55 protein-coding genes and 1 other RNA gene (1 of these 56 cut by a window edge) are annotated in these 55237 nt (G+C 65.1%); 22 read left to right on the top strand and 34 right to left on the bottom strand.

Features of this window, described 5'->3' with window-relative positions; genetic code table 11:
- Positions 1-620, bottom strand: partial view of an oxygen-dependent coproporphyrinogen oxidase gene (hemF, locus tag ACP5M5_RS04785; protein WP_427935896.1) — the 5' portion only. Its footprint begins 271 nt before the window's first position; the window shows 620 of its 891 coding nt (coding positions 1-620); it begins with the start codon at positions 618-620; its stop codon lies off the left edge, out of view.
- A 265-nt stretch (positions 621-885) separates the two neighbouring features.
- Here hemF and petA point away from each other — a divergent pair, with 265 nt between their 5' ends.
- From petA to ACP5M5_RS04770, 3 genes are read left to right on the top strand one after another with little or no spacing between them, the layout of a single operon-like run.
- Positions 886-1479 (top strand): ubiquinol-cytochrome c reductase iron-sulfur subunit, encoded by a 594-nt coding sequence (petA, locus tag ACP5M5_RS04780; protein ID WP_427935894.1) that lies wholly within the window; start codon positions 886-888, stop codon positions 1477-1479.
- Between the two features lie 29 nt (positions 1480-1508).
- Positions 1509-2774 carry a cytochrome b gene (locus ACP5M5_RS04775; RefSeq protein ID WP_427935893.1) on the top strand — a complete coding sequence of 422 codons (1266 nt, stop codon included), beginning with the start codon at positions 1509-1511 and terminating at the stop codon, positions 2772-2774.
- On the top strand, positions 2774-3598 hold the full coding sequence (locus tag ACP5M5_RS04770) for a cytochrome c1 (protein WP_427935892.1): 825 nt from the start codon (positions 2774-2776) through the stop codon (positions 3596-3598). Before ACP5M5_RS04775 ends, ACP5M5_RS04770 begins: the two co-directional genes overlap by 1 nt.
- 172 nt (positions 3599-3770) lie before the next feature.
- Here ACP5M5_RS04770 and ACP5M5_RS04765 read toward each other — a convergent pair whose 3' ends face one another.
- Genes ACP5M5_RS04765 through ACP5M5_RS04750 form a run of 4 tightly spaced genes read right to left on the bottom strand, consistent with a single transcriptional unit; the run spans position 3771 to position 6518 of the window.
- Positions 3771-4949: a YbfB/YjiJ family MFS transporter gene (locus ACP5M5_RS04765; protein WP_427935891.1), complete on the bottom strand. Its 1179-nt coding sequence runs from the start codon at positions 4947-4949 to the stop codon at positions 3771-3773.
- Positions 4946-5245, bottom strand: coding sequence for an AzlD family protein (locus tag ACP5M5_RS04760; RefSeq protein ID WP_427935889.1), 300 nt, complete (start codon positions 5243-5245; stop codon positions 4946-4948). Before ACP5M5_RS04760 ends, ACP5M5_RS04765 begins: the two co-directional genes overlap by 4 nt.
- Complete coding sequence (locus ACP5M5_RS04755; protein WP_427935887.1) at positions 5242-5946, bottom strand: AzlC family ABC transporter permease; 705 nt, start codon at positions 5944-5946, stop codon at positions 5242-5244. The genes ACP5M5_RS04760 and ACP5M5_RS04755 overlap by 4 nt, the downstream gene beginning before the upstream one ends.
- Positions 5943-6518 (bottom strand): RecX family transcriptional regulator, encoded by a 576-nt coding sequence (locus tag ACP5M5_RS04750; RefSeq protein ID WP_427935885.1) that lies wholly within the window; start codon positions 6516-6518, stop codon positions 5943-5945. Before ACP5M5_RS04750 ends, ACP5M5_RS04755 begins: the two co-directional genes overlap by 4 nt.
- Before the next feature lie 169 nt (positions 6519-6687).
- On the opposite strand from ACP5M5_RS04750, the gene typA reads away from it, so the two are divergent.
- Positions 6688-8511, top strand: a complete 1824-nt coding sequence (typA, locus tag ACP5M5_RS04745; protein ID WP_427935883.1) for a translational GTPase TypA — start codon at positions 6688-6690, stop codon at positions 8509-8511.
- A gap of 38 nt (positions 8512-8549) precedes the next feature.
- Here the strand turns inward: typA and ACP5M5_RS04740 are convergent, their stop codons facing one another.
- On the bottom strand, positions 8550-9941 hold the full coding sequence (locus ACP5M5_RS04740) for a helix-turn-helix domain-containing protein (RefSeq protein ID WP_427935882.1): 1392 nt from the start codon (positions 9939-9941) through the stop codon (positions 8550-8552).
- 156 nt (positions 9942-10097) lie between these two features.
- On the opposite strand from ACP5M5_RS04740, the gene aceA reads away from it, so the two are divergent.
- A complete protein-coding gene (gene aceA / locus ACP5M5_RS04735; RefSeq protein ID WP_427935880.1) occupies positions 10098-11489 on the top strand; it encodes an isocitrate lyase in 1392 nt (463 codons plus the stop codon).
- 154 nt (positions 11490-11643) lie between these two features.
- Here the strand turns inward: aceA and ACP5M5_RS04730 are convergent, their stop codons facing one another.
- Genes ACP5M5_RS04730 through ACP5M5_RS04715 form a run of 4 tightly spaced genes read right to left on the bottom strand, consistent with a single transcriptional unit; the run spans position 11644 to position 15870 of the window.
- Complete coding sequence (locus tag ACP5M5_RS04730) at positions 11644-12453, bottom strand: enoyl-CoA hydratase (RefSeq protein WP_427935878.1); 810 nt, start codon at positions 12451-12453, stop codon at positions 11644-11646.
- Positions 12450-13337 carry an amidohydrolase family protein gene (locus ACP5M5_RS04725; protein WP_427935876.1) on the bottom strand — a complete coding sequence of 296 codons (888 nt, stop codon included), beginning with the start codon at positions 13335-13337 and terminating at the stop codon, positions 12450-12452. Before ACP5M5_RS04725 ends, ACP5M5_RS04730 begins: the two co-directional genes overlap by 4 nt.
- On the bottom strand, positions 13312-14583 hold the full coding sequence (locus ACP5M5_RS04720; protein WP_427935874.1) for an MFS transporter: 1272 nt from the start codon (positions 14581-14583) through the stop codon (positions 13312-13314). Before ACP5M5_RS04720 ends, ACP5M5_RS04725 begins: the two co-directional genes overlap by 26 nt.
- Positions 14584-14628: 45 nt before the next feature.
- The gene (locus tag ACP5M5_RS04715) at positions 14629-15870 is read right to left on the bottom strand and encodes an NRAMP family divalent metal transporter (protein WP_427935872.1); all 1242 of its coding nucleotides are present in this window, start codon (positions 15868-15870) and stop codon (positions 14629-14631) included.
- A 211-nt stretch (positions 15871-16081) separates the two neighbouring features.
- On the opposite strand from ACP5M5_RS04715, the gene ACP5M5_RS04710 reads away from it, so the two are divergent.
- From ACP5M5_RS04710 to ACP5M5_RS04700, 3 genes are all read left to right on the top strand, one after another.
- On the top strand, positions 16082-16483 hold the full coding sequence (locus tag ACP5M5_RS04710; protein ID WP_427935871.1) for a hypothetical protein: 402 nt from the start codon (positions 16082-16084) through the stop codon (positions 16481-16483).
- Positions 16484-16588: 105 nt separating this feature from the next.
- On the top strand, positions 16589-17305 hold the full coding sequence (locus ACP5M5_RS04705) for a helix-turn-helix domain-containing protein (RefSeq protein WP_427935869.1): 717 nt from the start codon (positions 16589-16591) through the stop codon (positions 17303-17305).
- Between the two features lie 15 nt (positions 17306-17320).
- Complete coding sequence (locus tag ACP5M5_RS04700) at positions 17321-18829, top strand: AAA family ATPase (protein WP_427935868.1); 1509 nt, start codon at positions 17321-17323, stop codon at positions 18827-18829.
- Here the strand turns inward: ACP5M5_RS04700 and ACP5M5_RS04695 are convergent.
- The 8 genes from ACP5M5_RS04695 to rpmF form a co-directional block, all read right to left on the bottom strand.
- The gene (locus ACP5M5_RS04695) at positions 18816-19673 is read right to left on the bottom strand and encodes a universal stress protein (protein WP_427935866.1); all 858 of its coding nucleotides are present in this window, start codon (positions 19671-19673) and stop codon (positions 18816-18818) included. The genes ACP5M5_RS04700 and ACP5M5_RS04695 overlap by 14 nt on opposite strands.
- A 194-nt stretch (positions 19674-19867) precedes the next feature.
- Positions 19868-20431, bottom strand: a complete 564-nt coding sequence (locus tag ACP5M5_RS04690) for a hypothetical protein (RefSeq protein WP_427935864.1) — start codon at positions 20429-20431, stop codon at positions 19868-19870.
- Positions 20432-20722: 291 nt separating this feature from the next.
- Positions 20723-21697, bottom strand: coding sequence for a hypothetical protein (locus tag ACP5M5_RS04685; protein ID WP_427935863.1), 975 nt, complete (start codon positions 21695-21697; stop codon positions 20723-20725).
- Between the two features lie 9 nt (positions 21698-21706).
- Positions 21707-22231: a MerR family transcriptional regulator gene (locus ACP5M5_RS04680; protein WP_427935861.1), complete on the bottom strand. Its 525-nt coding sequence runs from the start codon at positions 22229-22231 to the stop codon at positions 21707-21709.
- Positions 22231-22536 carry an integration host factor subunit alpha gene (locus tag ACP5M5_RS04675; protein WP_427935860.1) on the bottom strand — a complete coding sequence of 102 codons (306 nt, stop codon included), beginning with the start codon at positions 22534-22536 and terminating at the stop codon, positions 22231-22233. The genes ACP5M5_RS04680 and ACP5M5_RS04675 overlap by 1 nt, the downstream gene beginning before the upstream one ends.
- A 91-nt stretch (positions 22537-22627) precedes the next feature.
- The gene (locus ACP5M5_RS04670; RefSeq protein WP_427935859.1) at positions 22628-23602 is read right to left on the bottom strand and encodes a beta-ketoacyl-ACP synthase III; all 975 of its coding nucleotides are present in this window, start codon (positions 23600-23602) and stop codon (positions 22628-22630) included.
- Positions 23603-23606: 4 nt separating this feature from the next.
- Positions 23607-24677, bottom strand: a complete 1071-nt coding sequence (gene plsX, locus ACP5M5_RS04665) for a phosphate acyltransferase PlsX (protein ID WP_427935928.1) — start codon at positions 24675-24677, stop codon at positions 23607-23609.
- Between the two features lie 104 nt (positions 24678-24781).
- Entirely contained in the window at positions 24782-24985 is a 204-nt protein-coding gene (rpmF, locus tag ACP5M5_RS04660; RefSeq protein ID WP_114912413.1) for a 50S ribosomal protein L32, read from the bottom strand.
- Between the two features lie 203 nt (positions 24986-25188).
- Between rpmF and ACP5M5_RS04655 the strand changes: the two genes are divergently transcribed.
- Both ACP5M5_RS04655 and ACP5M5_RS04650 read left to right on the top strand, forming a co-directional pair.
- Positions 25189-26226, top strand: coding sequence for an NAD(P)/FAD-dependent oxidoreductase (locus ACP5M5_RS04655; protein ID WP_427935858.1), 1038 nt, complete (start codon positions 25189-25191; stop codon positions 26224-26226).
- Positions 26227-26267: 41 nt separating this feature from the next.
- Positions 26268-27308: a cysteine synthase A gene (locus ACP5M5_RS04650; protein ID WP_427935857.1), complete on the top strand. Its 1041-nt coding sequence runs from the start codon at positions 26268-26270 to the stop codon at positions 27306-27308.
- A gap of 156 nt (positions 27309-27464) precedes the next feature.
- Here the strand turns inward: ACP5M5_RS04650 and ACP5M5_RS04645 are convergent, their stop codons facing one another.
- The 4 genes from ACP5M5_RS04645 to thyX are packed head-to-tail and all read right to left on the bottom strand — an operon-like array spanning position 27465 to position 29919.
- Complete coding sequence (locus ACP5M5_RS04645; RefSeq protein ID WP_427935856.1) at positions 27465-28286, bottom strand: autotransporter outer membrane beta-barrel domain-containing protein; 822 nt, start codon at positions 28284-28286, stop codon at positions 27465-27467.
- 36 nt (positions 28287-28322) lie between these two features.
- Positions 28323-28646, bottom strand: coding sequence for a hypothetical protein (locus tag ACP5M5_RS04640; protein WP_427935855.1), 324 nt, complete (start codon positions 28644-28646; stop codon positions 28323-28325).
- Positions 28607-28984 carry a TMEM175 family protein gene (locus ACP5M5_RS04635; protein WP_427935853.1) on the bottom strand — a complete coding sequence of 126 codons (378 nt, stop codon included), beginning with the start codon at positions 28982-28984 and terminating at the stop codon, positions 28607-28609. Before ACP5M5_RS04635 ends, ACP5M5_RS04640 begins: the two co-directional genes overlap by 40 nt.
- On the bottom strand, positions 28984-29919 hold the full coding sequence (thyX, locus tag ACP5M5_RS04630; RefSeq protein WP_427935851.1) for an FAD-dependent thymidylate synthase: 936 nt from the start codon (positions 29917-29919) through the stop codon (positions 28984-28986). The genes ACP5M5_RS04635 and thyX overlap by 1 nt, the downstream gene beginning before the upstream one ends.
- A gap of 9 nt (positions 29920-29928) precedes the next feature.
- Here thyX and ssrA point away from each other — a divergent pair.
- Positions 29929-30242: a transfer-messenger RNA gene (gene ssrA / locus ACP5M5_RS04625) on the top strand.
- Between the two features lie 13 nt (positions 30243-30255).
- On the opposite strand, the gene ACP5M5_RS04620 is transcribed toward ssrA, so the two are convergent.
- Positions 30256-31164 (bottom strand): EamA family transporter, encoded by a 909-nt coding sequence (locus tag ACP5M5_RS04620; RefSeq protein WP_427935849.1) that lies wholly within the window; start codon positions 31162-31164, stop codon positions 30256-30258.
- A 280-nt stretch (positions 31165-31444) separates the two neighbouring features.
- Here ACP5M5_RS04620 and ACP5M5_RS04615 point away from each other — a divergent pair, with 280 nt between their 5' ends.
- Genes ACP5M5_RS04615 through ACP5M5_RS04605 form a run of 3 tightly spaced genes read left to right on the top strand, consistent with a single transcriptional unit; the run spans position 31445 to position 33483 of the window.
- Positions 31445-32821 carry an NRAMP family divalent metal transporter gene (locus tag ACP5M5_RS04615; RefSeq protein WP_427935847.1) on the top strand — a complete coding sequence of 459 codons (1377 nt, stop codon included), beginning with the start codon at positions 31445-31447 and terminating at the stop codon, positions 32819-32821.
- Positions 32822-32830: 9 nt separating this feature from the next.
- Positions 32831-33022, top strand: coding sequence for a hypothetical protein (locus ACP5M5_RS04610; RefSeq protein ID WP_427935845.1), 192 nt, complete (start codon positions 32831-32833; stop codon positions 33020-33022).
- A complete protein-coding gene (locus ACP5M5_RS04605; RefSeq protein ID WP_427935843.1) occupies positions 33019-33483 on the top strand; it encodes a thioesterase family protein in 465 nt (154 codons plus the stop codon). Before ACP5M5_RS04610 ends, ACP5M5_RS04605 begins: the two co-directional genes overlap by 4 nt.
- Here ACP5M5_RS04605 and serS read toward each other — a convergent pair whose 3' ends face one another.
- The 3 genes from serS to ACP5M5_RS04590 form a co-directional block, all read right to left on the bottom strand.
- Complete coding sequence (gene serS, locus ACP5M5_RS04600) at positions 33484-34755, bottom strand: serine--tRNA ligase (RefSeq protein ID WP_427935841.1); 1272 nt, start codon at positions 34753-34755, stop codon at positions 33484-33486.
- A gap of 1 nt (position 34756) precedes the next feature.
- Positions 34757-35500 (bottom strand): twin-arginine translocase subunit TatC, encoded by a 744-nt coding sequence (gene tatC, locus ACP5M5_RS04595; RefSeq protein WP_427935839.1) that lies wholly within the window; start codon positions 35498-35500, stop codon positions 34757-34759.
- 71 nt (positions 35501-35571) lie between these two features.
- The gene (locus ACP5M5_RS04590) at positions 35572-36033 is read right to left on the bottom strand and encodes a twin-arginine translocase subunit TatB (RefSeq protein WP_427935927.1); all 462 of its coding nucleotides are present in this window, start codon (positions 36031-36033) and stop codon (positions 35572-35574) included.
- On the opposite strand from ACP5M5_RS04590, the gene ACP5M5_RS04585 reads away from it, so the two are divergent.
- Positions 35929-36267 carry a hypothetical protein gene (locus tag ACP5M5_RS04585; RefSeq protein ID WP_427935929.1) on the top strand — a complete coding sequence of 113 codons (339 nt, stop codon included), beginning with the start codon at positions 35929-35931 and terminating at the stop codon, positions 36265-36267. The genes ACP5M5_RS04590 and ACP5M5_RS04585 overlap by 105 nt on opposite strands.
- A 30-nt stretch (positions 36268-36297) precedes the next feature.
- On the opposite strand, the gene scpB is transcribed toward ACP5M5_RS04585, so the two are convergent.
- The 7 genes from scpB to ACP5M5_RS04550 are packed head-to-tail and all read right to left on the bottom strand — an operon-like array spanning position 36298 to position 43133.
- Complete coding sequence (scpB, locus tag ACP5M5_RS04580; protein ID WP_427935837.1) at positions 36298-36858, bottom strand: SMC-Scp complex subunit ScpB; 561 nt, start codon at positions 36856-36858, stop codon at positions 36298-36300.
- Positions 36855-37628, bottom strand: a complete 774-nt coding sequence (locus tag ACP5M5_RS04575) for a segregation and condensation protein A (RefSeq protein ID WP_427935835.1) — start codon at positions 37626-37628, stop codon at positions 36855-36857. Before ACP5M5_RS04575 ends, scpB begins: the two co-directional genes overlap by 4 nt.
- Positions 37621-38328: a site-2 protease family protein gene (locus ACP5M5_RS04570; protein ID WP_427935833.1), complete on the bottom strand. Its 708-nt coding sequence runs from the start codon at positions 38326-38328 to the stop codon at positions 37621-37623. The genes ACP5M5_RS04575 and ACP5M5_RS04570 overlap by 8 nt, the downstream gene beginning before the upstream one ends.
- Positions 38325-39326: a beta-N-acetylhexosaminidase gene (gene nagZ / locus ACP5M5_RS04565; RefSeq protein ID WP_427935832.1), complete on the bottom strand. Its 1002-nt coding sequence runs from the start codon at positions 39324-39326 to the stop codon at positions 38325-38327. Before nagZ ends, ACP5M5_RS04570 begins: the two co-directional genes overlap by 4 nt.
- A gap of 39 nt (positions 39327-39365) precedes the next feature.
- A complete protein-coding gene (locus ACP5M5_RS04560; RefSeq protein WP_427935831.1) occupies positions 39366-40115 on the bottom strand; it encodes an SPOR domain-containing protein in 750 nt (249 codons plus the stop codon).
- Between the two features lie 15 nt (positions 40116-40130).
- On the bottom strand, positions 40131-41912 hold the full coding sequence (gene argS / locus ACP5M5_RS04555) for an arginine--tRNA ligase (protein WP_427935829.1): 1782 nt from the start codon (positions 41910-41912) through the stop codon (positions 40131-40133).
- Positions 41913-41954: 42 nt separating this feature from the next.
- Complete coding sequence (locus ACP5M5_RS04550; protein ID WP_427935827.1) at positions 41955-43133, bottom strand: deoxyguanosinetriphosphate triphosphohydrolase; 1179 nt, start codon at positions 43131-43133, stop codon at positions 41955-41957.
- A gap of 50 nt (positions 43134-43183) precedes the next feature.
- Between ACP5M5_RS04550 and ACP5M5_RS04545 the strand changes: the two genes are divergently transcribed.
- From ACP5M5_RS04545 to ACP5M5_RS04515, 7 genes are all read left to right on the top strand, one after another.
- Positions 43184-43543 carry a HesB/IscA family protein gene (locus ACP5M5_RS04545; RefSeq protein WP_427935826.1) on the top strand — a complete coding sequence of 120 codons (360 nt, stop codon included), beginning with the start codon at positions 43184-43186 and terminating at the stop codon, positions 43541-43543.
- A gap of 12 nt (positions 43544-43555) precedes the next feature.
- Positions 43556-44335 carry an exodeoxyribonuclease III gene (xth, locus tag ACP5M5_RS04540; protein ID WP_427935824.1) on the top strand — a complete coding sequence of 260 codons (780 nt, stop codon included), beginning with the start codon at positions 43556-43558 and terminating at the stop codon, positions 44333-44335.
- Between the two features lie 350 nt (positions 44336-44685).
- On the top strand, positions 44686-46425 hold the full coding sequence (locus tag ACP5M5_RS04535) for a PQQ-dependent dehydrogenase, methanol/ethanol family (protein WP_427935822.1): 1740 nt from the start codon (positions 44686-44688) through the stop codon (positions 46423-46425).
- Positions 46426-46484: 59 nt separating this feature from the next.
- Positions 46485-47045 (top strand): c-type cytochrome, encoded by a 561-nt coding sequence (locus ACP5M5_RS04530; RefSeq protein ID WP_427935820.1) that lies wholly within the window; start codon positions 46485-46487, stop codon positions 47043-47045.
- Positions 47042-47710 carry a hypothetical protein gene (locus ACP5M5_RS04525; RefSeq protein ID WP_427935818.1) on the top strand — a complete coding sequence of 223 codons (669 nt, stop codon included), beginning with the start codon at positions 47042-47044 and terminating at the stop codon, positions 47708-47710. Before ACP5M5_RS04530 ends, ACP5M5_RS04525 begins: the two co-directional genes overlap by 4 nt.
- A gap of 72 nt (positions 47711-47782) precedes the next feature.
- Positions 47783-49408, top strand: a complete 1626-nt coding sequence (locus tag ACP5M5_RS04520; RefSeq protein WP_427935816.1) for a thiamine pyrophosphate-requiring protein — start codon at positions 47783-47785, stop codon at positions 49406-49408.
- Between the two features lie 43 nt (positions 49409-49451).
- On the top strand, positions 49452-50492 hold the full coding sequence (locus ACP5M5_RS04515; RefSeq protein ID WP_427935814.1) for a C-terminal binding protein: 1041 nt from the start codon (positions 49452-49454) through the stop codon (positions 50490-50492).
- 18 nt (positions 50493-50510) lie between these two features.
- On the opposite strand, the gene ACP5M5_RS04510 is transcribed toward ACP5M5_RS04515, so the two are convergent.
- Positions 50511-55145, bottom strand: coding sequence for a beta strand repeat-containing protein (locus ACP5M5_RS04510; RefSeq protein ID WP_427935812.1), 4635 nt, complete (start codon positions 55143-55145; stop codon positions 50511-50513).
- Between the last annotated feature and the right edge of the window lie 92 nt (positions 55146-55237).

Below are 55237 nucleotides of genomic sequence, written 5' to 3'. Positions count from 1 at the left end.
AAAATGCCGCCTAGGCCGCGCCGCTCGCCACGGTGGGGTAGGTAAAAATACCGGTCGCACCAGTCTTTGAAGCGCGGGTAGTAATCAGGATCAAAGGCGTCGCAGGCGACGCGCAGGCGGTCATGAAACGCTGCCGCGTCGGCTTTGGCGGCCGCGCTCTCGGGGGCCGCGGGGGTGATATCGGCGCCGCCCGCGAACCACCCCTCGGTGGTGACGATCAAGCGCGTGTTCATATGCACCGCCGGCACGTGCGGGCTTCGCATATGGGCGACCAGGCTGATCCCGCTCGCCCAAAAACGCCGGTCCGCGGCGGCGCCCGGAATCTGGGCCGCAAAATCGGGGCTGAATTCGCCCCAGACGGTGGAGACGTTGACCCCGACCTTTTCGAACACCCGCCCATGCATGAGCCGCATTTCGCCACCGCCGCCATCATCGCCGCCATTGGCGTCGCTCTCAGACAGGCGGCGCCAGCGTTTGGCATGGAAGCGGCCGGGAGGGGCATCGGCGATGTCGGCCTCGTCCTCGATCGCCTCAAAGGCGGCGCAAATCCTCGTGCGCAGCGCCTCGAACCAAACGCGGGCGGGCTCTTGCAGGGCGTGATGGGGGAGGGGGGGGACCATATCCGGCGTTATGGCGGCGGCAGCAGATTCTGTCGATGGTGTGTGTCGTCGCGCGCGAAAAAATCGTTGTGTCAATCCCGATTCCAGGGTTGACGGGGGCGGCGCCGAGGGGTCTGTTGCAGTCGCTCATGGGCCCGCCTAATATGCGCGCGACTCATAGCTGGCAGGCAACCCCGGTCTTTTTTGGGGGTCTGTTTTATGTGGTGTTTCTTCGAGTAGTGTTTCGCAGGGCAATAACGCCGCGGCAGACGCGGGGACCGAGGTAATGATGGCCGATACCGCCGCTCACTCCTCTCATTCTGGTGCAGGTCATTCCGGCTCTGGGCATGGACCGGGAGATGGCGCCACCAAGCGCGATTTCCTGAAAATGGTCGCCGGCGCCGGCGCCCTGGTCGGGGCCGGGGCGATCGCCTGGCCGCTGATCGACAGCATGAACCCGTCCCAGGACGTGCTCGCGCTCTCCTCGGTCGAGGTCAATCTGGCGCCGATCGCCGAGGGCTCAGGCATCACCGTTCTGTGGCAGGGCAAGCCGATCTTCGTCCGCCATCGCACCGCCGCCGAGATCAAAGCGGCGGAAGACGTCAAGCTCAGCGATCTGATCGAACCGCAAGCCGACGCCGACCGCGTCAAGGCCGGGCATGCGCAATGGATCGTCCTGATCGGCATCTGCACCCATCTCGGCTGCATTCCGCTCGGCAACAAGCCGACCGATCCGCGCGGCGAATGGGGGGGCTGGTTCTGCCCGTGCCATGGCAGCCAGTACGACACTTCGGGCCGGGTGCGGCACGGGCCGGCGCCGCTCAACCTCTATCTGCCGCCATACGTCTTTGAGAATGACACCAAAATCAAGATCGGCTGAGACATTTTTTCGGAACGGAGTGGCGCGCGATGGTCGGCCTGCACAAGAGTGAGTTCAAGAACCCGGTGATCAACTGGATCGATACCAGGATGCCGGTGTTCACCCTGATGCAAAAAGAATATGGCGCTTTCCCGACGCCGAAGAATTTCAACTATTTCTGGAATTTCGGCGCCTTGGCGATGGTCAATCTGGTGCTGATGATCGTCACCGGCGTTTTTCTCGCGATGAATTATACGCCCAATTCGATGCTCGCCTTCGATAGCGTCGAACGCATCATGCGTGACGTGAACTGGGGCTGGCTCATCCGCTATGCGCACATGAACGGCGCCTCGATGTTCTTCATCGTGGTTTACGTCCATATCTTCCGTGGCCTCTATTACGGCTCATACAAGGCGCCGCGGGAATTGCTGTGGATGCTCGGCGTTGTCATCCTGCTCCTGATGATGGCGACGGCGTTCATGGGCTATGTTCTGCCCTGGGGCCAGATGTCTTATTGGGGCGCGACGGTCATCACCAATCTGTTCTCGGCGATACCGCTGGTCGGCAAAGCCATCGTCACTTGGCTATGGGGTGGTTTCGCGGTCGATAACCCGACACTCAACCGCTTCTTTAGCCTGCATTATCTTCTGCCTTTCGTGATCGTTGGCGTCGTTTTCCTGCATGTCGTCGCGCTGCACATCACCGGGTCAAACAATCCGCTCGGCATCGATATCAAATCACCGCAGGACACCATCCCCTTTCATCCGTACTATACCATTAAGGATAGTGTCGGTATCTGCGTGTTTTTCATCGTGCTCGCCATGTTGGTATTTTTCGCGCCAAATTTCTTTGCGAGCCCCGATAATTACATTCCCGCCAACCCGCTGCAGACGCCGGCCGAGATCGTGCCGGAATGGTATTTCTTGCCGTTTTACGCGATTCTGCGTTCGGTGCCGAACAAGCTCGGTGGCGTGATGATGATGTTCGGGGCGATCGCGGTGCTGTTCGTTCTGCCCTGGCTTGACACCAGCCCGGTGCGGAGCGCCCGTTTCCGCCCGATCTATCGCCAGCTATTCTGGCTTTTGGTGATTTCGGTGTTCGCGCTTGGCGCTGTCGGGGCGCACCGGCCACAAGGGATATGGGTGGTGATCGGCCGCCTCGCGACCCTTTATTACTTCCTGCATTTCCTCGTCATTCTGCCGATTCTCGGCAAGTTGGAACGGCCCTTGCCGTTGCCCGAGAGTATCAGCCGGCCGGTGCTCGGCGGCGGCAGGATGCCTGGTGGTGCGACCGCTAAGCCGATGGAGAAGGCGTAATGCGTGGCCTGAAATATCTTAGCCTGTCCGTGGCCGCCGCTTGCGCTGCTGCCTTCGCGCCCCTCGCCTGGGCCGATTCCGGCGACAAACCTGAGGCTAAGGCGCCCGCGCACGAGATCAGCACCGCCGACATTCCGGTGCCGCCGTTGCCGCATATCGATTGGAGCTTCAACGGCCCGTTCGGCACCTATGACCGGGCCTCGGCCCAGCGCGGCTTTCTGATCTATCAGCAGGTTTGCTCGAGCTGCCATTCGCTGAATCAGCTTTATTATCGCAACCTCGAAGGGATCGGGCTCAGCGAGGATCAGATCAAGGCGATCGCCGCGAGCGTTCAGGTTCCGGGCGGCGTGAACGATGAAGGCCAGCCGATCGAGCGCCCAGGCAAGCCTTCCGATCACTTCAAGGCGCCGTTCCCCAATGAACAGGCGGCACGCGCGGCCAACGGCGGCGCTCTGCCGCCGGATCAGTCGGTGCTGGAACTCGCGCGTGAGGGTGGGGCCGATTATCTTTATGCGATCCTCACGGGCTATGCCGATCCGCCCGCCGGCGTGAAGCTGATGTCAGGGATGAATTACAACACCTATTTCCCCGGCCATCAGATCGCGATGCCGCAGCCGCTGCAGGAAGGCTCGGTGCAATATACCGATGGCGTAAAGCCGACCCTCGATCAGGAAGCCAAGGATGTCGTCACCTTCCTCACTTGGGCGGCTAATCCGGAAATGGAAGAGCGCAAGCAAACCGGCGTTCGCGTGATCCTGTTCCTGGTTTTCCTGACCGGTGTGACCTATGCGGTCAAGCGCCGGGTGTGGTCTGATCTGCATTAGAGGGCGCCACGTAAATAAATATAGAATAAGGAAAAAATCTTCTTTTTCTGAAGAAAAAGAAGAAAAAAGACTTCTTTCCGTTTCTTCAAGAGGCAGTGCCAAGGCACTGCCCAACGGATAAAAGTTTTTTGGTTCTTTTTTTCAAAAAAGAACAGCTTTTTCCGTCTTTCTTCTACCCGCCGCGTCGCGGCATGATGTCGGCGAGCGGCAAGGTCAGCACCGCGCCGGCCAGGCCAACCGCGAAAAGCGGCAGGTGGCTGCCGGTCGTGGCATAAAGCCAGGCGAGCAGGAACCCGATCGCGGTTTGTGCCGCACCATAGGACGCGGTCGCGAGGCTCCAGAGGCCGGGCGCGGCCTCGCCGCCGATGGTGCGGGTGCGAAGCAGGAAAAGACCGGAGACGCCCGTCGCCGTCGCGCCGGCGAACAGTGTGGAGAGCGCGAGCCCAGGCGTCGTATGCCAAAACAGCGGCAACGCGGTGTCGATCACTTGCGCGAGCAGCGCGAGCGCAAGCGCCTGGCGCAGGCCGAGAAGATCGGCAAGGCGGCCGCACAGCGCCGGGCCGGCGGCGGCGCTGATGCCAAACAGCAGCCAGAAAGCGCCGCCGGCGACATTGCCGCGCGCAAGGCCGCGGGCGATGAAATCGGGCCACCACAACATATGCGGCGTCGCGGCAACGGCGGCCATGGCGTAAGACGCGATCAGGCGCAATGACGCGGGGTGGCGCGTTCCGGCAAACAGCGCGCGGCGCGGCGCCGGCGCGACGGCGGGCCAGAGCCGCCATGCCGCGGCGGTGACCAGGCATGCGGCGAAACCGAGCGCGAGCCAGGTCACGGCGAGCCCGTCGCGCAGCAAAAGCGGCACGATCAGCGCGCCGAAGACGATGCCGCTGCCAACCCCGGTGAAGGTGAGGCCAGCGGCCAACCCCCGCCAGCGCGGCGCGATCGCCGCCTGAACCGCGGGGCCGGCGAGCACCATGAGAGTCCCGCCGGTGATGCCGGCGAGAATGCGCCAGACGAGAAACCAGAGAAACCCGCCCTTGATGGCGCATAGCACGAAACTGCCAGCGGCCAGCAGCATCGCCGCGCGGAGCGTCGCGATCAGGCCGAGGCGCTGGCCAAGCAGCGGGCCGAGCAGCGCGCCGATGAGGTAACCGCCGAGATTGGCCGCACCCAGCGCCCCGGCGGCACCCGGGCCCAGCCAGCGTGCCGCGATCATCGCGGGCAGCAGCAGCGAATAGGCGAAACGCTGCATGCCGACGCCGAGAAAGGTCGCACTAGCGCCGGCCAGCATCAGCCGGGCGGCGGCACGGGTCGCCGGTGTCATCACCTGGCGGCGGGTTTGGAAACTCACCGCGCGAGCCAGACCAGCCAGGCGCTCGCCGTGCCGGCGGCAATGCCGATCGCGACATTGCCAAAAAGCCGAACGGTGATCAGCGTCGCCGCCGCCCCCACCCATTCCTTGACCCCGCCCGCCGCGAGTGCCGGCGCGACATAGCCGACGAACAGCGCCCCCGGCACGTAGCCGAGCATGGCGCGCAGGAAAGGCGTGGGGCTTAGGGTGCGGAACAGAAAATATCCACCCGCCCGACAGGCCAGGGTCGCGAACGCCATGCCCAGAATGGCGATGAGGTTGCTGGTTTCGATCATGACCGGGCGCGCTGGCGTTCGCGAAAGGCGCCGACCAGGCCGCCGGCGAGTGCTGCGGCGACCACGTGCCAAGCGCCGCGCGGCGCAAAATGCGCGACCGGTAGTGCGACGATAGCGGCGGCGAGCCAGGGCAGGGCATCATGGCGGCCGCGCCAGAGCGGCACCAGGAGGCTGATGAAGGCGGCGAGCGCGGCGAAGAACAGCGGATGGCCGCGCGGTGGGTGGAGTGTGGCGCCGAGAAGGTGCCCGGCCAGGCTGCACGCGAGCCAGGCGCACCAGAGCGCGAAGCCGGCGCCGAACAGAAAGCCGCCATCGCGCTCGCCCTTGCGGCCCTCGGCGATGGCGAGCGCGAAGCCGTGATCGACGAGGAGAAAGAGATTGCCCCAAAGCCGCCAGCCCGAAAGCCGCTCAAGCCACGGCGTGAGCGCCGGCCCCATCAGCGCCATGCGCAGATTGACGGCGAACGCTGCAAAACTCACGGCAAGCACCGGCGCCGGATGGGCCCAGATATCGAGCGCGAGAATCTGGCTCGCGCCTGCGAAAACCAAACCGCTCATCAGCCCGATTTCGGCCAGTGAAAGCCCCTTGCCGGCGGCCAGCACACCGACGATGAGCCCGAACGGCGCGAGCCCCAACGCGAGCGCGAGGCTGCGCCGGGCGCCGCGCGCGAAGCCTGCGGCGGTGAAGCTCGCGGTGGTCATGCGTCGCCGCGCCGGACGCGCAACACCAGGGCGAGCGCGGCGTCTGGGCTCATGGCCAGCGCCTGCTCGGCGATGACTCGTGAAAAACCAGCCCGCGCCAGTGCCGCGAGTTCGCGCCCCGGCGCGGTTTCCGGAACGGTACGAAAGGGGCCGAGGCGGCGGCGGCGAGCGAGAATCAGGGCGGCGGCGAGTTCGCTCTCGGCCGTCTCCGGAAGGCTCGCGGCAGCAATTTCGGGCGCAACCCCGCGGGCTGCCAGATGGGCGGCGATCGCCCGGCGCGACCGCCCGGAACGATTAAGGCGGGCGGCGCGGGCGTGCGCGAAGGCGGCATCATCGACGCCGCCCGCCGCGGCGAGCTGCGCGACGATACGCCGCGCGGCCAGCCGCGCCGCCGCCGCTGCTCTGTCCAAGGTTTCGGCATCCCCCGTGGCAGTGCGCCGCCAGCGCAGAATGCGCCGCTCGAGCACGCGCAAAAGCCCGGCCTCGGTTGCGCCATAGCGGGCGAGATGGGCGAGCGCCGCCTCATGCAGCGTTGCCTCGGTGAGCGCCGGCGTGTCGGGTGTTTCGTTCACTGAGGCAGGATGCCATGCACAGCTTCGCGCGCAAACCGCCCACCGCCGGCGGCGAGAGGGAAAACGCGCATGGCAGGCAGTCCTTGGATTTATCTCTGATTTATTTCTCGCAATCCCGGCCCGGCCTCGCTATCTGTGCGGCGCAGCATACCGAGGCGCGATCATCCCCATGACCCTACGCAATATCGCCATCATTGCCCATGTCGACCATGGCAAGACCACCCTGGTCGACCAGCTTCTGCGCCAATCCGGCGCGTTTCGCGACAATCAGCACGTCGCTGATCGGGCGCTCGACCGCAACGATTTGGAGCGTGAGCGCGGCATCACCATCCTCGCCAAGGTCGCGAGCGTGGTCTGGGGCGAGACCCGCATCAATCTCGTCGATACCCCCGGCCACGCCGATTTCGGTGGCGAGGTCGAACGTATCCTGAACATGGTCGATGGCGCGCTGGTGCTGGTCGATGCCGCCGAGGGCGTGCTGCCGCAGACCAAGTTCGTCGTTGGCAAGGCCTTGGCGCGCGGGCTGCGCCCGATCGTCGTGGTCAACAAGGTCGATCGCGCCGATGCTCGCCCCGACGAGGTGCATGACGAGGTGTTCGATCTCTTCGCAGCCCTCGGCGCCGATGAAAATCAGCTCGATTTTCCCATGCTTTATGCCTCCGGCCGGCAAGGCTGGGCGGATGCGACGCTAGACGGGCCGCGCGCCGATCTCTCGGCGCTATTTGACCTTGTCCTCCGCCATGTGCCCGCCCCGAAAGTCGAGACCGAGGCACCGTTCGCTATGGTCGCCGCGATCCTGGAATACGACAATTTCCTTGGCCGCATGCTGACCGGGCGGATCGAGCAGGGACGGGCGCGCCTCAACATGCCGCTCAAGGTGCTGCGCGCCGATGGCAGCGTCGTCGAAACCGGGCGGCTCACCAAGCTGCTCACGTTTCGCGGGCTGGAACGGGTGGCGGCGGACGAAGCCGGTGCCGGCGACATCGTCGCCATCGCGGGGCTCGCCGAGGCAACCGTGCCGGAGACCATCGGGGCGCCGGATCTTGTCGCCGCCCTGCCCGCGACCCCGATCGACCCGCCGACGCTGGCGATGACCTTCCGCATCAATGACGGCCCGCTTGCCGGGCGCGAAGGCAGCAAGGTCACCTCGCGCCAGATCCGCGACCGCCTCTACCGCGAAGCAGAGGGCAATGTCGCGATCCGTATCAGCGACAGCGCCGAGACCGAGGCGTTCGAGGTCGCCGGGCGTGGCGAATTGCAGCTCGGCGTCCTGATCGAAACCATGCGCCGCGAAGGCTTCGAGCTTGCCATCGGCCGCCCGCGCGTGCTGACGCGCACCAATCCCGAAACCGGCGAACGCGAGGAGCCGCTCGAGGAAGTGGTGGTCGATGTCGATGAACCCTATGCCGGTGTCGTTGTGGAGAAACTCGGCCGCCGCAAGGGCGAGCTGGTCGAGATGCGGCCCTCGGGCGGCGGCAAGACGCGTCTGGTATTCTCCATCCCGTCGCGCGGGCTGATTGGCTATCACGGTGAGTTTCTCACCGATACCCGTGGCTCGGGGGTGATGAACCGGCTCTTTGCTGGCTATACGCCCTGGCGCGGGGTGATCGAGGGGCGGCGGAACGGCGCTCTGATCTCCAACGCCGATGGCGTTGCCGTGCATTATGCGCTGTTTTACCTCCAGGAGCGTGGCACGCTCTTCATTGGCCCGGGCGAGAAGGTCTATGTCGGGATGATCCTCGGCGAGCATTCCCGCGAGAACGATCTCGAGGTCAACCCGATCAAGGAAAAGAAGCTCACCAATATCCGCGCCGCCGGCAAGGATGACGCCATGCTGCTGACCCCGCCGCGGCGGATGTCGCTCGAACAGGCGATCGCCTATGTCGAGGACGACGAATTGGTGGAAGTGACGCCAGGCGCGATCCGGCTGCGCAAGCGCCATCTCGACCCGCATGACAGAAAGCGCGCCGAACGGCGGACCGAAGCGGCGTAAAGGAAGGCCGGGGCTCTGCTCCGGACCCGCATTTCCGACTAACGTTTCGCCTCGAACGGATAGGGGCTCGCGCCTCGGCGCAGCGGGTCGAAAGCGAGCCGGTGTTCGAGCGGCGGGAAAGCGCGCGAGCGGCAATCGGGGCGTTCGCAGAGCCGGCAGGAGAGCCCGATGCCAACCGCGGCGCGTTCGAGATCGAGCCCTTCGGCATAGACGATATCGGCGGCATAGGTGAGCGGACTGCCCATGGCGACGACATGTACCGGCGGCGGCTCGCCCCAGCGCGCGGCAACGCCGGTGACAGTGCGGGCAAAGCACAGAAAGCGCGTGCCATCGGGCAGTTCCGCGACCTGCACCCGAACCACGCCGGGGCTCGCGAAGGCGGTGTGCACCACCCAGCGCGGACAGGAGCCGCCATAGCGCGCGAAGGGAAAGCCGGCGGCGGAAAATCGCTTGGAGACATTGCCGGCGGGATCGACGCGGAGGAAGAAAAACGGCACGCCACGGGCGCCCGGGCGCTGCAGCGTGGAAAGCCGCTGGCAGGCCTGCTCGAACGAGACGCCAAAGCGCGCCGCCAGCGCCTCCATGTCGTGGCGCAGCGCGGCGGCGGCCTCGCGATAGGGCAGGTAGGGCATCAGAAGCGCCCCGGCGGTGTAATTCAAAAGCCCGATCCGGATAAGTGCGACCGCCTCGGGTGTCGAGGGCTTGACCTCGGCCAGTACCGTTTCGACCGCGTCGGCTGCTTCCAGAAGGGCTAGCTGAAACGCCATGTGAAAGCCTCGGCTTTCGCGTGGCAGCGATTCCGAGAGGGTGAGCCGCCGTGCCTCGGCGTCATAGGCGCGCAAACCCTCGAGCGCCCTGACCACGACGGCGATGCCATGATGGCGGCGCAGACGCTCGGCGATGGCGTGGTTGCGCTCGGCGGGCGCGGCGTCGAGTTCGCCGGCGATCGCTTCGGCCGCGGCCTCGAGCGCCGGAAAATAGTTGGCATGGTCATCGAACACGTCCCGCGCCTCCTCGTTGGGCAGCAGGATCCGCCGCCCCGAGGGCAGCGCGATGCCGCTCGCATCCTCGCGCGCGACCCGCCAGGCACGATAGAGCGCGAGCACCGCGCGGGCGGCGTTGGGCGCGCTCGCCGCCAGGGTTTCGATCTCGGCCTCGGCAATGGTCTCGGCGTGCAGCAACGGGTCGGCGAAGACCTCGCGCAGCCCGACCTCCAATTGCCGTTCCTGGGCGCCAGACAGCTCGGCGAGTTCAACCCGGAAAATTTCCGCGAGCTTGAGCAACAGACCGGCGGTGACGCTGCGCTGGTCGTGTTCGATGAGGTTGAGATAGCTCGCCGAAATGCCGAGCCGGGCGGCGAGCGCTTGCTGCGTCAGCCCGTGCTCCTGGCGGAGGCGCCGGATGGTGCGGCCGATCAGCGGTCCGGTCATATTTACAGCCTTTACAAAATCCCCGTGTTGCCTGTCAATGTCGCCACAAGTTCCAAGGGTTTCCGCTAATTTGCCGCTTTTCTTCGCGAGTGCAATGTGAAAATTTTACGACCGCGATCCTGCTTCGCTGTGTTGTTCGCATTCAAGGAGCCCACCATGCGCCCGACTCTCTCCCCGCTTTTCGCCCCGGATGGCATGTCCAGCCCGGCCGGGCACGACCCGGAACGTTTCGCCGGCATTCAGCGCGACTATAGCGCCGAAGACGTCGCGCGCCTCTCGGGCAGCTTCCGTGTCCGCCACACGCTCGCCGAAATGGGGGCGCAGCGGCTCTGGCATCTGCTCAAGACCGAGCCCTTCGTTCCCACCCTCGGCGCGCTCACCGGCAATCAGGCGATGCAGCAGGTGAAAGCGGGGCTGAAAGCGATCTATCTCTCCGGCTGGCAGGTCGCGGCGGATGCCAATCTCGCCGGCGAGATGTATCCCGATCAATCACTCTATCCGGTGAATTCGGTGCCGTCGGTGGTCAAGCGCATCAATGGCGCCCTCCGCCGCGCCGATCAGATCGCGCGGAGCGAGGGCGATGTCTCGACCTATTGGATGGCGCCGATCGTCGCCGACGCCGAGGCCGGGTTCGGTGGCGCGCTCAATGCCTTCGAGCTGATGAAGGCCATGATCGAGGCCGGCGCGGCGGGCGTGCATTTCGAGGACCAGTTGGCCTCGGAAAAGAAATGCGGCCATCTCGGCGGCAAGGTTCTGGTGCCGATCAGCCAGCATATCCGCACCCTCAATGCCGCCCGCCTCGCCGCCGACGTCGAAGGCGTGCCAACGGTGCTGCTCTGCCGCACCGACAGCCACGCCGCGCAATTGCTGACCACCGATGTCGATGAGCGCGACCGGCCATTCCTCACCGGCGAGCGCACCGCGGAAGGGTTTTTCCGCATCCGCCCCGGCCTTGGCGTTGAATACGCGATCGCCCGCTCGCTCGCCTATGCGCCCTACGCCGATCTTTTGTGGTGGGAGACCAGTGAGCCCAATCTCGAGGAGGCCGAGCGCTTCGCTAATGCCATACACAAGCGCTTCCCGGGCAAGATGCTGGCCTATAATTGCTCGCCGAGCTTCAACTGGCAGAAAAAGCTCTCGCCGGAAAAGATCGCCGGTTTCCAGGCGGCGATCGCGAGCATGGGCTACAAATTCCAGTTCGTGACGCTGGCGGGTTTCCACAGCCTGAACCATTCGATGTTCCAACTCGCGCGCGGCTACAAGGAACGCGGCATGGCCGCCTATTCAGAGCTGCAGCAGGCGGAATTCGCGGCCGAAAGCGAGGGCTATACCGCAACCCGCCATCAGCGCGAGGTCGGCACCAGCTATTTCGACGCCGTCGCGCTGGCGATCTCGGCGGGCAAAGCCTCGACGACGGCGATGGCCGGCAGCACCGAGACGGCGCAGTTCCACGACCACGCCGAAACCACCGCCGAGCACGATCAATACGACCACGGTATTGATCACGCCCATGACTGGGCGCGTAATGCCGCTATCGCCAACGCCTGAGCGGGCCACAAGGCCAAGAAAGACTCTTCTTTTTCTGAAGAAAAAGAAGCAAAAAGACTCTCTTTCGTTTCTCGGAATGGGCAGTGCCGTAGGCACTGCCCAACGGGAAAAAGTTTTTTTGGTTCTTTTTTCAAAAAAAGAACCAACTTCTTCTTTAACATCCTTGCCAAATCGGCGTGCGCTTTTGCAAAAAGGCGTCGATTCCTTCCTCGGCGTCGCGTGCCAGCATGTTTCGGGTCATGGTTTCGGCGGCGTAGGCATAGGCGGCTTCGAGCGGCATCTCGGCCTGGCGATAGAAGGCTTCCTTGCCGATCGCGACCGTCAGCGGGCTTTTGCCCGCGATCTTGCCGGCGAGTTCGGCGACCGCCTGATCGAGTGCCGCCTCCGGCACCACGTGATTGACGAGCCCGATGCGGAGCGCCTCGCGGGCTTCGATCATCTCACCGGTGAGCAGCATCGCCATCGCCGCCTTGCGCGAGACGGCGCGGGTCAGCGCCACCATCGGTGTCGAGCAAAATAGCCCGATATTGACGCCAGGGGTCGCGAAGCGCGCGGTCTCGGTTGCGATCGCGAGATCGCATGTCGCGACGAGCTGACAGCCGGCGGCGGTCGCGATGCCGTGGACGCGCGCGATCACCGGTTTCGGCAGATGGGTGATCGCGAGCATCAGCCGCGAGCATTGTGAGAACAGCGCTTCATAGGTGGCGCGGTCGGGGGTCGCGCGCATTTCGCGAAGATCGTGGCCGGCGCAGAAAGCTGGCCCGGCGCCACCGATCACCACCACTTTTACCGCCTCATCGCGCGCGATCGCGGCGAGTTCGGCCTCCAGCGCGGTCATCAGCGCGATCGAGAGGGCGTTGCGGGCGGCGGGGCGGTTCAAGGTGAGGAAGGCGACGCCATTTTCATCACGGCGCAGCAGCGGCGTGGTTTCGGTTGTGGTGGTGGGATGCAAAAGCGTGCTCATCGGTCAAATCCATACAAAATGGCGGGGTTATCGACGAGGATACGCCGAACAGCGGCTTCTGTCCCGGCCCAGTCGTAAAGAAGGTCGAGGAGAGCGCCGTCATCGGGCATGGCGCGGCCTTCGAGATGGGGATGCGGCCAATCGGTGCCCCAGAGGCAGCGCTCGGGCGCGTGCGCGATGAGGGCGCGCGCCGGCGCCAGGAGATCGGCGTAAGGCGGTCCCGAGGAACTCCGATAGCCGCAGAGTTTGACCCAGGCGCGGCCGGTATCGAGGAGGCGTCGCAGCGCCTGAAACGCCGGATCGTCGATCCCGGCGGCGGCCCGTATCCCGCCCATGTGATCAAGCACCACCGGGACAGGCAGCTCCGAAAGCCGGGGCGCGAGCGCGATCAGCGCCGCGCCGTCGACATAGAGCTGCAGATGCCAGGCGAGCGGCGCAATCCGGGCGGCGAGCGCCTCGATCTGGTCGAGCGGCGTGCCGTTGCCGCTGACGGCGTTGAACCGAACACCGATGACGTTGCCGGATTCGAGTTTCGCGAGTTCCGGCGCCGTGATGCCGGCATCGATCACCGCGATCGCGCGCGCGCTCGCGCGGCCGAAGGCGGCGACGGCATCCAACGTGCAGGCATTATCGGTGCCGAAGATGCTCGCCTGCACGACGATCTGGCGCGAAAGCCCGAGCACCCCGGCCATGGCGCGATAGGCATCGATGCCCGCTTCCGGTGCGTCATAGCTGCGCCCGGGGCTGAGCGGGAAACGATCATAGGGGCCGAAGATGTGGAAATGACAGTCGGTCGCGCCGGCCGGCGCCTGCGCGCGTGGCGCCGAGGGCGGGAGGGGCGGCGGGCAAAGCGGGCGCTCAGTCGGCATGGTTGGGGGCGGCATCGGCGGGCTCCGGGAGAGGGTCATTGTCGAGGGCGCGGCCGGCGGTTTCGGGCAGCATCGCGAGCGCTGCCAGCATCAGCGCGCAGGCGGCGAAGCCAAAGAGCGCGATCGCCGGGCCAAGCCCGAGCCGGTCGGCGAGAAAGCCGATCATCGCCGGAAACAGCGCTCCCGCCGCGCGCCCGGCGCTGTAGCAAAAACCCTGCCCGACGCCGCGCACCGCGGTCGGGTACATCTCGGTCATGAACGGCCCCATCGCCGAGAACATCATGTAGAGCACCACCCCGAGCGGCAGGCCGAGCAGCAAGATCATGTGGTCGTCGAGCGGCAGGAAGAGATAGAGCGGGATCATCACCGCCGAGCCCAGCGCCGAGATCGCAAACGTCGGCTTGCGCCCGAGCGCATCCGCGCAATACGCCCCGAGCACGAATCCAAGAAACGCGCCGAGGATATGGAGCAGCAGATAGCCCCCGGTATTGACGGCGGACAAGCCGCGCACGGTCTTGAGATAGGTCGGAAGCCAAGTCGAGACGGAGTAATTGCTCGCCTGCGCGCCCATCACCATCAGCGAGATTTTCAGCGTCCGCGCGAGATAGGGTGGGTGCAGCACCGCGAAGAATTGCGCCATGGTCTCGCGCCGCGGGGCTTGCGCGCGATAGAGATCAGGCTCGGGGACGTAGCGGCGCAGCCAGAAGACGAGCCCGGCCGGGGCGAGGCCGATCCAGAACAGCACCCGCCAGGCTAGCCCCTCCGGCAGGGTCGCGAAGGCCAGCGTGTAGAGTATCGCCGCTGCCGCCCACCCCACCGCCCAGCCGCTTTGGACCAGGCCGACGGCGCGGCCGCGATAGCGATCGCGGATGGCTTCGCCCATCAGCACTGCGCCCGCCGCCCATTCGCCGCCAAAGCCGATGCCCTGGCCGGCGCGGCAGAGGAACAGCGCGCCGAAATTCCAGGAAAATCCGCTGAGAAACGTGAAACCGGCGTACCAGAGAATGGCGATTTGCAACACCCGCACTCGGCCCAGGCGATCGGCCAACGCGCCGGCGGCCCACCCGCCGAGGGCTGAGGCGAGCAGCGCCACTGTTCCCAGCAAGCCGGCCTCGCCCTTGCTGATCCGCCAGGTCGCGAGCAGCGTCGGGATGATGAAGCTGTAGACCTGGACATCGAGCGCATCGAGCACCCAGCCGCCGAAGCAGCCGATCATGGTGCGGCGTTCGCGCGTCGTGAGGTCGAATAGCCAGAGGCGCATCGACGTTTCTCCCCGCCGCCACTGGACCGGCGGAAAGTGGACTTGTCAACTGCCGAGGCTGATCAGGCCGCCATAAACCCCGAGCGCCGCGGTCAGCGCGGTGACCGTAAACACCACCCAGAAATAGCCGCCCCGCAAGCGATGGCCGGCGGGCAGCGCCCGGGCCGCGAGGGCGATGAGAAACCCGAGCACCAGCGGCAAAAGCAGTGCGTTCATCACCTCGACGGCGATATCGAGGGTGACGAGATCGGGAATGATCACCACGATCAGCGCGCCGGCGATGATGATCGCGGTATAGATGCCGTAAAACCATGGCGCTTCGCGGGGGCGATGAGCGAGCGAATGGCGAAACCCGGTGACCTCGCCCCAGCCCCAGGCGCCGGCCAGCGAGGCGACGATGGCCGCGACCATGCCGGCGCCGAGAATGCCGATCGAAAACACGAGACGCCCCCAGGCTTCGCCGAGATAGGGGGTGATCGCCCGAGAGAGTTCCTGCACGGTGTCGAGCTTGGCATTGGGATCGAGCCGGCCGATGGTCGCGGCGGCGGCCACCAGGACCGCGGCCATGATGAGCTGTGTCACCACCGCCCCGATCGCCGTATCCCAGCGCGCGGCGCGATATTCCTCGGGCCGCAAGCCTTTGTCGGCGACCGCCGATTGCTGATAGAACACCATCCAAGGCATGATTACGGCACCGATATTGGCCGCCGCCAGCGTCATGTAGCCGTGGTCGCGGAACGGGATATCCACTATCCCGCCGAGCAGCGCGCCGGCGGCCGGGTGGCTTGCCCAAGCGATACCGAAAAACGTCAGCTCGAAAGCGCCCATCGCCAGGGCGACGCGTTCGACGCGCGCGTAAGACCCGGTCCAGACGACGACGAGCAAAAATGCCGCCGCCAGCGCGACCCCCGCGAGCCGCGGCACGCCGTAGAGATCGCTGATCCCGGCGACACCGGAAAACTCCGTGAGCAGGGCGCCAGTGGCCGCGATGCTGAGGCCAGCGACCGAGACATAGGCCCAGATTTTGCCGAAGTTGTCGCGGATCAGCTCGCCATGTCCCTTGCCGGTGAAAATGCCGAGCCGGACCGTCAATTCCTGAACGATATAGAGGATCGGCATCAGAACGAATTGCAGCGCGAGCAGCCGATATCCCCATTGCGCGCCGCTTTGCGCCGCGGTGATGACGCTGCCGACGTCGGTGTCGGCGAGCATGACGACGAGCCCCGGACCGGCGACCGCGAGGAACTGCGCCAAGGCGCTACGGGGCGGGATGACGATCTGCGACACGGCGCTCTCCTCGCTCAATGCAACTGAGAGCAATTCGCAGTTTTTGTCGGCGTTGTCGAGGCACAAACCGGATTTCGGCGCTAAGGATATCTCCGTATGGCAATCACGTCGCGATTCCGTAAAAATGAAACGCTAGTCAACAAAGTGATCAAAGCTGGATGTGACGGCGATGCTTTCGGCGGCACCAACACAAAGGGTGATAGACTGTCCCATGTCATCGGTGCGCGGCGGCGCGATTATTCCTCATCAGGGCGTGGTTTGCCTGATCGGCGAAGACGCGGCGGTGCGGGATTCGCTCGCGGCGTTGCTGCAGGCGCATGGCTATGGCGTCATCGCCGAAGCCCGTCATGACCGCCCATCGCTTCTGCCGATGAGCGGCGTGTTTTGCGTCGTGCTCGATCCCCATCGCGATGGCCGTCGTGAAGCCGAGGTCATCGCTGAAACCCGGGCGAAATTTCCGGATTTGCCGATGATCGCGATCAGCCACGGCCTCGGCCAGCCGCTCTCCCCGGCGACGCGGGTGGAGAGCGTGCTCGAAAAGCCGCTCGCTCCCGAGCGCTTGCTCGATGCGGTGCGGCGGTTTCGCCTGGGCCGCGGCCCCGCCGCGCAATAATGCCGCACCCTCCGTACTTTTACGGATCGGATCATTCCTGATTTCGGGGGTTGGACGGCTTCTTTATCACGGTGCCAGAACGCAATAGAGAGAGGTCCCCGCCCCATGCTCGCGTCATCGTCCGCCCGGACCGTTGCGCCGGTGTTTCGCCCCACTCATCTCCATGCCGTGCCGCAAGAAGCGGCGGCGCTGCCGTTTTCGCGGATCGCCCACCCGCTGATCAGCGTTGCCCGTGATGGCGAAATTTTCCCCGAGGCGAGTGCTGCAACCCATGTCTATCAAGTCATTTCCGGCACGCTCCGCACCGCGAAGCTGCTCGCCGATGGCCGGCGCCTGATCGGCGATTTCGTGTTTGCCGGCGAGTGGGTCGGGTTCGAGGGCGGGCCTCGGCATTTCTACGCCGCCGAGGCGGTGACGGATGCCCGCCTGCTCTGCTTTTCGCGCCGCGATCTCGAACGCCTCATGGCCGAGGATCATGAGGCGGCACGCACCATCCAGGCTGTGCTGTGCGACACGCTTTCCGCCGCGCATGAGCGGATCGTCTCGCTTGGGCGCAAGACCGCGATGGAACGCGTCGCCGGTTTTCTCGTCGATGTCGCGGAACGCCTCGGGGGCAGCGGCAAGACCGGTTTCGCCCTGCCCATGTCGCGCAGCGATATCGCCGATTATCTCGGCCTTACCGTCGAGACGGTGAGCCGCACCCTCGGCGATCTGCGTCGCCAGCGTGTCATTCAGATCGTTGACGTGCATCAGGTGCAGATCATCGATCAGACGTCGCTCGTTGCGCTCGGGGGGGATGAATTGCGCCGCTACTGCGCCTGAACGGCGGTCGCGGCGATGGCGGCGATCCCGGAGGAACAGCGGGCCAGCGCCGCTTTTCTCGCAACTCTCGCCGGGGCACCGCCGCACGAGACGCATATCTCCGCCGTCTTCGTCGGGTGGGACACTGCGTGGAAGATGAAGAAGGCGGTGCATCTTCCCTATCTCGATTTTTCTACGCTCGCGGCGCGGCGGCATTTTCTCGGGCGCGAGTTGGCGCTCAACCGCCGCACCGCGCCAGGGATTTATCGCGATGTCGTTGCTATCCGGCGGGCAGCAGACGGCGCGCTCGGGTTCAGCGCGGATGGCGAGATCGTTGAATGGGTGTTGCGCATGGCGGCGGTGCCGGCGGGCGATTTTTTCGACCGGTTGGCGACGCGTGGCGCGCTCACGCCCACACTCGCGCGGGCGCTGGCCGATACCGTCGCGGAATTTCATAACGCTTTGGCGCCGGTTGCGGGTTGGGATAGCCCGGGCGCCTTTGCCCGCCTGATCGCCGAGAATGAAACCGCAGCACGCGCCGCCGGGCTGCCGCCGGCCGACATTGCCGATTGGGCGGCGGCGGCCACGCGGGCGCTTGATGCCGGCCGCGCTATCCTTGCCGCGCGCGCTGGCGCCGGCCTCGTGCGCCGCGCCCATGGCGATCTCCATCTCGGCAATGTCTGTCTCTGGCACGGCCGGCCGACGCTGTTTGACGCGCTCGAGTTCGACGAGACGCTCGCGACCATCGATCTCGGCTATGACATCGCCTTTCTGCTCATGGATCTCGACCAGCGGGTGAGCCGCGAGGCCGCCAATGGGGTGTTCAACCGCTATGTCGGGCGCCGCGCCGATGTCGGGCTGGTCACCGTGCTCGGGCTTTTTCTCTCGCTCCGGGCGTTGGTGCGGGCGCATGTCGAGGCGGCGCGGGGTGGGGCGGCGGCGGGGCTGTCCTATCTCGCCGCCGCGCGCCGCTATCTCACGCCGCCGGGCGCGGGCTTTGTGCTCGCGATCGGCGGCCTGCCGGGCAGCGGCAAATCGACGCTGGCGCGGGCTCTCGCCCCAAGGCTCGGGCCGGCGCCGGGGGCGTTGGTGCTGCGCAGCGATGACATCCGCAAGCGCCTGCACGGCGTCGCGCCGGAGACGCGGCTTCCCGCCTCTGCCTATGACCAGGCGGCCCATGCGGCGGTGCAGCGCGCCCTTCTCGCCGCCTTGGGCGAGGCTGCGGCGCATCACGTGGTCATTCTGGACGCGAGTTTTCTCGACCCCGCTTTCCGTGACGCGGCAGCAGCAGCGGCGGCGCGGCTTGGGGTGCCGTTTGTCGGCATCTGGCTCGAGGCGCCGCACGATATTCTCGCGGCACGGATCGCGGCGCGCCGCGATGATTCCTCGGATGCGACGCTCGCGGTGCTGGCGCGGATGATCGCGACCACGCCAACGCCGCCGCCGCTTGCGCCAGGCTGGCATTCTCTCGACGTGAGCGATGGCGAAAGCGCCGCGGCGGCGATCCGCGCGCGGCTTCCGCCCGCCGCGCTCAGTGTGACATGAACACCGGCACCGTCATTTCCTGAAGCAGCCGCCGTGTGATGCCGCCGAGCAGCATTTCGCGGAAGCGCGAATGGCCATAGGCGCCAACCACCAGGAGATCGGCGCTGATATCGAACGCCTCATTGAGCAGCACGTCGGCTTCGCCGATTTCCTTGGCGACGGTGTGATTGGCGATGGCGCGAACGCCGTGGCGCGCAAGATGGAGCGCAATGTCGGCCGCTGGCACCCGCTCTTTGTCGTTCACGCCGGCGTTGGGGTTGATCGCCAGCACCGTCGCGCTTTGGGCTTTCTCAAGCAGCGGCAGCGCGTCATTGACTGCCCGCGCCGCTTCCCGCCCGCCATCCCAGCCGATCAGAACCCGCTCGCCGAGGCTCGGGAAATTGCCAAAGGCTGGCACGATCAGCACCGGCCGGCCGCTGGTGAACAGCATGCGGGCGATGAAATCGGTGCTTTCCGGCGGGCGCGGCGCTTGCGGGTCGTCCTGGCCGATGATGGTGAGGTCGGCATAGCGGGCATGCAGCGCGACGGTCGCCGCCAAACGCCCGTGCACGAGGCGCCATTCGCCCTGAAACCCGTCTTGGCGGCGGCGTTCATTGAAGTGCGCCTCGGCTTGCGCCGCGCCCTTGCGCACCCCTTGTTCGAGGCGGCTGACCAGGGCATCGGCGTCGGTCGCGTCGGCATAGGCGAGGGCGGAGGCTTCGAGCCAGCTCGGCAGCGAGGTATCGGCGACAAAGAGCCCGGTGAGATGGGCGCCGTGGCTGACCGCGAGGCGGGCGGCGAGATCGAGGCGCACCGGGTCGCGCAAGCCGCCATCGAAATGCACCAGAATGTCTTTGAACGGCATGGAAAAAAACCTCCGGTCCGGGGGTGATGACGCGCCATCATGCGGCATCGCGGCGCGCGCGCCATGATCTGCCTCAAGTCGCAGCGAAAATCGCGGCGCGATCAATCGTCTTGGCGTTTGGCGAGGCCAGAGACGGTCGCGATGAGGAGGAGGCCGGCGATCCAGCCGAACAGCGTCCCGAACCAGACCACGAATTACGTTGCCCAAGCGAGAAGCCAGTTTTTTGTGGTGAGCGCTCTCTCGGGCGCGAGCGGCGCCCAATGGTCCTGCTGGCCGAGTTTTCCGACGGGCAACAGCACGTCGAGCGCGTAAAGCGGCGGGTAAAAGGCGGGATAGGCGCGCGGGAAGGTTTGGCAGCGTGTCCAGTTCGCGCGCGGATTTTTCTCGGGGTTGCAAGAAGAGTAGGCGGGATTGTCGAAAATCTGGGGGTCGGTCGGGCCGAACACCCGGCTATGGCCGCCGATGTCGAAGAGGAGGCTAGAGAAGGCCCAGACCGCGACGACGATCCAAAACAGCCGCGCCGGGCGATAGCCATAGCCGATCAGGCAGCCGTAAAGCCAATGGAAGCCGCGCGCCGCGCGGCTTTCCAGGCGCCGCCATTTTGTAACCGGTTTCGGCGAAGAAAAAGTCATGACCTTGCCGCCGAGGAACCGTCTTATAATTGGAGCCGGCTCGGAAATTTCGCCGATCACGCCGCAAAAACGCTTGCGGTTCTCAAACGCGATCGCGACCTGGCGCGAATCCTCGAGATGCCCCATGTCCCGCAGCACTTTGCGCAACTGCTGCCAGGGCTGCGGGCGGAATTGGCGCGGATTTTTGGCTTTGCCGCTGTGCTCCAGGCTTTGCTTATCGAGCCAAGCCAGCCGGTCCTTTGCTGCCGTGGATGCTTCGCCCGTAAAAGCGCCGTAGACAAAGCCGTCAAGGATGGTGTTGTCAGGCCAGGAACGAAGGTCGTCGATAAGGCGGCCAACGTGGGCTGAAGCCAAAGCAACAGCGCCCTGCGAGATTTTCACGCTGCGGCCAAGTAATACCCCATAGATGTGTATGCCCTAGAAATTGATAGCAAAAGAATTTTGACTATAAAAGCTTCCCAGACTGCAATCAAAATCACAGCCGATTGAGGCATTGATGAGGCGGACTTCTCCCAACGCACTAAATCCGTGCCTTACGAAGACATTTCCATCAACTTTCATTCCGTCAGCGTGTATGGCTACCTTTCCTTGGTTCTCGAAAATGCCGCCGTCACATTCCAAATTTCCGCCTATTGTGACGCCGCTAAGGTGGATTTCGCCCCGAGCCTTGAAGCCATTTTTCATAAAGATGTACCCTCTGACGTTCATTCGGTCGGCGCTGATTGCTCTTCCTTTGGGGTTTACGAAAATGCCTCCGTCACACTCCCAATTGCCGCCGATTGTCGCACCGAGGAGGCGGACTTCACCCCGAGCTATAAAGCGATGGCTCATGACGAGATTGAGGCCGACATCCATACCGTCAGCGTTGATCGCGTGACCGTTCGGGTTCTCGAATTTGCCACAGCTACAATCCAGATTGCTGCTGATCTTGGCGCCAAGGAGGCGGACTTCGCCGGCTGCAGAGAATCCATTTCTAAGAAACAGACCAGATCGGCAGGTCAAACGATCGGCGTTCAGCCCCGGCAGATGGCTTCCTTCCAGCGAGAAAGGCCCCGCAATTCTTGCGTCCCTAAGAATAGCAGTTTCATCGAATCTGCACCGTTCGAACACCGTCGGCCCGGCGATCTCGGCGTGGGATAAATCCAGCCCTCCCGTGATCCAGGCGCCCTGCACCCAAAGGCCCCTCTCGTGGACCGGCGCCTCGTCATCGCCGCCGAGGGCGAGGAAGCGGAGGAAGGTGGCGCGGACCGTATTGGAGTCGCTTTCCGCCTCTGGCCGGGTTGTACCGATTTCCGCCAAGTCGCCCGCCGCTGCGGCCTCAAGAATTCTCTGTTCCGCCGCGTTCAGGGGAAAAAAATCTTGGAGACTCCGGCCTTTGGCGCGTTTCCCCATGGCGGCGCCTCAATCGAGCAGGGCGCGGAGTTCTTCGAGCGAGCGGAGGGTTTCGAGGAGGACGAGGCGCAGGCGCTCAACCTCGGGCGGCGGGTCGCCGGCGCGGGCAGTGGGGCGCGGCGGGCGCGGCGCCGGCGGGGTGAGGCCGGGGATGGGAAGTTCGGTCTGCGCGGTGGTTTGGGGGGGCGGCGCCTCCGGCTCGGCATCCTCGGGCGCCGGCGGCGGGATATCATCGGCGAGCTTGCCGCCACCCTCGCGCAACAGCCGCTGCACCCCCTTGATGGTGTAACCCTGGACGTAAAGCAGGGCGGAAATGCGGCGGAGGAGGGCAATATCCTCCGGCCGGTAATAACGCCGCCCGCCGCCGCGCTTGAGCGGCTTTACCTGCGGAAACTTGGTCTCCCAAAACCGCAACACATGCTGCGGGATGTGAAGATCATCCGCGACCTCGCTGATCGTGCGAAACGCATTCGGCGCCTTGCGCGGCTTGGCTCGCCCGCCCTCGCCACCCTCCTCCAGCGGCGGGGATGCCATCACTCGTCATCCGGCAAGTCACGGCCGTTGACCTGGGCCTTGAGCACCTGACTCGGGCGAAACACCAGGACACGGCGCGGCAGGATCGGCACCTCGACGCCGGTTTTCGGGTTGCGCCCAATGCGGCGGCCCTTCTGGCGGACGGAAAACGTGCCGAAACGGCTGATTTTCACCGTCTCGCCAGCCGCCAGCGCGGTTGCGATCCGCGCGAGCAGGGTCTCGAGAATTTCGGCGGAGTCGTTGCGGGAGAGACCGATCTCGGTATAGATCGTCTCGGCGAGATGCGCACGGGTCACGGTGTCCATGCCCCGAAGCTAGGCAAAAGCCGCGGCCGCGTCAAGAAATCCCTTAGGATCAGCGGATTGCCCGCCCATCGTTCCGCCTCGCGGCAGCGCGCTACATCCGGACCAGCGCCGAGCCCCAGGTGAGGCCGCCGCCGAGCGCCTCCATCAGCACGAGATGGCCCGGGCGGATGCGGCCATCGCCCACCGCCTCGGCGAGCGCCAGCGGGATCGAGGCGGCAGACGTGTTGGCGTGGCGGTCGATCGTCACCACCACCCGCTCGGGGGCGAGGCCGAGCTTTTTGCCCATCGCATCGATGATCCGCCGGTTGGCCTGATGCGGCACCAGCCAATCGATTGCCGTGCGCTCGAGATGATTGGCGGCCAACGCCTCCTCCACCGCGCCCGCGAGGTTGACGACGGCATGGCGAAACACCGCCGAGCCGTTCATCACCAGCGTCCCCGGCCGCTCACGGAGACCAACGGCGCCATCGACATACAGAATGTCGCCATGGCGGCCATCGGCGTGAAGATGGGTCGAGAGCACGCACGGCGTCGCCGCCGTCGGCGCGCCCTCGGCGGCATGGAGGAAGACGGCGCCAGCACCATCGCCAAACAGGACGCAGGTGGTGCGGTCCTGCCAGTCGAGAATGCGCGAATAGACTTCCGCGCCGATCAACAGGACGCCAGAGGCTTGCCCGGCGCGGATCATCCCATCGGCGACCGAGAGGGCATAGATGAAGCCCGAGCATGCGGCGGCGATGTCGAAGGCAAAGCCGTTGGTCACGCCCAGCGCCGCCTGGACGCGCACAGCGGTCGCCGGAAACGCCTGATCGGGGGTGCTGGTTGCGAGGATGATGGCATCGACCTCGTCCGGCCCGGCGCCGGCCTGGCGCAACGCCGCCCGCGCCGCCGCCGTCCCCATCATCGCCGCGGTTTCCTCGGCGCTGGCGACATGGCGCTGGCGGATGCCGGTGCGTTCGCGGATCCATGCGTCAGACGTATCAAGCGAGCGGGCGAGATCGTCGTTGGTGACGATCAGTTTCGGCAGATAGCCGCCGACCCCGGCGAGAACGGCATGGCGCGCCATTGGCTTAGCGTTCCGCATCGGCGAGGCCGGCGGCCGCGTCGATCGCGGGGGTTTCCCCCGCCGCTTCCGTCTTCACCGCCTCTTTTTCCGGTGCGGCCGCGAGCACGCCGCTCAGCCCCTCGCGGATGCTTTCGTTGAATTTGTGCGTCACCATGTCCATCGCGACATCCATCGCATGGGCGAAACCCTCCGCGTCGGTGCCGCCATGCGATTTCACCACGACGCCGTTCAACCCAAGCATCACCGCGCCGTTATAACGCCGCGGGTCAAGCCATTCGCGCAACCGCTCCAGGCTCGATTTCGCCAGCAGATAGCCGATCCGCGCCGAGACGCTGGCGGTGAACACCTGGCGCAGCAACTGCCCGATCAGCTTCAGCGCGCCTTCGCCGGTCTTGAGCGCGACATTGCCAGTAAAGCCGTCGGTGACGACGACGTCGGTGGTGCCAGCGGCGATGTCGTGACCCTCGACGAAGCCATGAAAGCGCGCCGCGATCGGGCTCGCGCGGAGGATTTCGGCGGCCTGGCGCAGCCGGTCATCGCCCTTCATCTCCTCCGAGCCGACATTGAGAAGGCCGATGCGCGGCGCCGGCAGGCCAAGCACGACGCGGGCGAAGACATCACCCATCACCGCGAACTCGACCAGGTTGCGGGCATCGCATTGCACATTGGCGCCGAGATCGAGCATCACCACATCGCCGCGCGCCGAGGGCGCGATCCCGGCCATCGCCGGCCGGTCGATGCCGGGAAGAGTTTTTAGGATGATTTTGGCGAGCGCGAGCAGCGCGCCGGTATTCCCCGCCGACACCACCCCCTCGGCCTCGCCGGCGGCGACCGCGTCGATCGCAAGCCGCATGGAAGCCTGGCGGAGGCGGAGTGCCGCCGTCGGCTTGAGATCGCCGGGGATCACCTCGGCGGCGTGGCACACAGTCACGGCCTGGGCGAGGCGAGGATGGCGGGCGAGGAGGGGGGTAAGCCGGGCCTCGTCGCCAAATAACAGGAACCGCCCCTCGGGGTGGCGTTCGAGCGCGATCGCGAGCCCAGCGACGACAATATCCGGCGCATGGTCGCCGCCCATGCCATCGACCGCGAGCCTCGGCGCCGCGCTCACGCGCGACCTGCCGGCCGAAACGCGACCAGGAACGCGCTCACGTGCGGGGCAGGCGCCATCGCCATGCGCTTTCAGGCGCGCACGGCGCCCTTCAGCTCCTTGCCCGCTGGCGCCACTTCACGACCATCATAATGGCCGCAATGGCTGCAGACATGATGCGGGCGCTTCAATTCGCCGCAATTCGGGCACTCGGTATGGGCTTCCTGTCCCAACGCCTCATGACTGCGCCGCATACCGCGCCGTGAGGGCGAGGTTTTTCTTTTGGGAACCGCCATGGCTTACGCCTCTCCTGCTCGAATGCCGGCCTCACCCCAGGCGGGTGCCGCGCTCTGTCGTAAAAGATTGAAGGGCGCGCGTTTAGCAGAGACGCCACGCCCCGGCAAGGGGAAGCCGCCGCGCGGATTCTGAGACAAAACCGCGGACGCGCCGCCCGGCACGCGGTTTTCCGTTCGGCCGGGATTGCTCTAGGATGCGCCGTATGCAGGACCATGCCAACAAGCCGCCGTTCACTGCCGATGTCGCGATCATCGGCGCCGGGCCCGCCGGGCTATTCGCGGTCTTTGAGTGCGGGATGCTGAAGCTCCGCGCGATCGTCATCGATGCCCTCGAGGCTCTCGGCGGGCAATGCACCGCACTGTACCCGGAAAAGCCGATCTACGACATTCCGGCGATTCCGCGCATCGAAGCGGGCGGGCTGATCGATGCGCTCGAGCGCCAGATCGCGCCGTTTTGCCCGCAGATCCTGCTCGGCCGGCGGGTGGAAGGATTTTCCGGCCAGCGCGGCGCCTTCGTCCTCACAACCGATCGCGGCGAGCGGGTGGCGGCGAAAGCGGTGATCATCGCCGCCGGCGCCGGCGCGTTCGGCCCCAATCGGCCGCCGCTTGCGGGGCTTGCGGCGTTCGAGGCGAGCGGCGCGGTGCAATATTACGTGCGCGACCGCGAGGCGTTGCGCGGGGCGCGGGTGGTGATCGCCGGCGGCGGCGATTCGGCGCTCGATTGGGCGCTCGCGCTGCGCGGGATCGCGGAGAAGATTTATCTTGTCCATCGCCGCGCCAAGTTCCGCGCCGCCCCCGAGAGCGCAGCGCAGGCGACGGCGGCGGCCGCGCGTGGCGAGATCGAAATGGTGATCCCCTATCAGCTCGCCGAACTCGGGGGCACGGATGGGCGGCTAGAGGCGGTGGCGGTCGAAGATCTCAACGGCACCCGCCGCAATCTCCCGGCCGACCGGCTGCTCGCATTTTTCGGTCTTGCGACCGATCTCGGCCCGATCGCCGGCTGGGGGCTCGATCTCGCGCAGCACCATGTGCGCATCGATCCCGCCACCTGCGAGAGCAGCATCCCGGGCGTGTTCGCGATCGGTGACGTCGCCCGCTATCGCGGCAAGCTCAAGCTGATCCTGCAGGGGTTCAGCGAAGCGGCGATGGCGGCGCACGCGATCCATCCAATCGTTTATCCGAATCAGGCGCTGCATTTCGAATATTCGACCACGACCGGCGTCGCGCCGCTTTCGCCCTGATCCCGGAGCGCAGGGCGCCTGGCGCCGATCCGTCATTTTTTATGACCGAGGAGACCGTGATGACCCTAGCCGAGACCAACCGCTTGCCCCCTGCGCCGCGTTGGCGGCCGAGCCTTTCGGAGGCAATCGGTGAGACGCCGCTCATTCGTCTCCGCCGCGCCTCCGAAATGACCGGCTGCACCATTCTCGGCAAGGCGGAGTTCATGAACCCGGGTGGCTCGGTGAAGGATCGCGCGGCGCTCGCGATCATCACCGACGCCGAGGCACGCGGCGTGCTTCACCCCGGCGGGCTGATCGTCGAGGGCACGGCGGGCAATACCGGCATCGGCCTCGCGCTCGTCGGCCATGCCCGCGGCTATCGCGTCGTCATCGTCATGCCGGAGACGCAGAGCCGGGAAAAAATCGACTTTCTCCGCATGATCGGCGCCGATCTCCGGCTGGTGCCGGCAAAACCCTATCGCGACCCGGGCAATTACGTGCATGTCTCGCGCCGGCTCGCCGAGGAGTTGGGCGGCGTCTGGGCCAACCAGTTCGACAATCTTGCCAATCGCGAGGGGCATCGCGCCACCACCGGGCGCGAGATCTGGGAGCAGACCGGCGGCCGGATCGACGCCTTCACCTGCGCTTGCGGCACCGGCGGCACGCTCGCCGGCGTCGCCCTCGCGCTCAAGGAACGCGATCCCAAGGTGCAGATCGTGCTGGCAGACCCGGAAGGAAGCGGGCTTTACGGGTGGGTGAAGGCGAATGATCTCTCGGTTGCGGGAAGTTCGATCACCGAGGGCATCGGCCAGTCACGGGTTCCCGCCAATCTCGAGGGCGCGCCGATCGATGACGCGCTGCGCATTCCCGATGCGGAGGCGCTGGAGGCGATTTTCACCCTGCTGATCGAAGACGGGATTTCGGTCGGCGGCTCGGCCGGGATCAACATCGCCGCGGCCATTCGCCTCGCCCGCGCGATGGGGCCGGGCCACACCATTGTCACCATCCTGTGCGATGGCGGAGCGCGCTATCAGTCGAAACTGTTCAACCCGGAGTTTCTGCGCGCGAAAAACCTGCCGGTGCCGCCCTGGCTCGCCGGCTAAGCGGGGAAAGACGTTCTTTTTTGAAAAAAAGAACCAAAAAACTTTTGTCCGGTCTTTAGGGTGGCGCCGCAGGCGCTGCCCAACCAGTAGCAGTCTTTTTGCTTCTTTTTCGGAAGTCAAAAGAAGGTATTTATGGATCTTGTCGGCACTGCCGGTTCAGAATCCGAAGGCAAAGCCGATGCGGATGGTGAAATCGCTGGTGGTGCTGGAGGGTTCATAGAAGCCGGCGCCGTTGGTTGGGCTCGCGCCATAGCCGAAATGGGTATAATCGAGCCCGCCATAGAGATGAATGCGGTTGGCGAGAAGGTAATCGGCGCCGATTCCGGCTTGCAAGAGCGCGGTGTCGCCGAGCGAAAAATTCATCGGCCCATAGCCTTCCGCCGCCAAGGCGCCGCCAGAGGCATTGGCGTTGCTGCCAAGCGTCTCTGCCCAGCCGAGCCGGCCGGTGAGCACCAGGCGGGTGTTGAGAGCATAATCGCCGCGCACGCCAAAGCCGAGGAAACCGTTCGAATGGTCCTCGTTATAGCCGCTCGGCCCCTGCAGATCGCTCTGCCAGTCATGATAGCCGCCCTGAATGAAGGGGATCAGCATGAGGTTGGGGCTGAATAGGAACCCCTTGCCAAGCTCGACGCTGACATTATTGGTGGTGTCGTTCGAGCTGCTGCGCAGCGGCGTGCCGCCGATGGTCGCGCCATTATAGCCGAACGAACCCGTGCCATAGCTGTAACGGATTCCGGCATAGAGATTGCTGATGCCGAGCGCGTCCACCATCGTGGTGATTTTGCCCTCAAGGCCGGGCAGCGTGCCGGATTGGGTGTCGAGCGTGTTCCCGGCGCTGTCATGCTCAGCATAATTCTGGATCATCGCGGTGGCCGCGAGGCCGATCTCGTTATTGACGTTGACGACCGCGAGATCATCGGCGCGGGCGAGCGCTGGCACCAGCAGAGCGGCGGCGAGGGCAGCAAGAAATTGGCGCATGAAAATCCGGGCGGCTCGGGCGGCGATCGGTTGCAATCAAAGCATGATATTATACGAAATCCTACCAATTTGTTGAGAGCCGTTTTTTCCAATGGTACTTTTCGCCCCGCACGCCTGCTCACGGCCACGCAGCAGGCGTTCGATGCGCGAATCGGGCACCGCCCAAAGCAGCGCCGGCACCCAGAGCAGCGCGAAGGCAAGCCCCGGCCAATCCGCCAGATCCACGGAGATCCCAACGAGATAGAGCCAGATCGATCCCTTGCCCTTGCCATCCGTGCCGACGGCGCGCACCAGCAGGCCCTTATTCCCCTGCGCGCGGATCAGGCTGGCCTGCAACACCATGTAAGCCAGCGCCGCCATGAAGAGATCGAACCCGAACAACTGACCGGCCCGCGCGCGAGGCCGTCGGCGGCGATCCAGCCGGCGCAAAACGGCAGCAGCAAAAGCCAGAACAAGAGATGGAGGTTCGCCCACAGAGCCCGCCCATCAACCGCAGTCACCGCCTGGAACATGTGATGATGATTGCTCCAGTAGATGCCGACATAAATGAAGCTGAGCACGTAAGAGATCAGCACCGGCCATAGCGCGAAAAGATCGCGCAACCCTGGCCCGGCCGGCTCGTGCAGTTCCAGAACCATGATGGTGATGATGATCGCCATCACCCCGTCGGTGAACGCTTCCAGCCGGCCCTTGTGCATCAGGCTGTTCCAATCGCCGCCAGAAACTCCGCCCATTCGCGCTTGGAAAGCCCGGACTCCGGCTGCTCGACCCGCTCCCCCGCCAGCATCCGGCGTAAGACCGCGCGCATCGGGGCCGAGAGCGTGACCGCGCCGAGGCGATAGTCGCGGAAGGCGCGCGCCGCCATCGGTACCCAGGCTTCGACCGTTTTCAGCATCACCTCGGCGTAGGCGCGGATTTCATATTGTGCGTGAGCATCGGCGCGCAGCGATATGAAATGCAAGAGATTATGGAGATCGGTTTTCCAATACCATTGCGTGTAAGTGTTCAGCGTCAGATTCATCCGCGCAAGCTCGCGCGCGAGCCCTTGCCGGGTGGGATCACGCGCCGTGCCGTCCTCGTTCTCGTTCAGCATGGCAAGGTAATGGTCATGGCAACGCGTGGCGTCCTCGCGCAGCAGATCGAGCACCATCGCCGCCTCGTCCGCGGCCAGCGCCTCGCCGCGCCCCTGGCGGTTGCTCGCCGACTGCGCCGCGAGATGCGCGGGGGCGGGGAGATAGAATTCGCGGTCGAGGATGGAATAGCGGGCGGAGTATTCGTTGACGTTCGCCATGCGGTGGCGGATCCATTGCCGGGCGATAAAAATCGGCAGTTTGACGTGATATTTAATCTCGCACATCTCGAACGGCGTGGTGTGGCGATGGCGCATGAGATAGCGGATCAGCCCCTCATCCTCGCTCACCTTGCGCGTCCCGCGGCCATAGGAGACGCGGGCTGCCTGCACGATCGCGCCGTCATCGCCCATGTAATCGACCACGCGGACGAAGCCGTGATCGAGCACCGGGTGGGGGTGATAGAGAATCGCTTCCAGCGTCGGAACGGTCGCGCGCCTGGTTTCGGCGCGGGCGGCGCGCTGGGCTTCGATGGCGGCGATCTGATCTTGGGCGAGTGGCATCGCGGGAATCCTCTTTCAAGGCGGTTGCGGCACGCCTATATCTCAGCCGTCGGTTCGCCGACTATGGCGATAAACGGTGCATGGCATAAGCGTAGTGGACCCGGGGGCAGTGCCCGGCGCCTCCACCAGTTTTCCCGGGCGGGTCGGCCCGGGTAGGGGGGCGAAACAGGCTCGACACGCGTGGTAAAGATGTATCTTTCGCTCGGCATGGTTCCGCCGTTATCGGGCCGTACGATAGGTGCCAACGACAACATGGCGCTCGCTGTCGCTGCATAAGCGATAAGCGCGGTTCGGGGGGCACCGGGCAACAGAAGCCCCCCACTTCCCCATCGCGCCTCACCCCGCTCCGAGCAGGACGAAAATCACCCCGCCGGAGACGAGGAACAGGCCGGCGATGTCGCTCCGCTTCATCCGCTCGCGTAGGTAAAAATGGCTAAAGAGGAGGATAAACGGCACCTCCATCTGACCGAGCGAGCGCACCAGACCGACCGGGGCGAGCGCGAACGCCGAAAACCAACAGCCCGACCCCACCGCCGACATCGCGCCCACCCAAAGCGAACGCCGCCAACTCACCAGCGACGCCAAAATCTGCCGCGGCTCGCGCCAGGCAAGCCATGCGCCCAGCATCACCGTCTGCATCGCGTTCGTCACCACCAGGGCGTAGATCGCCTGGATGATCGGATGCCCGCCATGGAGCGCGAGATTGGCCCATTTGATCAGGACCGAGACGAAAGCGAAGCAGAGCCCGGTGCCGAGCCCGCACAGGGCCGCCGGCTGGAACGTCGCCCGCAACAGGCCGCGCAGACGCATGCCATGCCCGGCGAGCGAGAGCGTGAGCACGCCAACCACCCCGATCAGAATGCCAACCCAGGCCACAAGACGCAGCCGTTCGCCCGCGATCAGCCAGGCGACGAGCGCGGTCTGCACCCCCTCGGTCTTGGCGTAAGCGCTGCCGACGGCGAAGCTGCGAAAGCTAAATGAGAGGATGAGGAGGCCGGTGCCGACGATCTGCAACGCGCCGGCGATCGCGCATTCGGCCAAAAACGTCGCGTTCGGCGCCGGCAGCCGCACCCCGCTCGCCGCCAGCAGGACGACGAGCAGCGCCAGTCCAAACGGCACGCCATAGAAAAACCGCACGAATGACGCGCCATTGACCGAGAGCACGGCGCGAAGCCGCTGCTGCAAAGCCGTCCGCCAAGTCTGAAACAATGCCGCGATCAGGGTGAAGAGGATCCAAAGCGGCATCACGCCGATTCCGTTGCCGGATATCGGCCGGGGCAGGAGAAAATACGCCGCGCTGTGTCAAATATCATAGATATTCCATGAGGCGTTTCAGAAGTCGGAGATCATCGGCCGCGTGCGCGGCAACCCCGAGCGGGCCCGGGAAAGGCTCCGCGATGTGACAGTAGAGGCCCCCCCCTCTTGGTCAAGCCGGCCGATCCTGAGGCGCGGAATCATCTCTTGACGAAATGTATCATTGGCTACATATACCAGACACCGTCCCAACGTCCCAGAAAGCAGAGCCATGAGCCAGGGGATTTCCGAGTTTCCGATGCCGCTCCCCGACCGTGCCGCCGATATGCCGCCGGTCAGCCGCGAGGATGTTCTGCGTGCCCGCGATCGCCGCTCGGTGCTCGATGCGCGGGCGAGAAAGCGCGCCTTCCGCCTGCTCTGGCTGCTCGCCGGGCCGGGGGTTCTGGTCATGCTGGGCGAGAATGACGGGCCGAGCATGGTCTCCTACGCGACCACCGGGGCGACTTATGGGATCGGCTTTTTCGTGCCGTTCATTCTGCTCACCTTCGTCATGGCGTTTGTTGTGCAAGAGATGACGGTGCGCCTCGGCGCCGTCACCCATCGCGGCCATGCTGAGCTGATCTTCCAGCGTTTCGGGCCGTTTTGGGGCTATTTCGCGATGGCCGATCTGGTGGTCGGCAATCTCCTCACCTTGATCACCGAATTCATCGCGATCCAGGCCGGCGGGCTCTATTTCGGCGTTCCCGCCTGGCTTTCGGTCGCGGTCGGGGCAGCGCTGATCCTGGCCTCGCTCGCGCTCCGGCGTTACGCGACCTGGGAGCGGGCGCTGATGGCGCTCGCCGTCTTCAACCTCTTGTTCATCCCCGCCGCCCTCTTTGCCCACCCGAGCGGCGCGGCGCTGGCGCAGGCAATCGTCACTTGGCGTCCGATCCCGGGCGGCGTGACGGTCGCTTTCGTGACCTTGTGCATGGCCAATATCGGCGCGACCGTCACCCCCTGGATGATTTTCTTCCAGCAAAGTGCTGTGGTGGACAAGGGCCTGACCGCCGCCGATATCGGCGAGGGGCGCGTCGATACCGCGTTCGGCGCCATCCTCGCCGCCATCGCCGCGATCGCGACGGTTGCCGCGGCGACGCCGCTTTTCGCCCATCACGTCGATGTTGCCAATTTCGCGAGCGGCGCCGATTTCGCGACCGCGCTCCGCCCCTATCTCGGCACGACCGGCGCGACGCTGTTCGCACTCGGCATTATCGAGGCCGGGCTGGTCGCGGCGATGACGATTTCCACCAGCTCCGCCTATGCCCTTGGCGAAACCACCCATGCGCGCCACAGCCTCAATCTCGATTTCTCGCAAGGCAAGTTGTTCTACGGCACCGTCATCGTCTCCACCCTATTCGCCGCTCTGGTGGTGCTGATCCCGGGCGCGCCGCTGCTCGCCTTGACGCTCACCGTCAATGTCATCGCGACCCTTCTGATGGCGCCCGCGCTCTTGTTCCTGCTGCTCCTGGTTAATGACCGCGAAATCATGGGCACGCACGCCAATACCTGGCGCGCCAATCTCGCCGGCGGGTCGATCGTCGGCCTGATCGTGGTCATCGGCATTTTCTACGGTCTGATAACCGCTTTTCCTGGCCTATTGGGGAAATAGGGGGACGCCATGAGCTATGATCCGCACTGTATCGCCGCCCTCGAGCCGAGCCAACTGAGCGCGATGCGTGAGGCGCCGCTGCCGCGCCGGCATCTCGGGCGCGGGGTGATGCTGCTTTTGGTGCTGCTCCGGGTCTATGTCCTCGCAGCCATTCCGGTGGTCGCCTACGCTTTCATCGCCGCGCTCGCGAACCCGTCGTGACGCCCGCCGCAACCCACGACGATGTGGTGATCGCGGACTGGATCGACCGCAACGGCCATCTCAATCTCGCCTATTATCTCGTTCTGTTCGACCGCGCGACCGACGTCCTGTTCGACCGGCTGGGCATCGGCGCCGCCTATAGCGCCGCCTCGGGCTGCTCGCTGTTCGTGGTTGAGACCCACACGCTCTATGAGCGTGAACTGGCGCTCGGCGCGCGGGTGCGCATCGATTGCCACGTCCTTGGCGCAGACCAAAAACGCCTCCATCTCGCCCATGAAATGTTCCGCGCAGGGGAAGCGGACCGCGTCGCGCTGCTGGAAGGGATGGTTTTGCACGTCGATCTCGGAAGCCGCCGCACGGCACCTTTTCCCGCCGCGATCGCCGCAACCCTCGCTGGCGCGGTGACGAGCGCGCCGCCCGCCGGCCTCGGGCGGCGGATCAGCGGGTTGGGCCGCCGATAATCAGCCGCTGATCCGCGAAAGCCCGCCGAGATAGGGCCGCAGCGCGTCGGGGATGATAATCGCGCCGTCCGCCTGTTGGTAATTCTCCATCACCGCGATCAGGGCGCGCCCGACCGCAACCCCCGAGCCGTTCAGCGTATGGACGAAGCCGGCGACCTTCCCGTCCGCGCCGCGAAACCGCGCATTCATGCGGCGGGCCTGAAAATCCCGGCAGTTGGAGCACGAGCTGATCTCCCGCCAGGCTTGCTGGCCAGGCAGCCAGACCTCGAGATCGAAGGTTTTCGCCGCCGAAAACCCGGTATCGCCAGCGCACAGCAGCACCCGGCGATAGGGAAGGCCGAGCCGCTCCAATACGGTTTCGGCGGAGCGGGTCATGCGCTCATGCTCGGCCGCGCTGTCATCGGGATGGGTGAGCGAGACCAGCTCGACCTTGCGAAATTGGTGCTGGCGCAGCATGCCGCGCGTGTCGCGCCCGGCCGCCCCGGCCTCGGCGCGGAAGCAATCGGTGAGCGCGGTCAGACGCAAGGGAAGGATTTTCGCCGGGAGAATCTCGCCGGCGGCAAAATTGGTCAGCGGCACCTCGGCGGTCGGAATCAGCCAGCTGTTATCGGTAGTGCGAAACAGATCGTCGGCGAATTTCGGGAGCTGGCCTGTGCCATAAACAGCGGCGTCATTGACCAGAAGCGGCACCGACGCTTCCTCATAGCCGTGTTCGCCGGTGTGGAGATCGAGCATGAACTGCCCGAGCGCGCGCTCAAGCCGCGCCAGCGCGCCGCGCAGCACGACGAAGCGCGAGCCCGCGAGCTTGGCGGCAAGCGAAAAATCCATGAGGCCGAGCGCCTCGCCCAATTCGAAATGCTGTTTTGGCGCAAAGCCGAAATCGCGCGGCGCGCCAACTTCTTTGAGAACGACATTAGAGCGCTCGTCGGCGCCGTCGGGGACGTCCGCATCCAGCAAATTGGGCAGGGTTTCGAGAAGCGCTTTGACCGCCTGCTCCTGGCGCTTTGCTTCCTCCTCGTGCGTCTCTCGGTCGCTCTGCAGCGCCGCGGCTTCGCGTTCGAGGGTGGAGGTCTCCTCACCACGGCGTTTCCCCTCGCCAATCCGGCGCGAAATCTCATTGCGGCGGGTTTGCAGGTCCTGGGCCAAGCTTTGCGCGGTGCGGCGCAAATTGTCGCTCTCAAGCAACCGGGAGGAAACGGCCGCCAGCCCCCGCCGCTGCATCGCCGCGTCGAATGCTGCGGGATCATCGCGAATGGCGCGGATATCGTGCATGTCAATCCTCGGTCGGTTTGGGCTCGACCATGCGGGCGGCGATGATCGAGATTTCGTAAAGCAGAATGAGCGGCACCGCGAGCCCGGTCTGGGTAAAGATATCGGGGGGTGTCAAGATCGCAGCGATGATGAACATGCCGACATAGGCATAGCGGCGCTTGGCGGCGAGTGCCTTGGAACTGACGATCCCGACCTTGGCCAAAAGTGTCAGCGCGACAGGCAATTGAAAGGCGATGCCGAAAGCGAGGATGAGCTTCATCACCAGGCTCAAATACTCGCTGACCTTGGCCTCCAGTTGGATCGGCAGGCCGCCGGCGCCGTTGGGGGTCTCAAAACTCAGAAAAAACCGCCAAGCAGTCGGAAAAATCAGGTAATAGGCCAGTGCCGCGCCGGCGACGAACAGGATCGGCGTCGCCACCAGAAACGGCGCCAGCGCGCGTTTTTCCGAGCGATAGAGCCCGGGCGCGACAAACAGCCAAATCTGGATCGCGATCACCGGGAAGGAGATGAAGGCGGCGCCGAAAAACGCCACTTTCACGTAGGTGAAAAATGCTTCGTAGAGCGCTGTGAAGATCAGGCGCCGGTCCTGCCCGGTTTGGTGCATCAGAATATTGGCAAGCGGGCGCGCCAGGAAGGAATAAATATCCTTCGAGAAGTAATAACAGACGCCGAACGCGACGAGAAACGCAACCAGCGAGAATAACAGCCGCCGGCGCAGCTCGATCAGATGTTCGAGCAGCGGCATGGGCTTATCGTGGATCGGGTCTTCCTGGTCGGGCGGGGGCAATTCTGTCGTTCCGGCAAGAGGTTGGGGCGTTATCCGCGTCTGTGGGCGCGCGTGACACCGGGCGGGATGAAGGCCGGCGGCGCTGGCGCTGCGGCGATTTCCGGCGGGATGAAGGAAGGCGCGGCGGCGGCCTCTGGCGGCGCCGGCGCCGCCTCGGCGGGCGGGCTCTCGCTATTGCCGGGGGCGACGTCCTCCGGCCGTTCCATCACGGTCTCCGGATGGGCGGCGACTGGCGTTGACTCAAACGGGCTTTCGTTGAGGTTGCGGGCCAGCGAGCCATCGGGATCGACCGCGCTGGTGAACGCGCCGCGTACGTCGAAATTGCGGATTTCGTTGATTTGCTGGCGAAACTCGCCAAGATCGGCGTCGCGCATCATCTCATCGACATGGCCCTGGAACTCGGCCGCCATGCGCCGCGCCTTCTTGACCATGCCCGCGACGGCGCGCATCGCCGCCGGCATATCTTTGGGGCCGATGGCGATCAGCGCCACAACGCCCACCAAGGCGATTTCGGACCAGGCAAAATCGAACATCCAGGCTCCGCGTTTACCCCGTTGCGTGATGCCAAAAGGAAAAACACTTCTTTTTCTGAAGAAAAAGAAGCAAAAAGACTTCTATCCCGTTTTCTCGGAGCGGCAATGCCGCAGGCACTGCCCAACGGGGAAAAGTTTTTTGGTTCTTTTTTTCAAAAAAGAACGATTCTTCCTCATCGCGCTATCCTCTAGCAGGAAAGCCTGCACGCGCAAACCGCGCCGTCAGGCGCTGCCCGGCGCCGGCACTTCGACCAAGAGATCGGCGCGGCGCGGCAGATCGGCGAGATCCTTGAGCCCGAATTGCGCGAGAAAGGTCGCTGTCGTGCCCCAAAGCGTCGGGCGCCCTGGCGCCTCCTTGTGGCCACGCGGTGCGATCAGGCTGGCTTCCAAAAGCGCGTCCATGGTTGCTTGCGAGAGGCTTGCGCCGCGGATTTCCTCGATCTCGGGGCGCGTCACCGGCTGATGATAGGCGATGATCGCCAGCGTCTCCATCGCGACTCGCGGCAGGCGCCGCGGCACTTCGATCACGCGGCGCAGCAGCGGGGCGAGATCGGGCGCGGTCTGGAACCGCACCCCGCCGGCGACCTCGACCAGTTCGACGCCGCGCTCGGCATAGCGCGCCGCCAGCGCCGCGACCACCGCGTCGACATCGCATGTCTCGGGCAGAACCTGGCCGAGCGCGCGGCGTGACACCGGCTCGGCGGAGGCGAACACGAATGCCTCAGCGAGGCGGAGCGCCGCTTCCGAGACCGGCGCGGGTGTTTCGGGAGTGTCTTCGTTCATGCGTCCTCCTCGCCGGCAACCGCCGGGCGCAGCAGAATAGGCCCAAATGGCGTCTCCTGACGGAGATCGATGGCGCCGCCCCGGGCCATTTCGAGGCCGGCGAGCAATGTCGCCGAGAGTGCCGCGCGACGCTGCAGCGGCTCCGCGAGATTTTCCGGCAGGAATGTCTCGAGCGTGCGCCAGTCCGGCACGCCGCCGAGCATCGCACCCAGCCGCCGCAAGGCGTCCTGGACACTCCACAGCGTCATCGGCTTCGGGCGATAGCGCCGTTGGCCGCCGCCGCGGCGAAGGGCGGCGAGATAGGCGCGGAGCAGCGCCGGCACGTCAAGGCGCAAGCGTGAGCGATCGATTTCCGAGAAATCCTCGGGGGCGGCGCGGGCGAAAACCTCCTGGCCGAGCTGCGGGCGGGCAGCGAGCCAGGCGCTCGCGGCGCGCATCGCCTGCAATTCGGCAAGGCGCGCGGCGAGCGTTTCGGCCGCTTCCTCGCCAGCCTCGGCCTCCTCCGTCCCCGCCGGGAGCAAGAGGCGCGATTTCATCCAGGCGAGCCACGCCGCCATCACCAGCCAGTCGGCGGCGAGTTCGAGGCGCACCCGCCGCGCCCCCTCGATCACCGCGAGATATTGCTCGACCAGAGCAAGTATGGAAATCCGCGCGAGATCGAGCTTTTGGCCGCGCGCGAGTTCCAAAAGCAAATCGAGCGGCCCCTCGAACCCTTCGAGGCGCAAAACCAGGGTTTCGATCAACGGCGGCTCGGCCGGCGCCTCAGCCATGGTCCGACATGCCCGCAAGCCACAGGACGACGCCGATCGCGCGCGGCACGATATGATCGAGCGCGGCCCCCACCGGATCGACCCGCCAGCCGAGCCCGGCGAGCACCTGCGGCAGGATGAACACGACCAGCAAAACCAGCAGGATGCCGACCCGCTCGAGCAGCGCCCAACGCCGCGCGAGCCGCAGCGGCAACAGCCCGACCACGATCCGCCCGCCATCAAGCGGCGGAATCGGCAGCAGATTGAAGATCCCGAGGACGAGATTGGTGAGCACGAAATAATAGATGAAGACGCCGCCGATTTCGGTGCCACGAGGCGGCAAATAGGCGAGCGGATGGAGCGCCAGAGCTGCGAGCCAGGCGAGCAGGAAATTCATCGCCGGCCCGGCCGCCGCGACCACCATCATGCCGCGCCGGGGGCTGCGGAATTTCCACGCCGCGACCGGCACTGGCTTGGCCCAGCCGAACAAAAACACCACCCGCCCGAGCGTCAGCCACTGCCCGATCAGCAGGATGCCGGGGAGCAGGACGGTGCCGACGCGGTCGATATGGCGCAGCGGGTTGAGCGACAGCCGCCCGGCAGCCCGCGCCGTATCGTCGCCCATGGCGAGCGCGGCATAGCCATGCGCCGCCTCATGCAGCGTGATCGCCAGCACCACCGGCACGACGGCGAGCGCGAGCTGCAGGGCGAGGCCGATCATCCGAGCAAAGCCTCCCGCTCCGCTGCCAGGGCCTCGCGCGCGGCGAGAAGAGCGGGATCGCGGCGCGTGCGCGCGAGGGCGCGGGCGGCGGCGAGGCGCTCGCCGGCCGCAGGCGTGATAGCGGGGCAGGCGTCGAGCAGGGAGGCGGTTTCAGCGAGGGCGCCGGTGCAATGGAGCACGAGATCGCAGCCGGCGTCCAACGCTGCAACCGCGAGATCGCCCGGCGCGCCGGTGAGCGCGCGCATGGCGAGGTCGTCTGAGACGAGAACGCCAGCAAACCCGATCGCCCCGCGGATCACGTCGCGGATGATGGTTGGCGAAAGCGTCGCCGGCCGCGCGGGATCGAGCGCGGGATAGAGGATATGCGCGGTCATCGCCCACGGCAGCGGAGCGTTGGCGGCAAAAGGCGCGACATCGGCGGCAAGATCGGAGGCCGCCACCACCGGCAGGGTCAAATGGCTGTCGGCTTCGGCGCGGCCGTGCCCGGGAATATGTTTCATCACGGGCTGCACGCCGGCGGCGAGAAGCCCGGACGCGAGCGCCGCGCCGAGGGCCGCGACCGCCTCGGGATCGGCGGCGAAAGCGCGATCGCCGATCACCGCATCCGCCCCTGGGATCGCGAGATCGAGCACCGGCGCGGTGACGACATCGAGCCCGCTGGCCGCGCATTCGCCGCCGATCAGCGCGCCTTGGAGGAAGGCGGCGCGCCGCCCGGCAGCGGGATCGTGCGCATAAAGCCGCCCGAGCGCCGCCGCCGCGGGATGCTCGCGCCAGAAGGGCGGGCGTAGCCGGGCAACGCGCCCGCCCTCCTGGTCGATCATCACGACCGCTGCGGCCGGTAAAATCGCGCGAAGATCGTCGATCAGGCGGCTAAGCGCCGCCGGTGTGGTGACATTGCGGGCAAACAAGATCACCCCGGCTGGCGGCGCGTGGCGGAGCAGGGCCGTCTCCTCGGCGCCGAGTGTTGCGCCTGCAAGACCGATGATCGCGGCTTTCATCGGCGCTGGCTGCGATGACGGCTCATGGCGGGCTGCGGCTTAAAAAGCCGCTACGGCGCAGGCCGTGCTCTTGCCGCGAAGATAGGCGCAAAACTCCCGTGCCTGCGCGGTATCGCCGAATCCGCCAGCCCGCAGCCGCCAAAACACGTGCCCGTCATGGCTGATGACACGGCTGATCAGCACCTTGCGATGGGCGAATTGCGTCGGGAAGCGCTTTTCGAGGCGCGCCCATTCCTCACGCGCTTGCGCTTCCGTAGGCAGAGCGGCGAGCTGGACCTCGATGTCGTGACCGGAGGCGGAGACCGCGGCAGGTTTCGCCGGGCTCGCTATTGCCGCTGGATGCGGGGCGGCGGCGGCCGGCGCGGGGGAGGCGGAGGCTGGTGTCGGCGCCGGCAGCACTTGCGCCGACTGCAGCCGGTGGAGTTCGGTAGGAGCCGGCGTTTCCGGCGGCGGCGCGAGCGTTTCAGCCGCCCCCGCACCCATCCCGCTCGCCGCGCCGGGCGCGGCCGGCAGCGTGGCGGCGCCGAGGAGGGCAGCGTCGGCCCCGGCGACCTGCAAGCCACCGGGATTGACCGGCTTGACTTTGACCGGCCCGGGATCAGCGGCGATGAGCGGCACCGGCCCATGGCGATGCCCGGCGAGCGACCATGCCCCGACGATCAACGCGAGCGCCCCGCCAAGGCCGCCGGCGATCGCCATTAGGCGCCGTGTCGCGGGATCGAGGCCGCGCTGGGGGCCGTTTAGCCGCAGCGGGGCGGGATCTGGTTCGGTGTAATAGTCCTGTGGCACCGGCGCATGCCCCCTTCAACGCATCTCTTCGACTGGCGCGACCCCCATGACAGCGAGGCCGGAGCGGATCACCACCGCCATCGCCGCCACCAAGGCAAGCCGCGCGCTGGTTTCCGCGGGCCGCTCCGGCTGGATGAAACGCAACGTCGCGGCCTCTCGTCCACGGTTCCACAATATATGAAAATCGCTGGCTAAATCATAGAGAAAAAACGCGATCCGATGTGGCTCGTGGGCGCGTGCGGCGCCTTCGACGAGGCGCGGCCAGCCGGCGAGGCGGCGGATCAGCGCGAGTTCGGCGTGATCGGTAAGGCTCTCGAGGGCGACGCTTGCGAGCGCCTCTGGGGTGGTGGGGAAACCCTGTTCGGCGGCATGGCGTAGCACCGAGCGCGCGCGAGCATGCGCGTATTGGACGTAAAATACCGGATTCTCGCGCGTCTCGGCCACTGCCTGGTCGAGATCGAATTCCATCTGCGCGTCGTTTTTGCGCGTCAGCATGATGAAGCGGACGACATCGCGCCCGACCTCCTCGATCAGATCGCGGAGCGTGACGAAACTGCCGGCGCGCTTGGACATGCGCACCGGCTGGCCGCCCTTCAGCACATGGACGATCTGGCAGAGCAGCACATCGAGCGTCGCCCCATCGCCGGCGAGCGCGGTGATCGCCGCCCGCAGGCGCGCGACGTATCCCCCGTGATCGGCGCCCCAGACATCGATCAGTGTGCGAAAGCCGCGCCCGATCTTGTCGGCGTGATAGGCAATGTCGTTGGCGAAATAGGTCGCCGAGCCATCCGATTTGCGCAATGGCCGATCGACGTCGTCGCCAAAGAGCGTCGCACGGAACAGGGTCTGCTCGCGCGGCTCCCAATCCTCGGGGAGCTTACCCTTGGGCGGCTCGAGCACCCCCTCATAGATCAGCCCGGCTTGCGCGAGCCGGCCGATCACCGCCTCGACCGCGCCGCTCGCAACCAGCGCGCGCTCAGAGGTGAAGACATCCGGACGCACCCCGAGACGCGCGAGATCTTCGCGGATTCCCGCCATCATCGCGGCGACCGCGAAATCCCGCACGGTCTCGAGCCAAAGTTCCGGCGGCGCGATGCCACCGTCCGCAGCGGCGAGGCTCCGGCCATGATTTTCAGCGAGTGCCGCACCGACCGCGATCAGATAATCGCCCCGATATTGCAGGCCAGAGGGTGCTCGCGCGGCGAAATCCTCGGCCGCGATTTCGCTTCCGATCGCCTGCAGATAACGCCAATAGGCGGCCCAGGCGAGCGCCGTGACCTGTGCCCCGGCATCGTTGATGTAATATTCCCGGGTGACCTCGTACCCGGCCTTGGCGAGCAGATTGGCGAGAGCATCGCCGACCACGGCGCCCCGGCAATGGCCGATATGCATCGGCCCGGTCGGGTTGGCGGAGACATATTCGACATTGACCCGCTGCCCCGTGCCGATTTCGCTATCACCATAGGCCTCGCCGGCGGTGAGGATGGCCGGGATGACGGCATGGAGAGCCGCGGGGCGGAGGCGGATATTGAGAAAACCCGGCCCCGCGACCTCGGCGGCGGCGATTTCGGGGGCGGTCGCGAGCGCTTTGGCGAGCGCGTCGGCGAGCGCGCGCGGCGGCATCCCGGCCGCTTTCGCCGCCACCATCGCAACGTTGCTCGCCATGTCGCCGTGCGCCGCCTCACGCGGCGGGCTCACCTCGATGCGCGCGAGAACATCTTCGGGCATGGCGGGCGCGCTGGCGGCAAGGGCGGCGCGGATGCGCGCGCCGATCTGCGCGAAAAGATCGCTGGTCATAATATATCTGCTTTCAAGGAAAGGGCGGGCACGCGCGACGCCTCAGCCAGAGATCGCGATATCGGTGAGGCGACGATGTTCGTCCATCGCGAAGCGGTCGGTCATGCCGGCGATATAGTCGGCAACGATCATCGCTGCCCGCGCCGATCCCGGCTCCCCCGCCCGCGCCCGCCATTCATTGGGCAGCAATCCGGGGTCGCCATGGAACATGCGAAACAGCTCCTCGGTCAGCCGGCGCGCCTTGCTGGTCATGCGGTTGACCCGCCAATGGCGATACATGCGCGCGAACAGAAATGCCCGGATCGCCTGATTGGCATCGGCGACGGCGGCGCTGAACGCTATCACCGCGGTTTTCGCCCGCCGAATATCGTCGGCCGAGCCCGGCGCGAGGGCGGCGAGGCGGTGGCGCGATGAGGCGAGGAGGTCGGAAATCAGCGCATTGATCACCCGCCGGATGGTCTCGTGGCGGAGCCGCGGCGGCGGCATATCGAGGCTCGCCCGCCCCGCGTCCGCGAGCGCCGCGCCGACGATCGGCAAGTGCGCGATATCGCCGAAATCGAACAGGCCGGCGCGCAGTCCGTCATCGATATCATGGCCATGATACGCGATATCGTCGGCGAGCGAGGCGAGCTGCGCCTCGGCGGACGCGAAATTTCCGAGATCGAGCGGATGGCGCGCATCATAATCGGCGACATAGGCCGGCGGGTGGGGGAGGGGGCCATTATGCTTGGCGAGCCCCTCGAGCGTCTCCCAGGTGAGGTTGAGGCCATCGAAGGCGGCGTAGCGGCTTTCGAGCAATGTGACCACCCGCAAGGACTGGGCGTTGTGGTTGAAGCCACCGAACGGCGCCGCCGCCTGCGCCAGCGCCTCCTCGCCGGCATGACCGAAGGGCGGATGGCCGAGATCATGGGCGAGCGCCAGCGCCTCGGTCAGATCCTCGTCGAGGCCGAGGGCGCGGGCGCAGGAGCGGGCGATCTGGGCGACCTCAATCGAATGGGTAAGGCGGGTGCGGTAGAAATCCCCCTCGTGATTGACGAAGACCTGGGTTTTGTATTGCAGCTTGCGGAAGGCGGAGCTGTGGATGATGCGGTCGCGGTCGCGCTGGAAGGGGCTGCGCCCGATCGCCTCGGGCTCAGGATGAAGCCGGCCGCGGGAAGTCTCAGCGCGGACGGCGAAAACGGCCAAGGCGTGCATGTCGGTCATGTCGGCGCGGGATAGCATCCCGGTCGGGGCTCTTCAATCCGCGCCCATGCGCGCCTATCTTCGCTCCTATGAACCTTACAGCCACCCCGCCCCGCTTTCGCCTTGCCCCGCGCGCCGCGCGCCGCGTCGCCGCCCTGCTCGCCGCGCCGGCCGCCGGTGGCGCCGCGCCGGCAGCGCTCCGCGTCGCCGTGCTCGCTGGCGGTTGCAACGGCCTGCAATACCGCTTCGATCTCGATGAAACGATCGCCGCCGATGACGTGGTGATTGAAGAAGAGGGGGCGCGGGTCGCCATCGACCCGGTCAGCCTCGATCTCCTCGCCGGCGCCGAACTCGACTATGTCGAAGAATTAATGGGTGCCTATTTCAAGGTCAAAAATCCTAACGCCACCTCTTCCTGCGGTTGCGGCACCTCGTTCGCGGTCGAGTGAGTGGCCGCGCGCGTGAAGATCACCACCTGGAACGTCAATTCGATCCGCAAGCGTCTGGGTCAGGTGCAAGCGTGGCTTGCCTGCGAACAGCCGGATATCCTGTTGCTCCAGGAGCTGAAATGCGAGGCGCGGGATTTTCCCGAACTCGAGTTCGCGGCGCTCGGCTATCGCGCCGAAATCGTCGGCCAGAAAGCCTATAACGGCGTCGCCGTGCTCGCGCGCATCCCCTTTGAGGTCAGGCTGCGGGCCTTGCCTGGCCTTGCGGCCGATGGCGATGGCCCGCCGGAGGCACGCTATATCGAAATCGAGGCGGCGGAGATGGTGATCGGCGGGCTTTACGCGCCGAATGGCAATTCCGGCGGCGTCGAGGGCTATCGGCGCAAGCTCCGCTGGCTGGACGCACTGATCGCGCACGCGCGCGCCCTCCTCGCCGCCGATACCCCGCTGGTGCTCGCCGGGGATTTCAATATCTGCCCCGATGACGACGATCTTGCCCCCGGCGCGCTCGCCCCCGATGACGCGCTGGTGCGCCCGGAAAGCCGCGCCCGCTTCCGCACCCTGGTCTGGCTCGGCATGACGGACGGCTTGCGCGCGCTGACGCCGGAGGGGCCTATCTTCACCTTCTGGGACTATCAGGCCGGCGCCTTTGCCGCCGATCGTGGCCTGCGGATCGACCATGTCCTGCTGTCGCCGACGCTGGCTGAGCGCCTCACGGCCGCCTCCGTCGACCGCGCCGCCCGCGCCGCCGAACAACCCTCCGACCACGCCCCGGTAAGCGTCACCTTGGCTTAGCGCGTGATTTCTTGAAATTGGAGTCGTTTTTGGGATGGCATCTCGGGCAAAGGCGGTCTGGGGGCAACCTGGTTGCCGCCTGCAAGATCATTTTTCTATGACGTGATTTGAAACTTTACGCGTGCCGCCGGGCATGCTCTATTTTCCCGCGTGACGTGACGATGGCGATACCAAGCCTGCACGAGAGTAAAACACGCGGGTAAAAGCCGCAGAACGCGGGTGTAACCCTCGCCGGTGCCTTGCCTACGCCATCGTGCAGAGCGTCGTCGAAAACCGGCGTTGAAAAATCGACGCCAAAAAGCAAAGGGGAATGGTCCATGGCGTGGAATAAGCGCAATAAGTATTGGCTGTTGACGGCCGCGAATGTGGCGGGTCTGGCCTTGGCGCTCGGCTTTGCGGCGCTGCCGGCGCGCGCCGGCGACATCACCGATCAGCAATTGCTGAACGCCGATCAGGATGCCGGCAACTGGCTTCTCCATCACAAGGATTATGCCGCACATCGCTTCTCGACGCTTGATCAGATCAACGCCGGCAACGTGAAGAATCTGAAGGTCGCGTGGACGCTACAGCTCGGTGGCCTCGAGGGCGGCGGCATCTGGACGCATGGCGGGCTTGAGGGAACGCCACTCGCCGAGGACGGCATCCTCTATGTCACCGACGGCTGGGGTTCGGTCTACAAGATCGACACCCATGGCGGCGAAGGCAAGCTGCTGTGGAAGATGGACCCCAAGACCGATCACGACTGGGCGGGCGCGATCGCGTGCTGCGGCGTCGATAATCGCGGGGTTGCGCTGTGGCATAATCTCGTCATCTCCCACACCCTCGATGGCCGCTTGGTCGCGACCGACAAGGAGAGCGGCAAGATTGTCTGGCAGCGCCAGGTCGCCAATCCCGACAAGGGCGAGGTCGTTACCGGGGCGCCTTTGGTTGTGAAAAACCTCGCGATCACCGGCGTCGCCGGCGCCGAATATGGCATTCGCGGGTGGATCGCGGCGACCGACCTCACGACGCAGAAAGAAGTCTGGCGCACCTACACCATCCCCGGCAAGGGCGAGCCGGGCAGCGACACTTGGAAGGATGATCACGATGCGGCCGCGATCGGCGGCGGCTCGACCTGGGTTACCGGCAGCTATGATCCGGGAACGGATACGATCTATTGGGGCGTTGGCAATCCCGGGCCGGATTGGGATAGTGCGTATCGCCCCGGCGATAATCTCTACACCGACAGCACGCTCGCCCTCGATCCTGCGACCGGCAAGATCAAATGGCATTTCCAGCACACGCCGAATGATGCCTTCGATTACGACAGCGTCGCTGAAAACGTCCTCGTCGACATCAACGGCAAGCATCTGGCCTTGGAAGCCGATCGCAATGGCGTTGGCTATGCCGTCGATCGCACCAATGGGCAATTCGTCTGGGCACAGCCTTTCGTCAAGCAATTCACCTGGACCTCGGGGATCAATCCGCAAACCGGCAAGCCGATGGAGTATGATCCGAGCAAGCCGGTTCAGACCTATAACGCCGCGGTGACGCCGACCCGGGAAAACAAGGTGACGATGATTTGCCCGGGCAATATGGGCGGCAAGAACTGGCCGCCGACGGCCTATAATCCCAATCTCCATCTCTGGTATATTCCGGTGATCGAAAGCTGCAACCGGATCACCGTCGAGGCGATGGTGCCAGGCAAATCCTTCAAGCCGCGTGAATTCTTCACCGGCGGCGGGCCGAGCGATCCGGTGCGTATCACCGGCAGCATCACCGCGATCGATGTCGCGACCGGCAAGATCGCCGGCAAGGCGGAGACGCCGTACCCGATGCTCGGCGGGATTTTGGCAACGCCCGATCTGGTGATGGCCGGGCAGCCGGATGGCAAGGTGATGGCGCTCGATGCCAAATCTCTCGCTAAGCTCTGGGAGTTCAACACTGGCGGTGGCGTCAGCGCGCCGCCGATGACCTTCAGCGTCGATGGCAAGCAATATATCGCGCTGCTCGTCGGCCAGGGCGGCGCGTGGGATAAATGGTTCATCGACGGCACGCCGGAACTGAAGCGGATTGCGCCAGGCTCGATGCTGTTCGTTTTCGGCCTTTGACGGAAACCGCCCCGGCGTCACCGGCGCCGGGGCGGGATCGATAATGGATCTTGCCTGACATGGTCACACGTCTGCCGCGCTTGCTCGGTTCTGCGCTGTTTTTCCTGCTGTTCGTGTCCCCCCTGCTAGGCTGGACGCAAAGCCCGGCCGTTCCCCCGGGCTCAACGCCAGAGGCGGCAACAAGCGGCGATCTCGCCGAGGGCAAACGCCTCTATCGTATCAACTGCGCCGGCTGCCATAAATGGCATGGCGGCGGCGGCGGCGGCTATGGCGGCGATGCGTTATCGCTCCGCAAAACCAAGTTCGATCGCGCACAGATCATCGAAACCGTGAGCTGCGGCCGCCCCGGCACCGGTATGCCCTATCATCGCCGCGACGCCTATCAGGACGGCGCCTGTTATGGCCTCCATGAGGACGATGTCGTCGGCAACGGCATGGTGCTGGCCGCGAATAATTTCCTCCGGCCGCAGGAGATCGGCGCGATCGCAGATTACGTGCTCGCCGATATCAAAGGCCATGGCGAGCCGAATTATCAGGAGTGTCTTGCCTTCTTTGGCACGGGATCGCGCGTTTGCGATATTTATGCGCCGGGCGGCGGCGAGCAGAAAGCGGCACCATGACGACGCGTCAGGCTTTATCGCAGGGCCTCGTGCTTTGCGTCCTCGCTCTGTTCCCGATCGCGGCGGTGCAGGCTGGCGAAAATAGTGAGGCGGGCGATCTTCGCGAATTTCGCATTGGTATGAAAATCGCCGATCTGCCCGCAGCCGGCTATCGTGATTTCGTCTGTGCCGCCGATCCCGCGCAAAAGCTCGCTGATTGGGCGGGCTATCTCGCATGTCCGGCCGATGCCAACGGCTGGCGTGAGATTGGCTTTCGCTATGACCCCGGTGCCAATCCGCAACCGCGCTATAATGATCCGCGACCGGGGACGCGGGTTGCGGGGCACCCGGTTGCGCTTTCGTTATTTGTGACTGAGGGCGAAGTGGTTGCTATCCGCATCAAAACCGACTCCGCAGCGCCGCTTTATCTTCACAAGAAGGCGTTCCTGCTCGCCGATCAGGTGATGGCACGCTACGGGCAGGAGGGTTGGACATGCGTCAAGGCGGCGCCAGGCGGGGACGCCGAACCGCTCGGCGGCGTGTTCATCAAGGAGCATTGCGAGAAAAGCACGCCTGCGCGCCATCTCATCGTCGATCGCGCGCTGTATCGCCATCCTGGCGCGGATGTGCGCAATTTCGTCAACAGCAGCGAAATTCTGATCGAAGGCGTGGCGACGAAGCCCTGACCGGCGAGCGCGGTTTGCGGCATTAGTCAACCGACCCTATGATCACGCGCGTCACGGCTGGGGAGAGAAACGATGAAACTGGGTCAGGCGGTTGCGGAAATCATGAAGCGCGAGGGGATCGAGATCCTCTGCGGCTACCCCGTCAATCATCTCATCGAATTCGCCGCCGCGGTCGATATCCGCCCGGTGATGGTGCGCCAGGAACGGATTGGTCTGCACATGGCGGACGCGATCTCGCGCGTCACCTCGGGGCGGAAGATCGGCGCGTTCTGCATGCAGCACGGGCCGGGCAGCGAAAACGCCTATGGCGGCGTCGCGCAGGCCTATAGCGAATCGGTGCCGCTGCTCGTCATCCCGCAAGGCTATCCGCGCCGCATCGCCGGCATCGACCCCAATTACAGTTCGACGCGCGAGATGCGCGGCATCGCCAAATCGGCGGAATGGGTCGCGGTGCCAGCGGAGTTGCCCAACATCATGCGGCGCGCCTTCTCGCGTCTGCGCAATGGCCGCGGCGGCCCGGTGATCGTCGAAGTGCCGACCGACATCTGGAACGAGGAGATCGGCGATTTCGACTACAGCCCGGCGATCCGCGCCCGCACCGCGCCCGATCCTGCCGATGTCCGCCGCGCCGCCGAACTCATCCTCGCGGCGCGGCGGCCGGTGATCTATGCCGGCACTGGCATCCACTGGGCCGAGGCTTGGCCACAGCTTCGCCGCTTTGCCGAACTGATCGCCGCCCCCGTCACCACCAGCATCGGCGGGAAAAGCGCGTTTCCCGAGAACCATCCGCTGGCACTCGGCTCCGGCGGCAATGCTATTCCGAAGCCGGTGCATCATTTCATCGCCGAGTCCGATCTGATCATCGGCATCGGCTGTTCGTTTACTGAAACCAATTTCGGCATTCGCTTTCCGAAGGGCAAGCGCTTCATCCAGGCAACCCTCGATCCCGACCATCTCGCGAAGGATGTTCCGATCGTCGCCGCCCTGCTCGGCGATGCCGCGCTCACATTGGAAGCATTGATCGGCGAGCTGTCGCAAACCCTCAAATCCCCGCGCGATAGCAGCGAAATCGCCGCCGAGATCGCAAGCGTGCGCGAAGGCTGGATGGCGGAATGGCAGCCGAGGCTGAGTTCGAACGAAACGCCGCTCAGCCCCTATCGGGTGATCGCCGAATTGATGCGTGCCGTCGATCCGAACCAGACCATCATCACCCATGACGCCGGCAGCCCGCGCGATCAGATCTCGCCGTTCTGGGTCTCCACCGCGCCGCTTTCTTATCTCGGTTGGGGTAAGACGACGCAGCTCGGCATGGGGCTTGGCTTGGCGATGGGGGCCAAGCTCGCGAAGCCGGACAAGCTTTGCATCAATGTCTGGGGTGATGCGGCGATCGGCTTTACGGGGATGGATTTCGAGACCGCGGTGCGCGAGCGGATACCCATTCTCTCGATTCTTTTCAACAATTTTTCGATGGCGATCGAGCTCAAGGTGATGCCGATCTCGACCGAGAAATATCGTGCGACCGACATTTCCGGCGATTACGCGGCGATGGCGCGGGCGTTTGGCGGCTATGGCGAACGGATCACCGAGCCCGGCGACATCGCGTCGGCGATCCGGCGCGGCATTGATGCGACAAAAGCCGGAACGCCGGCTTTGCTCGAATTCATCACCGGAAAAGAGACACGCATTTCGAAGTTCTGAGGTCGCGGGCGCACGGTGCCCGACAGGAAAGGGGGGTCAGCGGATGGCCAAATTCAAGATCGCAACCCATGCCGGTGCGAGTTTCACCGTCGCCGGCGGGTATGACTATGAGAGGGAGCCGCTCGCCGGCTTGGATGTCGAGATCATCGAAACGCCGGCCAACGAGAAGGATTTTCTCGAAGTCGCGCGCGACGCCGATGCCATTTATGCCAAGGGGATGAAGATCACCAAGGAGATCATCGATGCCTTGCAGAAATGCCGAGCGATCGTGCTCGGCAGCGTCGGCGTCGATAGCGTCGATGTTGCCGCGGCGACAGCGCGCGGCATCCCGGTGACCAACTGCCCCGACACTTTCATCGAGGAAGTCGCCGATCACGCAATGGCACTTTTACTCGCGGGGTTTCGCCGCGTCGTCGAGCAGGATCGCATGGTGCGCGAAGGACGCTGGCGGGAGGGGCGGCCGGCGCTGCTGCAAATTCCGCGCCTGATGGGCCAGACCCTCGGCTTCATCGCGTTCGGCCATGTCGCCCGCGCGATGGCGCGCCGCGCCAAACCCTTCGGTCTGCGCATGATCGCTTATGATCCGTTCATCGAGGAACTGGTGATGCCGGACTATGATGTCGTGCCGGCGACCCTCGAAGAGGTCTTGCAGCAATCCGATTTCGTCTCGCTGCATGCGCCGGCAACGCCCGAGGCCGAGGGTATGCTCGGCGAGGAGCATTTCAGGCAGATGAAAAAGACCGCGATCTTCATCAATACCGGCCGCGGCGCGACGGTGCGCGAGGAGGGCCTGATCAAAGCGCTGCAGGAGGGCTGGATCGCGCATGCCGCCCTCGATGTTTTGGCGACGGAACCGCCGGGCAACAACAATCCGCTGCTCGCGATGCCGAACGTGACGCTGAGCGCCCATGTCGCCTCCGCCTCGGCGCGGTTCGATCCGGCGCGCAAGCGCCACGTCGGGCGCGAACTGGCGCTCGTGCTCTCCGGCCGCTGGCCGATGAGCTGCGTCAACCCGGCGGTGCTGATGCGCTCGGAGCTGCGGCGCTGGCAGCCGGTATCGATGACGCGCGGGCCAAATAGCTGAGAATGGCGCGCGCCCAAGTCAGTAATGCTGGACCAGCGCGTTCGTTAACGCGAGATGGGTGTTGTCGGTGAGCAACAGATTCAATTGCAGTATACCCGACGGGGTCGGCAAAGCCCAGGCCTTTGCCACCGGCAGCCCGTTGCCATAGCCCTCGAGCTCGAAGACGTCACCGAGGATTTGCAAGTTGTTGAGAATGTCGGTGCCGCCGGGATGGCTGCTCAGCAGATAGAAAGTGGTGTTGCCGAGGCCGAGATTGGCCGTGGTCTCACCGCTCCCGAGCGTGATTGCGCTGGTGCTGTTGCCCGGGTTGAGGACAGCATTGCCGGTGCCGGCAACGAAGGTTTCGTGGCCTGTGCCACCGGTGAGGGTGAGGTTGCCGGACCCGCCGGTGATACTGAGCGCGCCAGCGCCGCCGGTGATGCTCGCCGAGCCGGTTCCCCCGATGAAGGTGATCTCGCCAGCCCCGCCAGTGAGGGTGACATTGCCGGCGCCGCCCATCACTGTCACCGCGCCAGTGGCGTTGATGGTGTCATTGCCGGCACCGAGTTGGATCACATCGCTGCCGTTGCTGTTCAAAACCTCGTTACCAGAGAGGGTGATGGTGTTCGTGGTACCGGCATCGGTGGTGATCAGACTCGCGCCCGCGGCGGTGATGGTATTGGCGCCGGTTGCCGCAAAAATCGTGTCCGCGCCGAGACTATCGAGGTTCGCCCCGGCGCCGGCGAGCGTGACCATGTTGCTGCTGCCCGCCCCGGTGGTGATGGTGGCGGCGCCGGCGACGAAGATTACGTTGCTGCCGGTGGTCGCCGATATGGTATCGGTACCAAAACTATCGAGTGTCTCGCCGCCGGCGAGCGACACGCTGTTTGCGGAGCCAGCCGCGGTAACGATCTGATCCCCCGCGGCCCCGGTGACCGAAAGCCCGCCGGCGCCGCCGAGAATGGTATTGTCACCCGCCTGATCGAGGAGCGTGAGCGCGGCCGTGCCGCCAGTGATGAGATTGCCTGATGTGGTCAGCGTTTCCGTCCCTGCGGCGCCAACCGCGGTGACTGCGGAGGGGCTCTGCACCGTCGCGCTGAGCGCGGGCAAAGCCGGCTCGTTGGCCAGCAAGGTATTGTCGGCGATCGTCGCCGGGCCCGAGGCGATTTGCGCTGACGTCAGACCGTAAATGGCATTGCCCTGAATTTCCGCTTCAGTCGTCGTGTCGTTCATCACCGCGAGCGACGAGGGTGAGGCGAGATCATTGAGCAAGATGTTGCCGCTCACGGTGAGGGTGGAGTTGGGATAGATCCCTCCTTCCTCGCCATCGGAAATCATCGTCGGATTCTCGGAATTCGGCCCTTTCTCGATCAGATTGTCGACAATGGTGGCGTTGCCGCCATTGGGGAGATCGATCGCGTAGCTCGCGGTACCACTTGGCCCGTCGGCGATGGTGCTGTTGGTGATGATGGTGTTGAGCGCGCGGCTCTTGATCTCGTGGCCGACCTGAGCGTCGGTAAAAGTGCTGCCGTTGACGAGCAGAGTTCCGACCTCGTTGACGTAGAGATTATGCGTATAGCCGGTGCCCGAGCCGTTATCGGAGAAATAGGAATCGTTGATGATGATGCTGCCGGTGGGATCGGGGTTGGCAAGCAGCCCGTCTTGATTGCCATAGAAAGCGTCGTGGTTGAGCACGAGATTGCCGCTCTCATAGCGGATGCCAGCACCATTGCCGCCCAACGAGGCCGGCACAGAAGCGCCGGTGAAGGCGAGGTTATCGACGGTGATATTGCCGGTGAGATCGAGAATCCCCTTGTCGTTGGGCGGGGTTTCGGTTGCGACAAAGGTTGCAGTGCCGCCGACGCCCTGGATCGTCACGTTGCCGCTGATGGTCGCGAAATCATTGGTGTAGGTGCCGGCCTGGATATCGATGGTATCGCCGCTCTGGACCACGGCCGCGGCCTGGGTGAGGGTTGCGTATTCCTGCCCCGGCCCGACGGTAAGCACCGAGGGTTGCGCAAGGGTATCTGACGCTGTCAGATCGGCTTCGAGAAAGAAGGACGGGCTCAGCGCCGAAGGCGCGATGCCGCTCAGCGTGACGCTGTGGTCAGCACCGATTTGCAAGACCGTATCGCCGGTGGAATCGATCGTCGCGGTGCTGATGATGGCGGCGATCTGCGTGTTACTGAGCGCCTGGCCGGTGCCGGAGACAAGATCAATAACGTCGGTGCCAGGCTGAAACCCGGCAATGGTATCTTGGGCGGCAAGCGCGGTGTTGAGCACGAAGGTTGTTGCGACCGGCACCGAGGCCGGCGGCGTTGCGCCATCATAGAATGACTCGGGAACGACGGTGCCGGCTTGGAGGTAATTGTCACCGGCGCCGCCGATGATGGTGTCGTTGCCGGGGCCGGCGAAAATGTAATTCCCTTGATCGCCGCCGGTGAGCACGTCATTTCCCGTGCCGAAATTGGCGAGAATATTGATGCCACCATTGCCGCCTTGCAATGTGACGTTGGCGTTGCCCTCCTCGACGATGAGCTGATCCGCCGTCCCGGCGCCCTGATCGATTTCCGGCGCAGTGCTGTCGAAGGTGAAGAGATTGCCGAGCGTGAGCAGGTTGCCGTCCGGCAGCCGTGGCACGATATCGAATTGCGGCTGCGCTTGGATCGCTGCCGCGCTGGTGTAGGGCGCGCCGCTTCCGGAAAGCCAGGCATAAGCCTGCATCGCTTCTGGCGAGCCGGTGACCGAGATGATGCCGGCGAGCGCTTGCAGCCGATCGGCGCCATAGTCGCCTTCGCTCATCGACCAGCCGCTGCCGTTGGAGGGGCCGTAGATTTGCGTGTTGGCCTCGATCGCGCTCCAGGTTTGCAAGGGCTGCGCATACGCCCAGGAATTGGTCGTCGAATCCCAATAGATCTGGCCATTCCAGGAGACGCTATTGGGGAACGCGGCGGTGACGTAATTGATCGCGTCATGGCCGAGATTGAGAACACTTCCGGCGATGTAATTGGTTGCCCAGTTGAGAAAGGTCACCGCATTCTGGTTGCCCATCTCGGCCGCTTGCACGGCGGTGCTGATGAAATAATCCTGCTGCCAGGGGGCGAAAGCGTAGCCATATTCGAAGGTATCGATGATATAGCCGTGCGCCTGGCCTTCGAGCGCCGTCCAGGTCGGGATCTGGCTCGCGAGCCAGCGCCAATTATCGTTCATCACCTGGGTGAAATAGGCTTTTTCCGCCGAGCCGGTCGGGTTGGCGTAAGCCGCCTCGTCGATCTCGCGCAGAGTCCAGGCGGCGCCGCGCACCTGGTTGCCGAAAATCACATTGTCATTGCCGGTGCTGTTCAATGCGCCATCGCGCATCGCCGGCCAGAGCGAGGTGATCCCGAACGCCGCCTGTGCGTTGAGCGCATCGAGATAGGATTGATCGCCGGTGAGAAGATAGGCGTCATAGAAAAGATCCGGCTGATGCGCGGTATCGGGTGTCCAGCCGTTATTGGTCGCGCTCGCCGGCTGGGTCGGAAGGGTTGAGCTATCATCCCAGCCATCGGTGCGGATATTCGGATATTGGTTGGTATTGAGCCAGGCGCTTGCCTGCGGGTTATAGAAATTCCACGGAATACCGGCGCCGACATCGGCCTGGCCGAGGGCGTATTGCGCGGCCGCGGCATTCTGGGTCATCAGCCAGAGCGAATTCGCCTGCGTGGTCGGGCCGATATCGGGGCGCCCGCCGGTCATCGGCATGTATTGCGTGATGCCGTCGGTCGAAAGCGGCGCGTTCCAGCCCGGCTGCGCGACGCTGCTCGCCTCGCTCGCGACATAGGAGGCCGGCACGCCATCGACGAGATCGTAATTGGCGATCGCGCCGGTCTGCTCGAGATAGGCCATGTCGTGCTGGACATTGACCGCGGGCGCGCTGGTCCCCGTGTAGACGACCTGATTCCAGTCCTCATATTGATATTGCGTCAGGTTGCTCACCTGATAGACGGTTTGGCCGCCCTGGGTGATGCTGGCATTATAGGTGAGTGTTCCGCCGCTCGCCTGCATCGCGAGGTCATTGTCGAACTGGACATTGGTGCGGAACGTGCCATTGGCATAGGCAGTGACGTTGAAGACCATACGGAGCGAACTGGTGACATCGGTCTGAAACTGGACCTCGGTCGCGTCCGGGCCTTGTTTCAGGGTGGTGGCGCTGCCGCTGGCCACGGCCTGGGCATAGAGATTGGCGACATTGAGCGTATACGTGCTGCCGCCTTGAACGGCGATGGTGACGCCGAGATCATAGCCGGTGGCGGCGATTTCCTGGCCAATTTCAACCGGCGCCGCTTGTGTTGTGCCCGTCGGCGCCAACGCCAGCATCACCCCGACGGTCGCACTGGCGGCGATGGCGGGCTGCAACATGGTGATCGTCGCGGTCTCGGCGGAACCGTCCGGATAGGTGGTTTTGACATCCATTTGCACCGGGATGTCGGTGCCGTTGACGATCGCGACCAACTGGCTCCCAGCTGGGACGGCGCCAGCCTTGAACACCTCCCCGAAGCTGATGTACTGCGCCGATAATGGGTCGGCGGTGGGGTTTTGCAGATTGAGCCCAACGATCTCCCCCGGATCGATCGGCTGCGGTACCACAGGCGCGATGAGGGAATTGCTCTGAAGCTGAGCGGATGTGCCCGACATGAGATGTTGCCTATCGCTGTTGAGAGGGTCGCGATGCCAAGCCCGGATGGCGAGTGACTCTGTTTTTCGATGAAGATCCAAATAAGAGATGA

Source organism: Acidibrevibacterium sp. (assembly GCF_049965395.1).
GTDB lineage: Bacteria > Pseudomonadota > Alphaproteobacteria > Acetobacterales > Acetobacteraceae > Acidibrevibacterium > Acidibrevibacterium fodinaquatile.
Note: the sequence above shows the minus strand (reverse complement) of the source record. Positions and strands in the feature narration are given on the sequence as shown.

Coding starts and splice junctions, on each gene's coding strand:
- petA (WP_427935894.1), top strand. CDS start 886: ATGATGGCCGATACCGCCGCTCACTCCTCTCATTCTGGTGCAGGTCAT.
- ACP5M5_RS04775 (WP_427935893.1), top strand. CDS start 1,509: ATGGTCGGCCTGCACAAGAGTGAGTTCAAGAACCCGGTGATCAACTGG.
- ACP5M5_RS04770 (WP_427935892.1), top strand. CDS start 2,774: ATGCGTGGCCTGAAATATCTTAGCCTGTCCGTGGCCGCCGCTTGCGCT.
- ACP5M5_RS04760 (WP_427935889.1), bottom strand. CDS start 5,245: ATGATCGAAACCAGCAACCTCATCGCCATTCTGGGCATGGCGTTCGCG.
- ACP5M5_RS04755 (WP_427935887.1), bottom strand. CDS start 5,946: ATGACCACCGCGAGCTTCACCGCCGCAGGCTTCGCGCGCGGCGCCCGG.
- typA (WP_427935883.1), top strand. CDS start 6,688: ATGACCCTACGCAATATCGCCATCATTGCCCATGTCGACCATGGCAAG.
- ACP5M5_RS04740 (WP_427935882.1), bottom strand. CDS start 9,941: ATGACCGGACCGCTGATCGGCCGCACCATCCGGCGCCTCCGCCAGGAG.
- aceA (WP_427935880.1), top strand. CDS start 10,098: ATGCGCCCGACTCTCTCCCCGCTTTTCGCCCCGGATGGCATGTCCAGC.
- ACP5M5_RS04730 (WP_427935878.1), bottom strand. CDS start 12,453: ATGAGCACGCTTTTGCATCCCACCACCACAACCGAAACCACGCCGCTG.
- ACP5M5_RS04725 (WP_427935876.1), bottom strand. CDS start 13,337: ATGCCGCCCCCAACCATGCCGACTGAGCGCCCGCTTTGCCCGCCGCCC.
- ACP5M5_RS04720 (WP_427935874.1), bottom strand. CDS start 14,583: ATGCGCCTCTGGCTATTCGACCTCACGACGCGCGAACGCCGCACCATG.
- ACP5M5_RS04710 (WP_427935871.1), top strand. CDS start 16,082: ATGTCATCGGTGCGCGGCGGCGCGATTATTCCTCATCAGGGCGTGGTT.
- ACP5M5_RS04705 (WP_427935869.1), top strand. CDS start 16,589: ATGCTCGCGTCATCGTCCGCCCGGACCGTTGCGCCGGTGTTTCGCCCC.
- ACP5M5_RS04700 (WP_427935868.1), top strand. CDS start 17,321: ATGGCGGCGATCCCGGAGGAACAGCGGGCCAGCGCCGCTTTTCTCGCA.
- ACP5M5_RS04695 (WP_427935866.1), bottom strand. CDS start 19,673: ATGCCGTTCAAAGACATTCTGGTGCATTTCGATGGCGGCTTGCGCGAC.
- ACP5M5_RS04690 (WP_427935864.1), bottom strand. CDS start 20,431: ATGGGGCATCTCGAGGATTCGCGCCAGGTCGCGATCGCGTTTGAGAAC.
- ACP5M5_RS04685 (WP_427935863.1), bottom strand. CDS start 21,697: ATGGGGAAACGCGCCAAAGGCCGGAGTCTCCAAGATTTTTTTCCCCTG.
- ACP5M5_RS04680 (WP_427935861.1), bottom strand. CDS start 22,231: ATGGCATCCCCGCCGCTGGAGGAGGGTGGCGAGGGCGGGCGAGCCAAG.
- ACP5M5_RS04675 (WP_427935860.1), bottom strand. CDS start 22,536: ATGGACACCGTGACCCGTGCGCATCTCGCCGAGACGATCTATACCGAG.
- ACP5M5_RS04670 (WP_427935859.1), bottom strand. CDS start 23,602: ATGGCGCGCCATGCCGTTCTCGCCGGGGTCGGCGGCTATCTGCCGAAA.
- plsX (WP_427935928.1), bottom strand. CDS start 24,677: ATGGGCGGCGACCATGCGCCGGATATTGTCGTCGCTGGGCTCGCGATC.
- rpmF (WP_114912413.1), bottom strand. CDS start 24,985: ATGGCGGTTCCCAAAAGAAAAACCTCGCCCTCACGGCGCGGTATGCGG.
- ACP5M5_RS04655 (WP_427935858.1), top strand. CDS start 25,189: ATGCAGGACCATGCCAACAAGCCGCCGTTCACTGCCGATGTCGCGATC.
- ACP5M5_RS04650 (WP_427935857.1), top strand. CDS start 26,268: ATGACCGAGGAGACCGTGATGACCCTAGCCGAGACCAACCGCTTGCCC.
- ACP5M5_RS04645 (WP_427935856.1), bottom strand. CDS start 28,286: ATGCGCCAATTTCTTGCTGCCCTCGCCGCCGCTCTGCTGGTGCCAGCG.
- ACP5M5_RS04640 (WP_427935855.1), bottom strand. CDS start 28,646: ATGGCGGCGCTGGCTTACATGGTGTTGCAGGCCAGCCTGATCCGCGCG.
- ACP5M5_RS04635 (WP_427935853.1), bottom strand. CDS start 28,984: ATGCACAAGGGCCGGCTGGAAGCGTTCACCGACGGGGTGATGGCGATC.
- thyX (WP_427935851.1), bottom strand. CDS start 29,919: ATGCCACTCGCCCAAGATCAGATCGCCGCCATCGAAGCCCAGCGCGCC.
- ACP5M5_RS04620 (WP_427935849.1), bottom strand. CDS start 31,164: ATGCCGCTTTGGATCCTCTTCACCCTGATCGCGGCATTGTTTCAGACT.
- ACP5M5_RS04615 (WP_427935847.1), top strand. CDS start 31,445: ATGAGCCAGGGGATTTCCGAGTTTCCGATGCCGCTCCCCGACCGTGCC.
- ACP5M5_RS04610 (WP_427935845.1), top strand. CDS start 32,831: ATGAGCTATGATCCGCACTGTATCGCCGCCCTCGAGCCGAGCCAACTG.
- serS (WP_427935841.1), bottom strand. CDS start 34,755: ATGCACGATATCCGCGCCATTCGCGATGATCCCGCAGCATTCGACGCG.
- tatC (WP_427935839.1), bottom strand. CDS start 35,500: ATGCCGCTGCTCGAACATCTGATCGAGCTGCGCCGGCGGCTGTTATTC.
- ACP5M5_RS04585 (WP_427935929.1), top strand. CDS start 35,929: ATGGCCCTGGAACTCGGCCGCCATGCGCCGCGCCTTCTTGACCATGCC.
- scpB (WP_427935837.1), bottom strand. CDS start 36,858: ATGAACGAAGACACTCCCGAAACACCCGCGCCGGTCTCGGAAGCGGCG.
- ACP5M5_RS04575 (WP_427935835.1), bottom strand. CDS start 37,628: ATGGCTGAGGCGCCGGCCGAGCCGCCGTTGATCGAAACCCTGGTTTTG.
- ACP5M5_RS04570 (WP_427935833.1), bottom strand. CDS start 38,328: ATGATCGGCCTCGCCCTGCAGCTCGCGCTCGCCGTCGTGCCGGTGGTG.
- nagZ (WP_427935832.1), bottom strand. CDS start 39,326: ATGAAAGCCGCGATCATCGGTCTTGCAGGCGCAACACTCGGCGCCGAG.
- argS (WP_427935829.1), bottom strand. CDS start 41,912: ATGACCAGCGATCTTTTCGCGCAGATCGGCGCGCGCATCCGCGCCGCC.
- ACP5M5_RS04550 (WP_427935827.1), bottom strand. CDS start 43,133: ATGCTATCCCGCGCCGACATGACCGACATGCACGCCTTGGCCGTTTTC.
- ACP5M5_RS04545 (WP_427935826.1), top strand. CDS start 43,184: ATGAACCTTACAGCCACCCCGCCCCGCTTTCGCCTTGCCCCGCGCGCC.
- ACP5M5_RS04530 (WP_427935820.1), top strand. CDS start 46,485: ATGGTCACACGTCTGCCGCGCTTGCTCGGTTCTGCGCTGTTTTTCCTG.
- ACP5M5_RS04525 (WP_427935818.1), top strand. CDS start 47,042: ATGACGACGCGTCAGGCTTTATCGCAGGGCCTCGTGCTTTGCGTCCTC.
- ACP5M5_RS04520 (WP_427935816.1), top strand. CDS start 47,783: ATGAAACTGGGTCAGGCGGTTGCGGAAATCATGAAGCGCGAGGGGATC.
- ACP5M5_RS04515 (WP_427935814.1), top strand. CDS start 49,452: ATGGCCAAATTCAAGATCGCAACCCATGCCGGTGCGAGTTTCACCGTC.
- ACP5M5_RS04510 (WP_427935812.1), bottom strand. CDS start 55,145: ATGTCGGGCACATCCGCTCAGCTTCAGAGCAATTCCCTCATCGCGCCT.